We start from the raw sequence: 56,563 nt of genomic DNA on the forward strand, positions 1-56,563 counted from the left end.
CGGCCATGGAGCTGCTCATCGATCGCATGAAGCAGACCAAGACCAACGCCGAGTTCTTCGACTCGATGAAGCGCTGACGCAGGCTGGGTCAAAAAAGCGGGCTGCGGCCCGCTTTTTTTGGTTCTTCGCGGATTACGGAGGGCCATTGTGCCCTGCGGGTCCCGAGCGTTCCAGCGGGTGTGGATATGAGTCAGCAGTGCACTGGCTGGCAACGCCGAACAGGCGCTCGGAAAGCCCCGCCGCGGGCGTCTTCGCCGACCTCCGGTTTCGCGCTGCAGCGCGAGTCACTTCTCTTGCTTGCTCAACACAAGTAACCAAGAGAAAAGCACCCGGCACCACGCCTCGCCGTCGCCGCACAACGGGACGGAAATACCGACACGGTGCATGAGAGCCTGGCGTATTCCGTAAACCGTTGCATCGCGGCCCATCTATTAATCCGGCATCAAAACAGCTGACTTCATCAGCTGTTTTCAACGCCTTCAAAAATAAAAGCCGGCGCCTGTCCGTCTTTTATTTTCAAAGGCTTCGCGGCCGATGGCCGCGGCGAGCATGCGGTCGCATACGCGCGCTATCAACCCGAAAAATCATCTATTTTTGTGCCGGGTTAATAACTATCGAGCCCAGCATCCGGCTCGCCTCGATCCCGCAAATACGCGAAGAGCCTTGTTTATGCCGGTATCGTGGCACCGGCTCATGCCATCATGCCGGGCTCAGGGTCGTGGCGCCGACGCGAGCTTATCCGTCAGTGCCGGCACCATGCCGCGTGCTATGTCCTGCCAGCCGCGGGACAGGCTGTTGACCAGCGCCGGATAGCCATCGCCGGATAGCGGTACGGTTTTTTCGAAGGCGTGTCCGTCGAGGGTATGGCCTTTCGGCCCGACCAGCGTCCAGCGTCCGGCGATGTGCGCCTTGCCGTCATAATGGCCGAGAAACTGGTCCACGCGCGTCTGCAGCTGATAACGCCCCTGCTGGTTGCTGCTGGTGCGCACGACGTTCACGCCGGGAAGGCGTTGTTCCAGCGTGGCGTAGAGGTCGTCGGTGAGTTGCCCGGAAAGCGACGAGGCCCAGCGGTTGTCGTTGGCGATGACGACCTTGTGCGGCCCGGTCTGATAGACGATGCCGCCCTGGTCGAGATAAGACGCGGTCGTGACCGGCGCGATCATCAGGGTCGGTGCGCAGGGCTGTGGCGTGGTGTCCGGCGCGCTGGCGCCGGCGTCCAGTACGAACAGCGACGGCGAACGCTGCGTCGTTGCGCAGCCGGCGAGCGCGACAAGCGACACGCCCAGTGTCGCGGCTGTGAAGAGGCGCCGTAGCGAGGCACGGAAAAGCATCATGGGTGGGCCCTCGGGACCGGGTCCTTGCCGTCGGGACGGCCGAAGATCAGCGAATTGGGATGGTCACGCAGCGTGCGTGCCAGCGGCGCGGCATTGTCGAGTACCTGGTTCAGGCGGTCGATGGTCTGGTTGAGCTGCTGATAGGCCGGCGCGCCCTGCTGGAAGTTGTCGAGTGTGCGCTGCAACTGTTGCAATGTATCGCTGAGCTGGCCCGGCAGCTTCTGCGTGCCCGGCTCGGCCAGCAACGCATTGATGCGGTGAGTGGCCTGACGCAGTTGTTCCAGTGTCTCGTTGGTCGTGCGTGCGGCATGCTTGACCTGGTCGACGATCGGGCCGATGTCCAGTTTGTTGAGCTTGTCCATGAGATTCGACAGCTGCTGCTGGATGCTCGTGATCTGGCTTGGCTCGCTGGGGAATACCGGATACGGGCCGACCTTCTTCGGGTCGTAGTCCTTGGCATGTTGATCGAAGGTTAGGTCGACGAACATCGCGCCGGTCAACAGATTCGAGGATTTGACCGTTGCCCGGAGCCCGTGTTTAAAGAACTGCCGATTGCGCTCGTGCCACTGCTTATCGCTCATGTGGGCCCAGGCCAGGCTCGGGCGTTGCGGCTCGATGGCGATCAGTACCGGAATCTTGAAACCCGAAAAACTCGAGGGTTTGAAATCCGGCGGATAGAAGGGGACCTTCTCCACCGTGCCCACGCGCAGCCCGCGATACTCGACCGCCGCGCCGGCATTCAGCCCGCGTACCGAGTCGTCGAGCAGTACCACATATCTGAGCTGGCGTTTGTAGCGATCCTGGGTCGCGGCATTGTGGGTCGCGTAGAGTTTGAAGCGTTCGCCATTGCTGGCGGACTGGCCGCTGTCCACGTCCGCCGGCTGGCCGAAGGTAATGCCGCCGGCCAGCACGCTCTGCAGCGAGCCCAGCTGGACATCGACGCCGTCGGAACCCAGATGCAGATCCACGCCGGAGCGCAGCCAGAACTGTGTGGCGTGGGTGATCAGCTGGGAATAGGGCTTGCTGATGAACACGGTGTAGCGGGTCTGGCGCTTGGCGACCGAGAATTGGCTGTCCTCGATCCGGCCGACATTCTGCCCCTGGTAGACGATTGGATCGCCCACCGACAACGTATTGTCGCCGGAATTGATCAGTTGCACCGTCACCCCCGGCTTGTTGCTGGGCATCGGTGGCGGGCTGTCCTGAACGTTGAAGTGACGCTTGTCGCTGCGTTGCTTGGCGGGGCGTAGCTGCAGGTAGGCGCCCGACAGGATGGTGTTCAGGCCGGAAATCCCCTGTGGGCCGACGCGCGGCTTGACCACCCAGAATGTCGCCCCCTCGCCGAGCAGTTTGCCGGTGTCGGGATTCATCTGCACGGTGACCTGCGCGCCCTGGCCGTCGTCGGTCAGCGCCACGCCCGTGACATGGCCAACCTGCACGCTGCGCACCTTGAGCTGCGTGCTCCCGGCCTCAATGCCCTCGGCCGTATCCATATCCAGCGTGATCACCGGGCCGCGGGAGGCCCAGCTATCGTACAGCAGCCAGCCCCCGATCAGCGCCGCGGCGAGCGGGATCAGCCAGACCGGGGAAACACGCCATCGGCGCGGCGTGGTGATTTCGGCGGTATCGTCGGGCGGGTTATCGCTCATGAAGCATTGCCAGGGGCCCGCTCGGGCCAGAGTAAACGGGTATCGAAGGTGAGTGCTGCGATCATGGTGAGGATGACCACGCCAGCGAAGGCGATCGCGCCGGGCCCGGGTTCGATCGACATCAGCGCCCCGGCCTGAACCAGGGTCGCCAGCACGGCGACCACGAACACGTCAATCATCGACCAGCGGCCGATTTTTTCCGTGATGCGGTAGGCGCGCGTGCGCGCCAGCGACGCGGCGGGCCGGCCCCGGGCGGCGATGCAGAGCCAGGCCAGGGCCACGATCTTGGAGACCGGCACCACGATGCTGGCCACGAAGATCACCGCCGCGATCGGCCAGTCGCCGGATTCGGCCAGGTGCAGGACGCCGGCCGCGATCGTCTGCGGCTGGGCATTGCCGAGGGTCACCGTGGACAGCACCGGATAGATATTGGCCGGGATATACAGCAGCGCGGCGGTAACCAGCAGCGCCCAGGTGAGCTGGATGCGATCGACCCGGAACACATGATGACGCTTGCCGCAGCGCGGGCAGCGGTGGCGCCGGTGAGCCACGAACGGCGTGCCGCAGGCGCCGCAGGCGATCAGCGACTGGCTCCGGCCGCTGGCGCCGGCATGCGCCGTCATGCCTGGTTCGGGGGCTGGCGCGATCGCATCCCAGAGTGCGGTCCAGTCAATGAGTGTCACCGTGCGCAGCAACAGCAGCGAATAGATGCAAAAGGCGATGAACGACGCCCGGATATGGATATCGGCCAGGGATACGATCTTGACCAGGCTGACCAGCACGCCGACGATGAATACGTCGGACATCATCCAGGGCTCGATCGGTCGCAACAGGCGGGCCAGCGGTATCGCGCCCGGCAGTCGTTGATGGCCGGCGCCAAGGCAGAGATAGACCAGGGCGGCGAGATACAGGCCGGGGAACGCCACCGTGGTTGCCAGCAACACAAGCGCGAGCACGCCGTAATGGTCGCCGATCAACGCCCCGGCCGTATCGGCGAAGCTCATGACGTGGCCCACGCCGTGGGTGGAAAACGCGAGGAACGGAAACGCGAACACCAGGCCGAGCATGATAAGCGCGCCGATGGCGCAGGCCATCGGCGCCTGGGCATCGCGCCGCGCGGTACCGGTCAGGTGATGATGGCAGCGTGGGCAGTGGGCACGCTGCCCGGGCCGGCGCGCCGGCAGTCGAACCACCCAGTCGCATTCACTGCACAACGCCAGTCGCCGCGCCGTGGTCGGCGAGCCCGGTGTCTCGCTCACGTCAGCGGCGGCCGTGGGCGCCGCTGACGATGCGCTCGCGGTGGCGCGGATCAGCGGTTGTCGATATCGACGTAGTCACGCAGGTCGTAGCCGGTATAGACCTGACGCGGACGTGCGATGCGCATGTTCGGATCGGCCATCATCTCGGACCAGTGCGCGGCCCAGCCGACCGTGCGCGCGATGGCGAACATCGGCGTGAACATATTGATCGGAATGCCCAGCGCCTGATAGATGATGCCGGAGTAGAAATCCACGTTCGGATACAGCTTGCGCTCGACGAAGTAATCGTCTTCCAGCGCCACCCGCTCCAACTCAAGCGCCAGCTCGAACAGCTTGTTGTTCTGCATGTTGTAGTGCTCGAGCACTTCATGGCAGTAGCTGCGGATGACCTTGGCGCGCGGGTCGAAGTTCTTGTACACGCGGTGGCCGAAGCCCATCAGCTTGAATGGGTCGTCCTTGTCCTTGGCCTTGTCGAGATACCTGGAGACCTGGGAGGCGTCGCCGATCTCGGCGAGCATGTTCAGCACCGCCTCGTTGGCGCCGCCGTGGGCCGGGCCCCAGAGTGCGGCGATGCCGGTCGAGATGGCGGCATAGGGGTTGGCCCCGGTGGAGCCGGCCATGCGTACGGTCGAGGTCGAGGCATTCTGCTCGTGATCGGCGTGCAGGATGAACAGGATGTCCAGCGCCTTGGCGGCGACCGGATCGACTTCGTACTCCTCGGCCGGCACGGCGAACATCATGCGCAGCAGGTTCGAGGCATAGTCGAGATGATTCTTCGGGCCGATCTTGGGTTGGCCGATGGAGTGCTTGTAGGCCGCGGCCGCGATGGTCGGCATCTTGGCGATCATGCGATGCGCGAAGATCTCCCGGTGCTCCGGATCGCGGATGTCGGTGGTGTCGTGGTAGAACGCCGACAGCGAACCCGTGATGCCGGTGAGTATGGCCATCGGATGGGCGTCGTAGTGAAAGCCGTCGTAGAACTTGACCAGCGACTCGTTGAGCATCGTGTGATGGGTGATGGAGTCGCGGAACGCCGCCATTTGATCCGCGGTCGGCAGCTCGCCGTTGAGCAGCAGATAGCAGACTTCCAGATAGCTCGACTTTTCGGCCAGATCCTCTACCGAGTAGCCGCGGTACATGAGCTTGCCGTTCTCGCCGTCGATGAAGGTGATGTCGGAATCGCAGGAACACGTGGCGGTGAACGCCGGGTCGTAGGTGAATACGCCCTGTTTCTGGTTGAGTGCGCGCACATCGACGGCCGGCGTGCCCCGGGTCCCTTCGACCAGGGGCAACTCAGTGGTCTGGCTCTCGTCGCCGTTAATCAATTTGTACGTGTGGGCCATGGTGAGTCTCCCGAAAGTTGCCGCAGGGCTCCCTACCGATCGGATACATCGATCGCGGGCTGCGGGTAATGCGAAGGGTATTCAATGCGTGCCACGCCGGTTTCCACCGCGGCGGCGGCAACCGCCGGCGGTACGAAATCGATCAGGCGCGGGTCGAACGGGCTGGGGACGATATAGTCCGGCCCGAACGACATGCTGTCCTGGCTGTGCGCTTCCAGCACCGTATTGGGCACCGGGCGGCGGGCGAGTTCGCCCATGGCGCGCGCGGCGGCGACGCACATCTGCATGTTGATGCGTCGCGCGCGCACGTCCAATGCGCCGCGGAAGATATAGGGAAAGCCCAGCACGTTATTGATCTGGTTCGGATAATCCGAGCGGCCGGTGGCCATGATCAGGTCGTCGCGCACGGACTTGGCATCTTCCGGCAAGATCTCGGGGTTCGGATTGGACAGCGCGAACACGACCGGTCGGGGCGGCATGGACGCGATCTGCGCCCTGGATACCGTGTCCGGCCCGGACACGCCGATGAACACGTCGGCGATCGCCATGACGTCATCGACCGTGCGCTTGTCGGTCCGGGTGGCGAATTTGGCCTTGTATTTCGACAGATCATCGCGGCCGTCGTGGATCACGCCCTTGCTGTCGCACATGTAGATGTGCTCTTGGGTCACGCCCATCTCGATCAGCAGATTCATCGAGGCAATGGCCGCCGCGCCCGCGCCCATGCACACGATCCTGGCGTCGGCGAGCTTCTTGTCCTGCAGTTCCAGCGCGTTGATCAGGCCGGCGGCGACGATGATCGCGGTGCCGTGCTGGTCATCATGGAACACCGGAATATCCAGGCGCTCGATCAGCGCGTTCTCGATCTCGAAACATTCAGGGGCGGCAATGTCTTCCAGGTTGATGCCGCCGAAGGTCGGCGCGATACGCGTGACCGTCTCGATCATGGCCTCGGCGGTATCGGCGTCGACCTCGATGTCGAATACATCGACATCGGCGAATTTCTTGAACAGGACGGCCTTGCCTTCCATCACCGGCTTGCTGGCCAGTGCGCCCGTATTGCCCAGGCCCAGTACCGCAGTGCCGTTGGAAATCACCGCGACCAGATTACCCTTGGAGGTATAGCGGTAGGCGTCTTCCGGGTTGTCGCGAATCGCCTTGACCGGCTCCGCCACGCCCGGCGTATAAGCCAGCGAGAGTTCGCCGTAGGTCGTGAACGGTTTGGTTACCGATATACCCAGCTTCCCCGGTTTGGGGCGGGCGTGGTAATCCAGAGCTTCCTGTTTACGTGAATATTCGGCCATGTAGCCCAATTGGTTGTTCTGCGGCATTGCACGCGCGGGACCGCGCGTGCGCACAGCGAATGACGGTCGAGTATAGACGGCGGTCCGCGTTGCAGCCAGCCGCCAGCCCTCGTCTCATGCCTGGGTGCCGAAACTATACGTTTTCCGGCTCGGCGTCGACATGATCCAGTATGCCCGCGTTGTCGATCGCGATTGTAAGCACGATCGGCTGGCAGCAGACGAAACAATCCTCGACGTAGCGCTGATTGCCGGCGGTGGTGTCCACCACGATGGTGATGGTTTCGCCGCAGTACGGACACACTAAGCTGGGTTCGTCGATCATCAAAGCAGCTCGGCAAGAATGGTGTCGAGAAAATACCAGCCGTGATCGCTGGCGCGCAGCGTTTCGGCATCGGCCACGAGCAACCGCCGGTTGATCGGCTCGGCCAGCGTCGTCAGCAGTTGTGCCCATGCCAGGCCGGTACGTGCTTCGTATTCCGGGCGGATGAGGCCGTGGCGTCGACGCAGGCCGTTGAGCAATGCTTCGAAGCGGGCATCCTCGGGCGTCAGATGGCGGGTCTCGGTGATCGCGGCGGGGGAGCCGGCGGACTTCATGTAGCCGGCCGGCCAGCGCTGGCGCGCGGTACGTACGATCGTGCCGTCGCCCAGCGTCTGCTTGCCGTGGGCGCCGGCGCCGATCGCCAGATAGTCGCCGAAGCGCCAGTAGTTGTCGTTGTGCCGACAACGGTGGTCGCCGCCCCAGGCGGAAACCTCGTACTGGGTATAACCGGCGCCGCGCAGGCGTTCGGCGGCGGCTTCGAACAGGTCCGCGACCCGGTCGTCGTCGGGGCGTGGGGGCGGCCGCCGGTGAAACGGTGTGCCGGGTTCCAGCGTCAGCTGATAATAGGAAATATGGCCCGGATCCCGGGCCAGCAGCGTGTCGATGTCGGCCAGGCCGGAGGCCGGGGTCTGGCCCGGCAGGCCGAACATGAGATCGCAGTTGAGCCGCTCGATGCCGGCGGCCTGGACATCGGCGATGGCGGCCAGCGCCTCGCCGGGGCCGTGGATGCGTCCGAGCGCGGCCAGGCAATCGGCATCCAGACTCTGCACACCCAGCGAGATGCGGTTCACGCCGGCCGCGGCCATATCCACGAAGCGGCTGCGCTCCGTGGTGCCGGGGTTGGCCTCGAGCGTGATCTCGCAATCCGCGGCCAGCCCCAGGCGCCGGTCCAGGGCGTCGAGCACCCGCCCGATCGCGGCTCCGGAGAACAGGCTGGGCGTGCCGCCGCCGATGAATACGCTGGTGATCGGGCGGGTCTCGTCGGCGGCGGCGAGCCGCCAGTCCGCGAGCAATGCATCGATATAGGCCGATTCCGGCAACTCCGCGGGCGCCCGATGCGAATTGAAGTCGCAGTACGGGCATTTGGCCACGCACCACGGCAGATGTACGTACACCGCCAGCGGGGTGGCCGCGGCATCGCCGCGAGCCCGTGGGGTCTGCGATGCGGTTTCAGCGACGTTCACGAAACCGGTCGATAAGGGCCGCCATGGCGCGGCCGCGATGGCTGACGGCGTTCTTTCGATCGGCGGTCAGTTCCGCCGCGCTCGCATTTTCTTCGGTCGCCCAGAACAACGGATCGTAGCCGAAGCCGCCGTCGCCGCGGGGGGCGGACAGAATTTTGCCGCGCCACACGCCCTGGGCGATCACCGGCACCGGATCGTCGGCCGCCCGGGTCGCCACCAGGCAGCAATGGAAGGCGGCGCCCCGCCCGGCGTCCGGCACGCCGGCCAGTGCTTCGAGCAGCGCGGCGTTGTTGGCCGCGTCGTCGCCGTGGATGCCGGCAAAGCGTGCCGAGCGGATGCCCGGGGCGCCGCCCAGATAATCCACCGCCAGGCCGGAGTCGTCGGCGATCGCCGGCAGGCCGGTCGCCGCTGCGGCATGACGCGCCTTGATCAGGGCATTGTCGACGAAGGCGACGCCGTCCTCGACGGCATCCGGGACGTCGAATGCCGCCTGGGATACGACTTCGATGTCGAGTTCCGCCAGCAGCGCGGCCAGCTCGCTGAGCTTGCCGGGGTTGGCGGATGCGAGAACCCAGCGTTCGGTCATGCTCAGCCCTCGGCCAGCGCGGCGCTCTGGATTTCGATCAATTCGCCGATACCTTTCTGGGCGTGGCCGATCAGCGCGTCGAGCTCGCCGCGGGCGAAGGCATGGCCCTCGGCCGTGCCCTGCAGCTCGATGAAACCGCCGGCCTCGTTCATCACCACATTCATGTCGGTCTCGGCCTGGCTGTCTTCGGCGTAGTCGAGATCGAGCACCGGCGCGCCGGCATAGATGCCGACCGACACCGCCGCCAGCTGGCCGTGCAGGGGGCTGGATTTCAGCTTGCCGTCGGCCACCAGTCGGTTCATTGCATCCACCAGGGCGACATAGCCGCCGGTGATCGAGGCCGTACGGGTGCCGCCGTCGGCCTGGATCACGTCGCAGTCGATCGTCACCGAACGCTGGCCGAGCGCTTTCAGGTCCATCACCGCACGCAGGCTGCGTCCGATCAGGCGCTGGATCTCGATCGTGCGCCCGCCTTGTTTGCCGCGTGCGGCCTCGCGCCCGTTGCGACTGCCGGTCGCGCCCGGCAGCATGCCGTATTCGGCCGTCAGCCAGCCCGAGTCGGTGCCGCGCAGCCACGGCGGTATGCGCTCTTCGACGCTGGCGGTGCAGATCACGCGGGTGTCGCCGAACGACACCAGTACCGAACCGGCCGCGTGCTTGGTGAAATGGCGCTGGATGGTCACGTCACGGAGCTGGTCGGCGGCGCGGCCGCTGGGTCGGTTGATCAAGTTCGCCTCGTGAGGGTTTGGGTGGAATAGCCCGCTAGTGTATCAGCGCCCGCGCCTGTCGCGCCGGCCGGCAACGCGCACCGGTCGCGCCCGGGGCGGGTGCCGGCTATGCGATACTGCGCGCCATTCGGCGACCACAAGCAATCGATCAAGGCACGCGTATGACCCGCAGCATGACCGGATTCGCACGCCGCGAGGCCCAGGGCGAGTGGGGCGAACTCGTCTGGGAGCTGCGCAGCGTCAATCACCGCTATCTCGATGTATCCGCCCGCCTGCCCGAGCCCTTGCGCGCACTTGAGCCCGCCATCCGCGAGCAAGTGGGCCAGTATGTCGGCCGCGGCAAGGTGGAGGTGACTGCCCGGTTGGCGACCGCCCGCCCGGACCAGTCGATCGAGATCGATAGCGAGCGTCTGGCCGCGGTGTCCGCCGCGGTCGATACCGTGCGCTCGAGCGTGATCGATTGCCGGGCGCCGGACGCACTGCAGCTGCTGACGTTTTCCGGCGTCCAGAAAGAGATCGAGCCGGACACCGAAACGCTGCAGGCCGCGGCGCTGGAATCGCTGAACACGGCGCTCGCCGATCTGCGCGACATGCGCGCGGCCGAAGGGGCGCGTCTGGCGGATATGCTGGTGACCCGGGCCGACGCGATCGGGCAACACGCCCAGGCGGTGCGCCGTCGTGTGCCCGATGTGCGGGCCGAGCAGGCCGACAAGCTGCGTGCCCGGCTCGCCGAGATGGACATCGAGGCCGATCCGGCTCGGGTCGAAACCGAGCTGGTCATGGCGGCCCAGCGCATGGACGTGGCCGAGGAACTGGATCGGCTGGGCGCGCACATCGAGGCGCTCAAGCATGCCCTGACGCGCGACGAACCGATCGGGCGCCGGCTGGATTTCCTGATGCAGGAGTTCAATCGCGAGGCCAACACGCTCGGCTCGAAGTCGGTCGATGCCGAGGTCACCGGGCACGCGGTGGAAATGAAGGTGCTCATCGAGCAGATGCGCGAACAGGTGCAGAACATCGAATGACCGTGGCAAATCACACCGATAACCGGGCCGGCCGGCTGTATGTCATCTCCGCGCCGTCCGGTGGCGGCAAGACCAGCCTGACGCGTGCCGTGATCGCGCGCCTCGGCGAGGGCGGGCGCATCGCTCGCTTCTCCGTGTCATACACCACGCGCGCCGCGCGCGCCGGCGAGGTCGACGGCGTGGACTATCACTTCGTCACGCGCCAGGTGTTCGAGGCCATGATCGCCCGCGGCGAATTCCTGGAGTATGCACGCGTGTTCGATCGTTATTACGGCACGTCGGCCGCCGAGACCGAACGCTGGCTCGACGCCGGCCAGGACGTGGTGCTGGACATCGACTGGCAGGGCGCGGCCCAGGTTCGCGAGCGCGCGCCGCAGGCCGTGACCATCTTCATCCGGCCGCCGTCGCGGCAAGAACTGGAACGGCGCCTGCGGGCCCGCGGCTCGGAGGACGAGGCCGCGATCCAGCGTCGACTGGCCGAGGCCGACGACGAACTCGCCCACGCCGACGATTACGACTATCAGATCGTCAACGACCGCTTCGAGCGGGCGCTGGACGAATTGACCCGGATATTCGAGCGCACCGCCTGATTGCGCTGGCTGCGAACAACTCGAATCGTTATACTGCCCGATTGCGCTAGAAATGCGAGGTACCCATGGCGCGCGTTACCGTTGAAGATTGTCTCGAACACGTCGACAACAAGTTCGAACTGGCGACCATCGCGTCCAAGCGGGCTCGGCAGCTCGCGCGCGGCGCGCACTCCCAGCTGGACTGGGAGGACGACAAGCCCTCCGTGCTCGCGCTGCGCGAGATCGCGGAAGGCCTGATCAGCCGCGACATCCTGAAAGAACCGGATCTGCCGCCCATGTCGTCGAGTATGGAAGCGCCGCGCCCGGCCGAGCCCGGCGAGGAAGATTTCCAGGCCGATGAAAGACGCGGCGCGAAGAAGGCCGGCGCCGACGAGTGACGACAGCGCGGGCCGGGCGTGCCACGGCGCGCGCCCGGCCGCTCGCGGCCTGCGCCGCAAGGCTCGCCAGCCCCGCGCAATCAAAGTAATCTGAGGCCATGGAACTGAATGGCCTGACACGTATCCAGAGCAAGATCCGCACCTCGCGCATATCGCGCGAGTACGGCATCGATGCGCTCGCCGAGCATCTGGAAACCTATCTGCCCGCCGAGCAGATTGCCCAGGTCCGATCGGCCTACGAATACGGTGAGCGCCAGCATCGCGGCCAGTTCCGCAAGACCGGCGAACCCTACATCTACCATCCGCTGGCGGTCGCCCGCATTCTGGCCAACATGCGCCTGGATGCCACCACCCTGATGGCGGCGATCCTGCACGACGTGATCGAGGATACCGACGCCGCGCGCGACGAGGTCGCGCAGCGCTTCGGTGCCGAAGTGGCCGCGCTCGTCGACGGCGTATCCAAGCTGGACAAGGCCCAGTTCCGCAGCCGCGAGCAGGCCACCGCCGAGAGCTTCCGCAAGCTCATGCTGGCGATGACGCACGATATCCGCGTGATCCTGGTCAAGCTCGCCGACCGCCTGCACAACATGCGCACGCTCGGCGGCATGAGCCCGAAGAAACGCGCCCTCATCGCGCGCGAGACGCTCGATATCTATGCGCCGATCGCGCGCCGGCTGGGCATCAACAGCATGCGCGAGGAGCTCGAGGAGAAGGGCTTTGCCAATCTCTATCCGCGGCGCTACGAGGTGCTGCTGCGGGCCTCGCGCTCGATTACCGGCGATCGGCGCAGCCTGCTGCGCGAGATCGAGGAAAACCTCTCGCGTGCGGTCGCCGCCGAGGGGCTGACGGCCGCGGTCCGGGGCCGGCGCAAGAATCTGTACAGCATCTATCGCAAGATGCGCGAGAAGCATCGACGTTTTCTCGATGTCTTCGATCTGTACGGCGTCCGCGTGATCGTGAACACGGTCGATGAATGCTATCGCGTGCTCGGCATCGTGCATCATCGTTATCGGCCGATTTCCGAGCAGTTCAACGACTACATCGCCAACCCCAAGCTCAACGGCTATCAATCGCTGCATACCACGGTGCTGGCGCGTGGCGGCCTCAAGTTCGAGGTTCAGATCCGAACCCGCGAGATGGATCAGATCGCCGAATCGGGCATCGCGGCACACTGGCAATACAAGCTGGGCGAATCGGTCGGCAAGCTCGGCAATCTGGATACCAGCGCCTGGCTCGGCCATCTCGCGGAGATGACCGAGGGCGAGCGGGACTCGCTGGCCTTCGTCGACAACCTGCGCCTGGACCTGTTCCCCGACGAGGTCTACGTGTTCACGCCCAAGGGCCAGATCATCCAGCTGGCCAAGGGCTCGACCTGCGTCGACTTCGCCTATGCGGTGCATACCGAGCTCGGCAACCGCTGTGTGGCGGCCCGTGTCGATGGTCACCTGGCGCCGTTGAACAACAAGCTGAAGTCGGGCCAGACGGTCGAGATCATCACCGCCAAGCATGCGCGGCCGAACGCGGCCTGGCTGCATTTCCTGCGCACCGGCAAGGCACGCTCGGGGGTGCGCAGCTATCTGAAGAACCAGCGCGAGGACAAGGCGCGCGAACTCGGCGAGCGTCTGCTGGAAAAATCGCTATCCGATCTCGGCCTGTCGCTGCGGCGGCTGTCGCGCAGCGATATCGATCGCGGCCTGGCCGAGATGGGCGAAGCCAGTCTGCCGGCGCTGTATGCGGCCATAGGGCTCGGCCGGCGGCTGGCGCCGCTGGTGGCCCGGCATTTCCTGGCCAGCGATGCCCCGGTGGCGGCCGGCAAGCGCGCCAAGCCGTTGGCGGTGCAGGGCACCGAGGGCCTGGTTGTGGAGTTCGCCAAGTGCTGTCATCCGGTGCCGGGTGACGCGATCCACGGCCAGGCGAGCGTCGGCCGCGGACTGGTGGTGCACCGCACCGGTTGCGCCTATTCGTCGCGCAAGGGCGCGTCCAATGATCGCGTGGAGCTGACCTGGGCCGACAACGTGTCCGGCGACTACGACGTGGAACTGCGGGTGACCGCGTCCAACGAGCGCGGATTGCTGGCCAACATTTCATCGCGTATTGCCGACGGGGAATGCAGTATCGAGAACGTCAATTTCCCCGAGCGCGGCGGTGCGCTGGTGACGATTCGATTCCTGATCGGCGTTCGCGACCGCCAGCATCTGGCCAGCGTCATACGGCGCATTCGCCGTATCCCGCAGGTGGAAAAGGTCGAGCGCAGCTGACCCGCGCCGGTCGACACGTCGGGGCCGGTCGACGAAAACACACGCTGACGTCTGGGCCGAAACGAAATGCTGTGTAAAAATACAGTGTCTTTTTTTTACCATCGCGGAGTCGCCATGCAGCCGATCAACCAGCAGATCATCCACACCGAGAACGCCCCGGCGGCGATTGGGCCGTATTCCCAGGCCGTGAGCGCCAACGGCACGATCTTCGTCTCCGGGCAGATTCCGCTCGACCCGGCAACCGGCGAGCTGGTCGACGGCGATTTCAAGGCCCAGGTCGAGCAGGTTTTCGACAATCTGACCGCGATCGCCGAAGCCGCGGGCACGACCCTGGCCAATGCGGTGCGCATCGGCATCTATCTGACCGACATGGATCAGTTTGCCGTGGTCAACGAAGTCATGAAGGCGCGTTTCAACGCGCCGTATCCGGCGCGTGCGGCCATCGGTGTGGCCGCCCTGCCCAAGAATGCGGCCGTCGAGGCGGATGCCATCCTCGTCGCCGATTAGGGCCGCCTCGCCACCGCAATCGGCGGCCGCGCCGGCGGCCACCGCCAGCGTCAGACGGCTGGCCGGCGTCGGCCCCAAGCTGGCAGATCGGCTGGCCGGCCTCGGCATCGTCTCGATTGGCGATGTCCTGCTGCACCGCCCGTTGCGCTACGAGGACAGAAGCCGGATCACGCCGGTGCTCGAACTCGCGCCCGGGCGGGCGGCGCTGGCGGTGGTTCGTGTCGAATCCGCCGAGGTCCGGATGGGCCGGCGGCGCAGCCTGCTCGTGACCACATCGGACGGCGCCGGGCGGCTGTGGCTGCGATTCTTTCATTTCGGCCCGGCACAACAGGCGCGGCTGGCGCCGGGCACGTGGCTGCGCGTCTACGGCGAGCCGCGCGGTGGCGCCTACGGCCCGGAAATGGTGCACCCGGAAACCGAGGTCGTGGCCGATGCCGCGGCCGGGCATGATTTCGTGCCATCGTTCACCCCCGTGTATCCGGCGACCGCGGGGGTGACCCAGAATCGTCTGCGTGACCTGGTCGGACAGGCGTTGACGCTGATCGAGCGGCCCGACTTCTGGCCCGAGGGGCTGCCGGCGGGCCTCGCCGGACCGGCGCTGGCCCTATCGGCGGCCGAAGCCCTGCGCCGGATCCACGCGCCGCCGCCCGGCACCGATCTGGCGGCCCTGGCCGACGGCCGCGACGCCGCCTGTCGGCGCCTGGCGTTCGAGGAGCTGCTCGGCCACCAGCTGGCGCTCCGGTCGCGGCGCAAGCAGATTCGCAGCGACCGGGCGCCCGCCATGCGCGAAGCCGGGCGCGGCCTGGCGCCGTTATTCGAAGGCCTCGGTTTCGCGCCGACCGCCGCGCAGCGCCGGGTGATCGGCGAGATTCTGGCCGATATGGCGGCGGCTTCGCCGATGCTGCGGCTGGTGCAGGGCGATGTCGGTTCGGGCAAGACGGTGGTCGCCGCCGCGGCGCTGCTCACCGCCGTCGACAACGGCTGGCAGGGCGCCTTCATGGCGCCCACCGAATTGCTGGCCGAACAGCATCACGGCGCCTTGTCGCGCTGGCTGGAACCGCTCGGCGTGCCGGTCTGGCTGATCACCGGCAAGCGCAAGAAGGATGAACAGATCGTCGCCGCGATCGCGGCCGGCACGCCGGGCGTTGCGGTCGGCACCCATGCGTTGTTCCAGAGCGCGGTCGAGTTTGGCCGGCTGGGTCTGGCGGTGATCGACGAGCAGCACCGCTTCGGCGTCGACCAGCGTCTGGCGCTGCGCAACAAGGCCGGCTCCGGGCGCACCACGGCGCATCAGTTGATCATGACGGCGACCCCGATCCCGCGCACACTCGCGATGAGCGCCTATGCTGATCTGGATACCTCGGTTATCGACGAGTTGCCGCCCGGGCGCACGCCGATCACGACCGTGGCCATCCCGAACACCCGCCGTAATGAAGTGATCGCCCGTATCGGCGATGCCGTGGCCGAGGGCCGGCAGGTGTACTGGGTCTGCACCCTGATCGAGACCTCGCACAAACTCGAGGCCCAGGCCGCGGAAGCGGCGGCCGAGTCGCTCTCGGAAGCGCTCGACGGCGCCCGTGTCTCGCTGGTTCACGGGCGCATGAAGGCCGCCGACAAGGCCCGTGCGATGACGGCCTTCAAGGACGGGCGCATCGATATCCTGGTGGCGACCACGGTCATCGAGGTGGGCGTGGACGTGCCCAACGCCTCGCTCATGATCATCGAGAATGCCGAGCGGCTCGGGCTGGCCCAGCTGCATCAACTGCGCGGGCGGGTCGGGCGCGGCACGGTGGCCAGCCACTGCGTGCTGCTCTACCAGGGGCCGCTGTCGGATACCGCCCGCGCGCGGCTCGCGGCACTGCGCAAGACTTCCGACGGCTTCGCCATCGCCCGCGCCGACCTGGAACTGCGCGGCCCGGGCGAAGTGCTGGGTACGCGCCAGACCGGCGCCCAGGCCTTCCGTATCGCCGATCTGGTGCGCGATGCCGATCTCGCCGAATCGGCGCTCGGCCTGGCTGACGACGTGCTCGCCTATCACCCGCGCGAGGCCGATATCCTGATTGCACGCTGGACCCAGGCCGCTGCGGCCTATGCGCGGGTGTAGTCTGGCGGCCGAGCGATACGCGCTAGACCCAGCGCTTGCGCTTGAAGTAGATGAGCATGCCGATTACCAGCATCAGCATCACCCCCAACAGCACGGGGTAGCCGTAGGCGAACGACAGTTCCGGCATGTTCCAGGGCGACTTGGTGTCGAAGTTCATGCCGTATACGCCGACGATGAACGACAACGGCATGAACACGGTCGCGATCAGCGTGAGTACCCGCATCACGTCGTTGAGTCGGGTCGAGGCCAGCGACAGATGCGTGTCGAGCAGAGATCGGGCGGTGTCGTAATAGCCGTCGGTGAGATCGACCACGCGCTTGGCGTGATCCTGTACGTCGCGAAAGTACGGACGGTTGTCGTCGTGGATGAGAGAGTGCTCGAGGCTGATCCAGCGTACGAGTAACTCGTTCTGTGAAATCAGCACCTTGCGCATGCCGATCAAGCGGCGTCGCAGATCGTGGATGACGCTGATCAGATCATTCTTGCGGTCTTCGAAGATCCGGTCCTCCAGGTCTTCGAGCTGGTCGTGATAACCCGCCAGCACGGCGAAACCGGAATCGACCACGACATCGGCCAGACAATAGCCGAGATAATCCGACTCGGCGCGGGCGATGCGCCCGTGGGCGGCATGAATACGCTCGCGTACGGGGGCGAACACATCGTGATCGCCGGCATGAAAACTGAGCACGAAGTCCTGGCCGATGAACACGCTGACCTGCTGGAAGACCACGTCGTCGGCATCCATGTGGGGCAGTGCAAGCGTGGCGAACAGGGTATTGCGGTAAGCGTCGAGCTTGGGCCGCTGGCCGTTGTTGAGCACGTCTTCCAGCGCCAGCGGATGCAGCGAGAAATCCGTTCCCAGGCGCGCCAGTTGGGCCGCGGTCACGTCGCCCTCGAAGTGCAGCCAGGTCAGTTTATGGTCGCTTTGGGTCACCGGCGCCAGCGCCTTGTCCAACTGATCCTCGCAACGCTCGATGGCGCCGCCGGACCCGCCGAAGTCCATACGGTAGATCAGCAGTTTGCCGATCCGGTTCTCGGGCGCCGGGTCCACGAGTGAGCCGGGGCGGCGGCCGGGCGAGGGGCGATGAGACAACAGATAACCGAGCATGGCGAACAACGGTGCGGGCGTTGGCCGCTCAGTTAATCGCAGGCATTGCCGGGCGGCAAGCCCGATGGCCTCAGGCACGGGCCACGCAGTACACCTCGACCGCGCTCGCCCCGGCAGCCCGGGCCGCGCGCGCCATCGCGCGGGCGGTGCGCGTGGTGGTCATGACATCGTCGACGATGGCGACGCGGCGCCCGCCGAGATCGCGCCGGGCGGCAAAGGCGTGGCGCACGTTGGCCGCGCGCTGTGCGGCGTCAAGCGTGCTCTGGCGCGGCGTATCGCGCAGTCGTTCGAACGCGTCCCGTTCGAGTGGCCAGTCCAGCCGGCGGGCCAGATGGGCGGCGATGCGCTCGGCCTGGTTGAAGCCCCGGCGACGAAACGCGGCCGGATGTAACGGCACGGGGGCGATCAGATCGGGCGGGCACGGGTGCTCGGCCGCGACGCGCTCGGCCAGCAGCTCGCCGAGTACGCGGGCATGGGCCAGTTGCCGACGATATTTCAGGCCGCCGATCATCCAGGCGATCGGCTGGCGATAATGAAAAGCGGCCAAGGCATGATCGAACCGGGGCCGGCGCGCACAGGCCGCGCACACGCGCGAGGACGCGGACGGCGCGACAGCGATCGCGCAGTACCGGCATTGCGCGTCGAGCACCGGCAACTCGCCACGGCAGCCCGCGCACAGCCCGGCGTCGGCACCGATGGGCGCCGCGCAGACCGGGCAACGCGGTGCGAGCCAGGCCGATCGGGCGCTTTGTAACCAGTGGTAAAGGAATGAAGTCATTCGGGGTTGACGGCTGGTGGCGGCTGCATAAAGCTGTGAGCGCTGCATCCTTGAAGGCCATCCTGCCATGACCGATACCACCGGAGCCGGCGCATTGCGCCACGACTGGACTCGCGCCGAAGTCGAGACCCTGTTCGCGCTCGACTTTCCCGCACTGATGCACCGCGCGCAGGGGGCGCACCGGGCGCATTTCGATGCGCGCGATGTGCAGCTCTCCACGCTGTTGTCGATCAAGACCGGCGCCTGCCCGGAAGACTGCGCCTATTGCCCGCAAAGCGTGCGGTTCGCCACCGGGCTTGACCGCGAGGCCTTGTTGCCGACCGCGCAAGTGGTTGATGCCGCCAAACGGGCCCGGGCGGCCGGCGCGACGCGTTTCTGCATGGGTGCGGCCTGGCGCAGCCCGAAGGACAAGGATCTGGCGAAGGTCATCGAGATGGTGGAGGCGGTCAAGGCCGAAGGGCTGGAGACCTGCGTCACGCTGGGCATGCTCAAGGCGCGCCAGGCCGAAGCGCTGGCCGCGGCCGGTCTCGACTACTACAACCACAATCTCGATACCTCGCCCGAGTACTACGAGCAGATCATCTCCACGCGCACCTATCAGGACCGGCTCGATACGCTGGAGCATGTGCGCGACGCCGGCCTCAAGGTCTGCTGCGGCGGTATTGTCGGCATGGGCGAGCAGCCGGGTGATCGCGCCGAGATGCTGCGTCAGCTCGCCAATCTGCCGGCGCACCCGCAGAGTGTGCCCATCAACAACCTGGTCCAGGTCGAGGGCACGCCGCTGCACGGCACCGATGCCATCGATGCGCTGGATTTCGTGCGCACGATCGCGGTGGCCCGGATCATGATGCCGGGGTCCTATGTGCGCCTGGCGGCGGGCCGCGAGGAGATGTCGGAAGCGGTGCAGACGCTGTGTTTTCTGGCCGGTGCCAATTCCATCTTCTATGGCGAGGAACTGCTGACCACGGCCAACCCTGCGCACCGCGCCGACCTGGCCCTGCTGGACAAGCTCGGCATGCGGCCCGAGGCAAGCCCCAAGTACACCGAACTGGAACCGGGGCAGGCTCCCTGCGCCGACCGGTCGCCCCAGGCCGCGCGCGTCTGAGCCGCGCGCGGGCGCACGATGACAGGATCCCTGCACCGGGTCTGCCGGCAACGCCTGGCGGCCATCGACGCCGCCGGCCGCCGGCGACGCCGGCGTGTGATCGACGGCGGACACGGCGTGCAGGTGTGCGTCGACGGCCGGCGCGCGCTCAATTTCTGCAGCAACGATTATCTCGGGCTGGTCACGGATCCGCGGCTGGCTGCCGCGCTGAGTGCTTCGGCCCGCGTTGTCGGCACCGGTTCCGGCGCCTCGCAACTCGTGACCGGCTATAACACCGAGCACGCGGCACTCGAAGCCGATCTGGCCGACTGGCTCGGGCGCGAGCGTGCGCTCGTGTTCTCGACCGGGTACGGCGCCAATGTCGGCGTGATCGCGGCCCTGCTGGGCAAGGGCGACCATATCGTCGCCGATGCGCTCAATCATGCCTCGTTGATCGATGGCAGCCGGTTGTCGGGGGCGGCCAAGCACATCTATGCGCATGGCGACGTCGCGGCGGCGGATGCCGCACTCGCCGGCGCGCGCGACGGCCATCGGCTGCTGGTTACGGATGCGGTGTTCTCCATGGACGGCGATACCGCGCCGCTGGTCGAGCTGGCGCAAGTAGCCCGGGCCCGCGATGGCTGGCTGATGGTCGACGATGCACATGGGATCGGCGTGTTCGGCCCGGACGGCGCCGGGCGTGTCGCCGAGGCGGGGCTGGACAGCGGCGCGGTGCCACTGCTCACGGGCACGCTCGGCAAATCGATCGGCGCGGCCGGCGCGTTCGTGGCCGGCGACGACGATATTATCGAAGTCATTCTGCAGACCGCGCGCTCGCTGATCTTTTCCACCGCCATGCCGGCCGCCGTCGCCGCCGCGGCCCGGACCGGGCTGTCGATCATTCGCGCCGAACCGGAACGGCGCGCGCATCTGCATGCGCTGGTCGCGCGCTTTCGCGCCCGCGCCGCCGACACCGGGTTGTCGGTTGCCGCATCCGACAGCCCGATCCAGCCTGTGATCGTGGGCGAGGAGCGCCAGGCGCTGGCGCTCAGCGACGCCTTGCTGGCACGCGGCTATCTGGTGGGCGCGATCCGTCCGCCGACAGTCGCGCCCGGCACCTCGCGCCTGCGCATCACACTGAGCGCGGCGCACGACCTGACCGATGTCGACGGCCTGATCGACGCGCTCGCCGAGTCCTGGCAGGCGTTGTCGGGGGCCGTCGGTGCCTCGCCATGAACACGCGGCGCTTTTGGCGCCCCCGATGAGCCACGCTTGACCCATGACCGCACGCACGCTTTTCGTCACCGGCACGGATACTGAAATCGGCAAGACACGAATCGCGACCGCCATGCTGCGCGGACTGGTCGCGGCCGGGCACCGGGCGGTGGGCTACAAACCCGTGGCCAGCGGTTGCACCGTCACACCGGACGGTTTGCGCAACGACGACGCGCTGGCGCTGATGGCGGCGGGCTCGCCGGGATTCACCTACCGGGAAATCAATCCCTGCGCGTTCGAGCCGGCGATCGCACCGCATATCGCGGCCGCCGACGCGGGCACGCCGATCGCGCGCGCCACGCTGGATGCCGGCCACGCACATCTGGCCGGGCGCGCGGACTGGGTGGTGGTCGAGGGGGCCGGTGGCTGGCATGTCCCGCTTGGTGATGACTGGGATTTCGCCGACTGGGTCGCCGGTCACGGCTGGCCGACAGTGCTGGTGGTCGGCATGCGGCTGGGCTGCGTGAACCACGCGATGCTGTCCGCCCGGGCGATTGCGGCACGCACCCGGTTGCTCGGCTGGGTGGCGAATACGCTGCCGCCGCGCCAGCCGCGACTGGACGAGAACCTGTCCTGGCTGGCGTCGGCGATGCCGGCGCCGTGTCTCGCCCGGGTGCCGATGCAGCCGCCGGCCGACCATGCGATCGACCCGGGCGCCTGGCTCGACCGGGCAGAACAGGCACTATCGATGGATTGAGGCACAATAGCTGTGCTGAGGTGCGCGCCGCTTCGACCGGCCGCACAGCGACCTGACCACCGCGGCGACCCCATGCCTTCAATGTCTGATCATTCCATGCCCGGCCCGCAGGCGGTTGGTATCGCCCGCGATGGGCGGCCTGGCTGCGACCCACGGCCATTGCGGCAGGCCGATACGGCCCGCGGTCGGGGCATGAGACGGCCCGGGTCGAGATCGACATGAATATCGGACCCTTTCGCTTTGCGCCGCCCTGGTGGGGCGTGGCCATCACGGTGATGGGGGTGGCGATCCTGTCGGGGCTCGGCGTCTGGCAGATCGAGCGCGCGCATTACAAGGAGCGCCTGGTGGCCGAGCATGCGGCCGCCCGGCGTGCCGGCCCCCGGCACCTGCACCTCGACGCCGCCGCCGTGGACGGCGGGCGCGGGCCGCGCCCTGGCTATCGTTACATCGTCAGCGGTCATTACGACGCGGCGCATCAGCTGTTGCTGTCGGATCAGGTCGAGGGCACGCGAACCGGCTATCGTGTGTGGACGCCGCTGGTGCTGGACTCGGGTGTGCGCGTCATGGTCGACCGGGGCTGGGTGCCGAAGACCGGCGACCGCAGTACGCCGAAGCCGAATCCGCAGGCGCCGGCCGGGCGGGTGACCGTCCGCGGGTACTGGCAAGGGTTTCCGCAGCCGGGTCTGCGCCTGGGTGACGATCGTCAGTGCGGCCTGACCGGCTGGCCACGGGCCCTCAATTATCCGCCGGCGGCCACCGTGCGTTGCCAGTACCGGGCGCCGGTGGCGAACGGGTTGTTGTTGCTCAACCCGAAGGCGCCGGGTGGTTTCCTGCGGGATTGGGACGAGGACGCCATTGGCCTGCGGCCCTGGGCGCATTATGTGTATGCGTCGCAGTGGTTCCTGATGGCGGTGATCGCGCTGATTATCCTCGTTGTGGTCAACACGCGTCGCCGTGCCTGAACACAGCGCGTGTCGGCGGGGTGACGATACTTCGCCGCGGGCCGCTGCACCGGCTGCACGATTTGGGCGATAATAGGGAAGTCTCGATTATATACGACACTCAGCTGGCTGATTAAGCAAGAGCCTATTGTCCGCCAACGCACGCGAATGAGCGCATAAGAAGGAAGATCGAGATACGGCTGCTTCAGGTGCGCAAGCGATGGCGTCGTCGAGCCATTGACTGAACTGTGTACATAGATCAAGTCGGAGGTCATGAATGACGTCGGGCAACCGGATACGGCGAATTGCCGTATGTGATCGATGCCGGCGGTTGTGATCGGCTCGACCCGGGCGCTGCCCGCTGGCGGTCATTCGGGTCGATTTAAGTAAGAATCGACCGGCCAGTTCGATCGAGCGGTGTGCTGCCCGGCGCGCTGCATCGGCGCCGCCCCGCTGATAACCCTATGTGACACGCCATGATGATTCGCCCGCCATACCATCCGAGCCGGCGCGGGTCGGCGGAATCGTTTTCGATGCCGCCGCCGGCCATGGCATCCATGCGGGCGGATAAACCCGGCAGGGCGGCAGCCGCCTTGTTACCATGGGCGCCGGCCGCCATCGCCTATGCCCAACGGAGTGCGCGCGATCATGTCTAGCTCTTCCTCCGCCGTTTACCAGCCGACGCTGTCGCAGCGGATCACGGATTACTACGAGCTGTGCAAGCCACGGGTCGTGCTGCTGATCGTGTTTACGGCGATGGTCGGCATGTTCCTGGCCACGCCCGGCATGGTGCCGATCAGCGCGCTGGTGTTCGGCACCCTCGGTATCGGCCTGATGGCGGCCTCGGCCGCCGCCGTGAACCAGATGATCGATGTGCAGGCCGATTCACGCATGAAGCGCACGCGCAAGCGGCCGCTGGTCACCGGGCATCTGGACACACGCCAGTCGGCAATCTTTGCCTTCGCCATCGGCATGGCGGGCATGGTGATTCTGCTCACGCTGGTCAATGCGTTGACGGCCTGGCTGACGTTGTTCGCGCTGGTGGGCTATGCCGGCATCTACACGCTGTATCTCAAGCGCGCCACGCCGCAGAACATCGTGATCGGCGGGGCCGCCGGGGCCGCGCCGCCGATTCTCGGCTGGGCCGCGGTCACCAACTCGGTGACCGCGCACTCGCTGGTTCTGTTCCTCATCATCTTCATCTGGACGCCGCCGCATTTCTGGGCGTTGGCGATCGAGCGGGCCAAGGAATACGCCGAAGTCGATATTCCCATGCTGCCGGTCACGCACGGCATCGAGCACACCCGTAGCCAGATTCTGGTCTACACCGTGATCCTGTTCGCGGTGTCGCTGCTGCCGTTCGCCACCGGCATGAGCGGCTGGCTGTATCTGATCTGTGCGATTGCCTTGTCCGGCTGGTTCCTAGTCTATGCCGTACGCCTGAAATGGTGGCCGAAGCCGGGCCTCGGCATGAAGACATTCGGCTATTCCATCGTCTACCTGATGGCGTTGTTCACCGCGCTGCTGGTGGATCACTACATCCCGGCGATCATCGGCTCGTAGGCTCTCGGCCGGCGCGGGCGGACTCAGTTCGCTTCGCGCGCGACCAGACGATCGAACGCCGCCAACACCTTGATGACGCGCCGCTCGGCGGGGCTGGCACCGGTGAGTTTGGCTTCTGCCATCACGGCGATGCCGCTGGCGGCCGGCAGCGGCCCGCCGGCCTCGATCAGTTCGCGCATGCGCGGCACGAAGATGAACTGCAGCCACTGGGTGAAGGCCAGGGTATCGGCGCAGAAAGGTGTTCGGCTGGCCATGGCGGCCGGGGCCGGCACCTCGTCATGCCAGAGCTGGCCGTCTCTCATGGCCTGCTCAAGGGCCAGCACGCAGTCGGCCGCCGCGGAGAGTGCGTGTGTCTCGGTGGGCGATGTCATCTTGAAAACCGATCGGATGAATGGGGCGCGGGCCTGTTCCGGTGTCGCGAGGCCCTAGAACGGCCACCACCAATGGCCCGGATGCTCGAGTTCGGAGCGGCAACCCGCCAACTGGCGGCGGTAACGATGGGCCCGGCTCTGTACGCGCCCGGCGGTACGCATCAGCCACGGCTTGTGCCGATAGACGCCCCGACGATAACCGCCCGTGCCCACGTAATAAGCCAGGTACTGGCTGTAGGCATCGGATTTGGAGATGCCCAGAATCCGATGGCTCTGGTCGACGTACCAGCCGACAAAATCCGTGGCATCGCCGAAATCGTCGCGGTCGGCGAACGGATGCCCGGTTTGCGACTTATAGTGGTCCCAGGTGGAATCCAGTGCCTGGGTATAGCCGTAGGCTGAACTGATGTGCGTCCACGGTATAATCCACAAAAGATGGTTGCGCGGCGGGCGAGCGTCCCCAACGTACCGGGATTCCTGGAAGATGATCGACATCTGTACCGGAATCGGTGCGCCCCAGCGTTTGTAGGCGTGGTCGGCGTCCTGGTACCAGCCGTGCTTTTCCTTGAAAACACTGCACAGATTGGACGGGTTGCTTGGCGGCGCCGTCACACAACCGGTGAGTACGAGGACGGGCAGGCACAACAATAGAAGCACTCGCATGGCGGGGAGCCTAGCAGAGCCGTTTGAGCCTGGGTATGACGCCCGGTGCCGACACCCCTGCTGTCGCGCCCCCGAACTGCACGAAATATATTTTTAAGTTATATAAAAATATAAAAACAAAGGTTTTAATTTTTAGGCGGTCGCGATAGCCTTTGCCTCCGCCTCCGGCTACGCGGTATTTGAAATGGCAATGAATGCAGTGACTATCGATGAACACAGCAGCCCGCTGAACGCCCAGCAGGCCGCCCAGCTGACGTCGCTCATCCAGAGCCTGAGCCCGGCGCAGGCGACCTGGATCAGCGGCTATCTGGCGGGGCTGAACGCGACGGCGACCGTCGGCGAGGTGGCGCAGCCCCAGCCGGGCGCGCCGGCCGCCGCGAGCGCCGAGCCGTTGACGGTGCTTTACGGCTCGCAGACGGGCAATGCCGAGGATATCGCCGAGCAGCTCGTTGCCCGTGCCGAAGCGGCCGGGCTCAGCGCGCAGGCCATCGACATGCTCGACTACAAGCCGCGTGACCTGAAAAAGGAGAAGAACCTCGTCATCTGTGTGTCCACGCACGGCGAGGGCGACCCGCCGGACAATGCCGAGGAATTGCATGAATTCGTTCATGGCAAGAAGGCGCCCAAGCTGGCGGGCGTGAATTTCTCCGTGCTGGCTTTCGGCGACTCGAGCTACGAGCATTTCTGCCAGACCGGCCGCGATTTCGACGTCCAGCTGGAAAAACTCGGTGCGACCCGCGTGGTCGATCGCATGGATCTGGATGTCGATTTCGACGAGGCCGCCGAAGCCTGGATCGGCGATGTGGTGGCCAGGTTCAAGGAAGAAATGGGCGGCGCCGAGGCGCCCGGCGGGCACACGAATGTCACGGTCATGCCGGGTGCGAGCGAGCAGCCGGCAGCGAGCCAGTGGAGCCGCAAGAATCCGTATTCGGCCGAGTTGCTCACCAATGTCGTGCTCAACGGCCGCGGCTCCGACAAGGAAGTACACCACATCGAACTGGATACCGAGGATTCCGGGCTGGTCTGGGAACCGGGCGACTCGCTCGGCGTGATCCCGTCCAACGGTCCGCAGGTGGTGGCCGAATTGATCGGGGCGCTCGGCGCGAACGCCGAGGATGAAGTGACCGGCCTGGACGGCGAGGTGACCCTCGAACATGCACTGACGCATCAGTACGAGATCACCACGCTGACGCGGCCGTTCATCGAAAAATACGCCGAGCGTGCGGCGAATGACGAGCTCAACGCCTTGCTCGCCGAGGAAGCCCGGGCACAGCTGGCCGAATACATGGACGGCCGTTTCATCATCGACCTGGTCGAGGACTACCCGGTGGCGGGCATGACCGGCGCCGACTTCGTGCGGCTGCTGCGCAAGCTCCCGCCGCGGCTGTACTCGATCGCCTCCAGCCATGCCGCCAACCCGGACGAGATCCACCTCACCGTGGCCGCGGTGCGCTATCGGGCCCACGGGCGCGAACGCCACGGCGTCGCCTCGGTTCATCTGGCCGATCGCAGCGAAGACGCCAGGTTGCCGATCTATATCGATCACAACAAGAACTTCAAGCTGCCGGCCGACGATGCGCCGATCATCATGATCGGCCCGGGCACCGGCATCGCGCCGTTCCGTGCCTTCATGGAAGAGCGCGAGGAGCGCGGCGCCACCGGCAAGAACTGGGTGTTCTTTGGCGCGCAGCACTTCCGCACCGACTTCTACTACCAGACCGACTGGCTGCGCTGGCGCGACGACGGTGTGCTGACCCGCATGGATGTTGCGTTCTCGCGCGACCAGGCGGAAAAGATCTATGTCCAGCACAAACTTCGCGCGGCCGGCGCCGAGGTGTTCGACTGGATCGAGTCCGGTGCGACGGTCTATGTTTGCGGTGATGCGAATGCGATGGCCGCGGATGTGCACGATGCGCTGATCGACATCATTGCCGAGAATGCCAATCTGGATGCCGAAGGCGCGGCCGGGTATCTCAAGACCCTGCAGAAGGAAAAGCGCTATCAGCGCGATGTCTACTGATCGGCCCGGCCCGCCGATATCCGAGCCCCAACGAGCGCCGATTTGCAATAGCGAGTGAACGCCATGAGCGACACCAAGAACCTGTCTCCCGTTGAACACATCAAGCTGGCCAGCAACTATCTGCGCGGCACCATTGCCGAGGGCCTGGCCGACGAGCTGACTGCCTCGATCGCCCAGGACGATACCCAGCTGACGAAGTTCTATGGCTTCTACCAGCAGGACGATCGCGACATCCGCGCCGAGCGCAAGGCCTCGAAACTGGAACCGCACTACCAGTTCATGTTGCGCCTGCGCCTGCCGGCCGGTGTCGTTACCGGCGAGCAGTATCTGGAAATCGACCGCCTGGCCCATGAATATGCCAACGGCACGCTGCGGCTGACCACACGCCAGACCTTTCAGTTCCACCATGTGGCCAAGAAGCATCTGCGACCGCTGCTGCAGGATGCCTACAAGATCGGCGTGGACGCCCGCGGCGCCTGTGGTGACGTCAATCGCAACGTGATGGCGTCGGCGTTTCCGGAGAAATCGGCGGTGCATGCGGCGATTCACGACTGGTCGAGCCGGCTGTCCGAGCATCTGGCCTGGAAATCACGGGCCTACGAAGAGATCTTTCTCGAGCAGCCGCCGTCCGGCGAGGCGGACCACGAGCCGATTTACGGCAAGTCCTACCTGCCGCGCAAGTTCAAGATCGCCATCGCCGTGCCCCCGGAGAACGACGTCGATGTGTTCGCCAACGACATCGGCCTGATCGCGATCATCGAGAACGGCGAGTTGATCGGCTTCAATGTCGCCATCGGCGGCGGGATGGGCACCACCCACGGCGAGCCGGCGACCTATCCGCGTCTGGGCACGGTGATCGGTTTCGCCGGCCTGGATCATGTGCTGAAGACGGTCGAAACGCTGGTCAAGATCCAGCGCGACTACGGTGATCGCGAGAACCGCAAGCATGCGCGCTTCAAATACACGATCGACGATCATGGCCTCGATTTCATTCATGCGCAGCTGGCGGAGCGCGCCGGTATCGAGCTCGAGGATGCGCGCGATTATCATTTCGAGCGCAACGGCGATCCGCTCGGCTGGCAGCAGTCCGACGATGGCGCATGGCATTTGACGCTGTTCATCGAGAACGGCCGTATCGCCGATTTCGACGACAATGGCCGGGCCCATCACGGCCAGTATCGTGGCCGGCCCGGCTACAAACTGATGACCGCGCTGCGCGAGCTGGCGAGGATACACAAGGGCACGATCCGGCTGACCGGCAACCACAATATCGTGTTTGCCGGCATCGACGAGGCCGACAAGCCGGCGATCGAGGCATTGGCCGCCCACTACGGGCTTGACGACGGACGCGAGCGCTCGCCGTTGCGCCATGCCTCGATGTCCTGCGTGGCGTTCCCGACCTGTGGCCTGGCCATGGCCGAGTCCGAGCGTTATCTGCCCGAACTGGTCGACAAGCTGCAGGGGGTGATGACGGACGCCGGCGTGGGCGAGGTGCCGATCGTCATCCGCATGACCGGTTGCCCGAACGGTTGCGCCCGTCCGTTTCTCGGCGAGATCGCATTCGTCGGCAAGGCGCCGGGCAAGTACAACCTGTATCTCGGCGCGGCCTTCGACGGTTCACGTCTGAATAAGCTTTATCGCGAGAATATCGGTGAGGACGAGATTCTCGCCGAGCTGACCCCGTTGATCGAGCGCTTTGCCGCCGAACGCGAGGACGGCGAGCATTTTGGTGATTTCGTGATCCGCCGCGGCATCATCGCCGCGACCACCGAGGGGCGCAACTTTCATGACAACGTGGGTCCTGCCCGGGCGGCCTGATCGCCGCAGGCGTTTGCAGCGGGCCGGCGCCATTGCGCTGGCCGCTATCATGGTGCCGGCAGCGGCTCACGCCGGTACGGGGTCGGATGTCTCGCCCCGCGTGGTTGCCGCAGGCTCGCCCCTGGCGCACGTTGCAGGCAGCGACGCGCGCAAGGAACAGCTGATTCGGACGCTGGTCGATCTCACCGATACGCCGGAAGTACAGGCGCTGTTCTCGCAGGAACTGGTCGATCGCGTGTCGCGTGCCATCGCCATGTTCGGGCCGACGCTCAACCCGCGGACGATGGGCGTGATCCAGCAGCAGACCCGGGCCGTGGTGTCCGAGCATATTCGGGACGGCGACGCGCTTTATTCCGTGCTGGCCCCGGTCTACGAAAAGCACTTCAATCTGATTGAACTCAGCCAGCTGGTGCGGTTCTATCGCTCGCCGCTGGGCCAGAAGCTGGTCGACACCTCGCCGGAGCTCATGGCGGAGACGCTGGATCTCGGTTCGCAATGGGGCTTGTCGCTGGTGCCGGAGATCCTGCAGCGCGTGCGCGCACAGCTTGACGATCCGGCGGCTACCCGGCCGCGCGGCGGCGACTAGGGCCTGTTGCCATTTCGTGCGAGCGCCGCGCTGGAGTCCGCAAATCGTGTCCGGCAAGGCGCGAGTCGCCGGCTCTGGGCGTGCCACGACCCAGACTCGCAACGCCGCCGGGCGCTCCTAGTAAATTTTTATGGGCGGCCCAACCCTTCGGGACAAGCGCTGTTTTGCGGCAATCCAGCGTTGTAGCTCTCTCACGTAGAATAACTACGCCACATTCGCTACGCCTCGTCTTGCCGCCCCCAAGTAATTTTTCAGGAAGCGCTTGGGGCGGACTCGCACGAAATGGCAACAGGCCCTAGCTTTCGCGCGCGACCCGCGCCGTATCCGGCGTTGGCGTGCGATGCGTGCCCCGGCTGCTCCAGCGGCCCACGCCGAGAAAGATGAGGCGCAGCTGCTTTTCGGCCCGCAGCATGAGCGCGTCGTCGGCGGCAGCGTCCGGGGGAACATCCAGGATTCGCTCGGAGACCGCGATGATCGCGTTGACCACGAGTTCGGCAATCATGCGCAGATCGTCGATATCGATATGGTCGAATTCATCGAACTGCGCCAAATCATCGGCGAGTTCGTCGATCAGCGCGCTGATATGCCCGTGGATGGCGGCGCGCATTGCCGCGCTGCCCGCGTAACGCTCCTTGATCAGGAACTGAAACAGCAGCCGGTGATCGCGAACGTGTGACGCGAACAGCTGGACCGAATAACGCGTCAAGCCATCAATGGGCATCGACGGCAGGTCGGCATCGCCGAGCATGCGTCGCAGTTCGGCGAAGGTATCCTCCACCAGCGCCATGCCGAGTGCGTCCATGTCCTGGAAATGTCGATAGAACGCCGTGGGCACGACGCCGGCCCGGCGTGCGATCCGGCGCAGGGACAGCGCCGAGAAGTTGCTTTCGCTGGCCACGAGTTCCAGTGCGGCCTCCATCAAGGCGGCACGCGCCTCGCCCCGGCGCGGCGGGGTGCGAACGGCGATGGTGGGAGGGTTGGAATCGTAGCGAGCCATTGACGTGTTTGTAACAGATTCGACAGCAAAACCCCATGTCGCGATGGGCCCGGACCGGACCCCGCGGCGCGACGCGACCTTATTGTGCATTGCAGCAATCGGCACCCACAAGCCGGCGGGCGACGGCCGTGGCCGCGTCGACAGTCACGATACAAGCGGTCCGCTCGGCGATGACGGTGCGCCCGTATTCGGCCAGCATCCGTGTCCGCTTGTATCCCTTTAATTTTCGTATCGCTCGCGAGCGGGACAGGCCGTAGACTAGGTTACTTTGAATCGAACCGAGCGAGTCGATCGCGCTGTGTTGCATCGCCGTCATTTTCAGCATGGCCCCCGGGTGGGGGCCGTCATGTTGCTGTGCTGGGTCGTCCTGGTGTTCGGGCTGGCCGCGTCCACTGTGGCCATGGCGGCCACCGGCAGTGGCGACCAACCCAAGGATTACGCCAGCCAGATCCAGCATCTCAAGGCAGAGATCAAAACGGCGAAATCGCGCAAGGATCTGTCGGACGCTGTACGCGCCCACGCGGTGCAAACCTACCAGGACGCGATTTCGGCGCTGCAATCGGCCGAGGCGGATCGCAAGCAGGCAGCGAAACTGCGCGAGGACGCGGCGCAGGCACCGAAAAAGATCGAGCAGGCACACCAGGCCCTGGCCGATCTGCAGAAGCCGACGCCGCTGGATCAGCTCGACAATCTTTCGCTGGACGAACTGTCGTCGCGCGCCGACAAGCTGCGTACCGAGCTGTCGGATGCCCAGGCCGATCTGTCCGATCTGCGGGATAAATTGACGCGTGCCGCTCAGCGGCCGGAGTCGGCGCGCCAGTCGCTGGCCGAAGCGCGCAACAAGCTGCAGTCGCTGGCGAGCGCCAACGCCGGTGGCCCGAGTCCGGGCCCGAAGGCCAGTGTGCTCGCCCAGGCCCAGAGCGAGCTGAATGTGGCGCGTCGGGATGCGCTCAACGCCGAAATCGAGCGCCTGCATGAGGAACTGACCGGCCTCGACAACCATGAGCAGCTGCTCGAGGCACGCCGCTCACTGGCAGAAGCCAAGGTCGCCCATCTCAACGAGTCGCTGGCCCGGATCCAGACCGCGCTGAGCCGTCAGCAGAATGCCTCGGCGCAATCGCTGCAGAATGCCAGCGAGGATAAGCTGAGTGAACTGCGGAGTTCGCTGGCGCCGATCACCAAGGCGGCCCAGCGCAACGTCGAGCTGACTCACGAACTTTCCAAGATCACCCAGAAAACCCAGGCCCTCAGCCAGCGCCAGAGCAACCAGCGCGCCCGGGTGGAGAATCTGGAACGCCGTTTGAATCTCGTTCAGCGCCAGCTCGAGATCGGCGGCGGTTCGGTCGCGCTGGGCGATGTATTGCGCAATCAGCGGCGACGTCTGGCGAATCCCGCGCTGCCGTTCCTGTCCGGCTCGGGGTCGTCGGATCAGCCGGATATCTCATCGGCCGAATTGAAGCGCTTCCAGCTGCAGCAGGACCGCGCGGAACTCGACAACCCCGATGCCATGGCCGATCGCATGGCGGACAAGGCGGGCGTCAAGCTCAGCGCCGGCCAGCGCGAGTCGCTGGTCAATCTGCTCAAGCAGCGGCGTTCGATTGTCGACATGCTCATCGATGCCCAGGGCCGGTTCGTGAATATCGGTCGCGATCTGAAGAGCCTGTCGCAGCAATATCAGAGCACGTTGTCCTCATTCAATCGCCTGCTCGACGAGCGTCTGTTCTGGCTGCCGTCGTTTCATGCCATCCGGCTCGACTGGCCGGCGCGGGTGGCGGCGGGCATGCCCTGGCTGATCGATCCGGGCAGTTGGAAGCAGACGGTATCGGCGCTTGCGGCCGGCGTAATCGCTCAGCCGATCTGGGCGGGTCTGGGTGCGCTGGTAATCGCGCTGTTGATTGCGATTCGCCGGCCGATGCGGCATCGGTTGCGGCGGCTCGGCGAGCCGGTCGGCAACGTCAGCCACGACACCATGTGGCTGACGTTGCGAGCGACCGTGATCACCGTGTTGTTGTCGCTGCCGAGCATACTGATCTTTTTCCTGGCCGCGTTTCTGTTGCGGCATGCCCCCGAGGCGTCGAAGTTCAGCCAGGCGGTGGCCGCGGCGGTCTTCCAGCTCGGCTTCTTGCTCGTTTTCATTGAACCGTTCGCCAACGTCTGCCGGGAGAGCGGCCTGGCGGACCGCCACTTCCATTGGCCGGGCAGCGCCCGCCGCGGACTGTATCGCAATCTGCGCTGGGTGATGATTGCGCTGATCGCGCCGGTGGTCATCATCAGCATGACCGAGGCCTTCGACGACGATGCCAAGCGTGAGACGCTGGGCCGCGCGGCCTTCATGTTCGGTGAACTCTCGATCGCCGTCTTTGCGTGGCGCGTATTGCACCCGATGCGTGGTGCGTTGGCCGATGTAATGACCGCCGACGACGGCAGTGCCTGGCGGCTGGGTTATTTCTGGCTGCCGTTGGCGACCGGCGTGCCCCTGGCGCTGTGCGGCCTGGCCGGGCTGGGCTACTACTACACGGCGCTGCAGCTGCAGTCGCGGTTTTTCTATTCCATCGCCGTGCTGGGCGGCTCGGTGATCGTCTACAGCCTGATCGTGCGCTGGCTGACCGTAGTCGAGCGACGCCTGGCGCTGGCCCGGGCGCTACGCAAGCGCGAAGAGGCCCGCGAAGCGCGCGCGACGCGCGAGGCCGCGGCAGTTTCGGGTGAGGGCGCGCCGGAGACCCTCGATAGTCTCGAGATCGATCTGATCCAGATCAGCGAGCAGACCCGCGGCCTGATCAAGGTGGTGATTACGCTCATGATCGGCACCGGCCTGTGGCTGATCTGGTCCGACACCCTGCCTGCGCTGCAGCTGCTCGATAACATCAATCTCTGGCAGTATGCGACGCGTGTCGGCGGCCAGACCCAGATCACCAACGTGACCCTGGGCGCACTGCTGTTGGCGGTTGCGGTCGCGGTGGTCACGGCGCTGGCCGGGCGCAATTTGCCGGGCTTTCTGGAAATCACCGTCCTGCGCCGGTTATCGATGGATGCGGGCAGCCGCTACGCGATGGCCACGCTGTTCCAGTACGCCATCGTGATCTTTGGCGTACTGGTGGCGGTCAATCTCATCGGCCTGCACTGGTCCTCCATCCAGTGGCTGATCGCGGCCATCGGTGTCGGTCTTGGCTTCGGTCTGCAGGAAATCTTCGCCAATTTCGTCTCGGGTCTCGTGATTCTGTTCGAGCGCCCGGTCCGGGTCGGCGATACGGTGACCGTGGGTACGCTCACCGGCACCGTTTCGCGCATCCGTATCCGGGCCACCACGATCACCGATTGGGACAACAAGGAACTGGTGATCCCGAACAAGACCTTCATCACCGAGACCGTGATCAACTGGACGCTCACCGACGACATCACCCGCCTGATCATCAAGGTGGGCGTGTCCTACGATGCTGATGCCGATCTGGTCGAGAAGCTGATCTACGAGGCGATCCGGGCGGAGCCGGTGGCGCTGGAGACGCCGGCGCCCTCGGTGTTCATGGTCGGCTACGGCGATAGCGCCGTCCTGTTCGAGGCGCGCGTGTTCTATCACGATCTTTTCAATCTGCTGCCGCTACAGCACGCGCTGTATCGACGCATCCACGCGTTGTTCGATGCCAACGGCATCGAGATCGTGTTCCCGCAGCAGGATCTGCACATTCGCTCGATCGACGAAAGCGTCACACGTCAGTTCGCGGGCGTCCGGCGCCCGCGCAAGCGTCTGGCCCAGGCCGAGGCGCGCCCGCGGGATGCAGGGGAAGCGGATGCGGGTGATGCGCCGGACGGCGGCGTGCCGGAGGTCTAGCCGCAACCCCGCGTTGCAGCGCGCTCGCGTAGACGCGCTATTAACCCGGCACAAAAACAGATGATTTTTCGGGTTAATAGCGCGCGTATGCGAGCGCATGCTCGCCGCGGCCATTGGCCGGGAAGCCTTTGAAAATAAAAGACGGACAGGCGCCGGCTTTTATTTTTGAAGGCGTTGAAAACAGCGGGTGAAGTCAGCTGTTTTGATGCCGGATTAATAAGCCGCACACGGGCTGCCTCGCCTTGCGGCAGAACAGCGCTTGGCGCGGACGCGGACGGAACGGCACCTAGCCCAGCAGGGGGCGCGGATAGTACGAGTACACCCAGGTCTCGGTCAGCGGCTTATCGCCCCGCATCAGGCGGCAGCGCAGGACCGCGGCCTCCGCCGGGCCGGGCGGCTTGTCGCCGAGCCAGTCGAGGAAAACGCGCCAGCCGGGCTCGTTCGCGCCGATGGCGACAACGTAGGGGTTGTCGATGCGGCCCCGGCTGGCCGAGGCATCGATGTGGACATCCTTGCCCGGCTTGCCGGCAATCGGGCCGCCGGTGAAATCGATCACGAACTTGCGATCGAGGGGGCTTCGGTCCCGGTACGTGCCGGGGCGGCCGGCACGGCCGGTACGCGTGGCACGGACACGCGCCAGGTCGCGCGGAAACGGTGCCTGGTCGGTCCATGACAGTGTGTAGTCGAACGCCCAGCGCGCATTGGCCGTGGCCGGTTTGTCCGGAACCCAGAATGCATTGATGTTGTCGTTGATCTCTTCGCGGGTCGGTAGTTCGAACAGGGCGACATGCCCCGCGCCCCAGTGGCCGGCCGGCTCGATCCAGGCGCTAGGTCGCCGCTCGAAGGCAACGCCCGAGTCCTGGTAATGATCGAAGTCCCGGTCGCGCTGAAGCAGGCCGAAGCCGCGCGGATTTTCATCGGCAAACAGCGAGATATCGGGACGCGGTGGGTTGTTCAGGGCACGCCAGATGCGTTCGCCCCGGCCGGTGGCGATCGCCAGTCCGTCGCTGTCGTGCACCTCGGGCCGCCAATCGGCGCCGCGACGGGCATTGGTTTCGGAGAACCAGAACATGCTGGTCAACGGCGCAATGCCGAGCCGGTCGATAGCCTTGCGCTGGAACAGCCGGCTACGGATATCCATGATCACGTCGCCCGGCCGCCGGCAGCGCATCTCATAGGCGCCGGTGAGGTGTTCGCCTTCCAGCAGTGCCCAGATCGTGATCTCGTCGTCACTCGGCGCGGGGCGTTGGAGCCAGAAGCGGGTAAAATCCGGAAAGGATTCGGGCCCGGGCTCGGCGCTGTTGACCGCTACGCCACGCGCCGACAGGCCGTACTGGTTCTCGGTCCCGGGGCTGCGGAAATAGCTTGCCCCCTTGAACGCCAGCCATTCGCGATGATCGGTGCGGGCGTCATGCAGGCGGAATCCCGCGTAGCCGAGGTCGTCGGGCATGCGCCGCGCCATGGCGGGGTCGGGATAGACGAACATGCGGGGATCGTAGTCGAGGTGGTGGGCGCGACCGTCGCTGACGATATTGATGTCGACCGGCACGCGCGTGCCGTTGTCGAGATGGAAGAATTCGACCGCGAACGGCAGATCGGTGTCTGCCCACAACTCGTGACCTTTGCGGGTCTCGATGCCCATGAAGGTCTGGTAGCCGATTTCGGACAGCAGCTTGCCGTAGCGCGGCTGCGGCGGCACATAGGGCAGGGTGGCCAGATGGCCGGCATGGTCGATCAACCGGTGGAAGGAGAAAGGCGCGCCACCGGACAGCGGCGCCCCCGAGGCGGCGGCCCACGCCACCGGCAGGCGCCCGATCGATCCGGCGCCCACCCAGGCCGCAGTGGCCTGCAGCAGGCGCCGTCGACACCGGTCCATGCGAAAGCGATAAGCGTGGCCGCGGAAAACCGGCCGTTACGCCTCGGCCATGGCGTTGCGCAGCTTCTTGATTGCCGCGACCTCGAGCTGACGAATGCGTTCGGCGGACACCCGGTACTTGTCGCCGAGCTCCTGCAGCCCGATCTTGCCGTCCTCGCGCAGCCAGCGGGACTCAAGAATATCGCGGCTGCGTTCATCCAGCTCGGTCATCGCCCGTTCGAGGTTGGCATGCTGATAGGTCTGCCAGTTGTCGTTCTCGATATCGGAAGCCGGATCGTCGCCGTCGTCGGAGGACAGATAGTCTTCCGGCGCATAGGCTGTTTCCTCGCCCGCGGACGGCAGGGCATTGAACGACTGGTCGCCGCCGGACAGCCGGCGCTCCATTTGCAGCACCGTCTCCGGCTTGACGCCGAGATCGCCGGCCACGGCCTCGACTTCGGCATTATTCATCCAGCCGAGCCGCTTCTTCGAGCTGCGCAGGTTGAAGAACAACTTGCGCTGTGCCTTGGTCGTCGCCACCTTCACGATGCGCCAGTTGCGCAGGATGTATTCGTGGATCTCGGCACGGATCCAGTGCACGGCAAACGAAATCAGGCGGACGCCGACATCGGGGTCGAAGCGTTTGACCGCCTTCATCAGACCGATGTTGCCTTCCTGGACCAGATCGGCCAGCGGCAGGCCATAGCCGGAATAGCCACGGGCGACATGGACCACGAAGCGCAGGTTGGACAGAATCAGCTTCTGGGCCGCCTGGATATCGCCGTCGTCGCGCAGACGCCGTGCCAGTTTCTGCTCATCCTCCTGATCGAGAACGGGAATACTGGAGACCGCCTGAAGATAGGCTTCGATACTGGCCGACGACAGCGTCGGCAGGTTCATCTTCGCGGGAGACAGGGAAATATCGTTGGCCATGAATGTAGCCTCCTTGGGCTAATGGCATATAGCCCCTATTTTAGCAAATTCGGGGGCGCTGAGTGCACAATATTGAACTATGCGGTAAGACCCTGATCCGGCTTCGGGGTTCCCCGGATCCGGGGCAATCCGATGCGTTATTTCGGCTTGATCGCGGCCAGTTGCCGGTTGACGGTGATCGCGCAGCCCAGCCAGCCCAGGGCGATGCCGAGCACCAGCAGTGACAGGCTTTCACGCAGGCTCAGCCCCTTCAGGTCGAGGCTGCCCTGGTAGGACGCGGTGAGCGTGGACAATGGCCCGCCCAGGGCCAGATAACAGGCGGCGAGCACCACGAGTGCGACGAGTGCACCGAGCAGGCCATACCACACGCCGCTGTAGAGAAACGGCCGCCGGATGAAGGCATTGCTCGCGCCCAGAAGTTTCATCACCTCGATTTCCTGGCGCCGGTTTTCGATATCCAGGCGAATGGTATTGCCGACGATGAACAGCACGGCCGCCGACAACAGGGCGCCGATCACCCAGGAAGCGCGTGAGATCAGCGCGAGAATGGCGGTCAGACGCCGCAGCCAGGCCTGATCGAGCGCCGCATGATCGACTGCCTTGCGCTGCGACAGTTGCGCCACCAACTGGCTGACCGCGGCCGGTGGCAGGCTGGCCTTCGGCGTGACCTCGATCACGCCGGGCAGGGGGTTGGAGCCCAGGGCATCGAGCGCGGCGCCGAAACCGCTGGTGCGCTTGAACTGGCGCAGCCCCTGGTTGGCGGAAATGAATCGGGTCGCGGTTATGCCGGCTTCGCCGGCCAGGTCGTCGGCCAGGTGCTGGCCGGCGTCGACGGAGACATCCTGCTTCAGATACAGGGAGATGCGCACCGATTGATGCCAGTTCGAGGCCAGTGTGTCGAGATTCTTGACCAGTACGTACAAGCCGGCCGGCAGGGCCAGCGCGATGCCGATCACCAGCACGGTGAGCAGACTGGCGACCCAGCGCCGGTGCAGCCGGCCGAGACTCTCCAGCAGGCAACGGGCATGCGAGGCGGCCCAGCTGGCGAGCCGGCCGCGTCGGCGGCCGCGCGCAGCCGGGCCGCTGCTGCGCGAACTGCTGCCGGGCTGTGACTCGGGCATGCTCAGCCGGCCTCCAGATGGCCGTGTTCGAGGGCGATCCGCCGATAACCCATATCTTCGACCAGGTCGATGGCGTGGGTGGCGATCATGATGCTGGTGCCGGTCTCGTTGAGCCGCGTGAACAGCCGCATGATGTCGGCCGACAGCTCCGGGTCGAGATTGCCGGTCGGCTCATCGGCCAGCAGCAGATGCGGCCGGTTGACCACGGCGCGGGCGATGCCGACGCGCTGTTGCTCGCCGCCGGACAGCGTGATCGGGAATTTTTTCTCGTGTGAGAGCAGGCCGACCGTGTCCAGCGCCGCCCGCACGCGCCGTGCGATCTCGCCATGCCCCACGCCGCGGATGACCAGCGGCAGGGCGACGTTATCGAACACCGTACGATCGTGCAGCAGGTTGTAGTTCTGGAAGATCAGCCCGACGCGCTGGCGATAACGCGGGATATGCACGCGCCGCACCCGGGCCAGATCCGTGCCGTTGATCACCACGCGCCCGCGCGTCGGGCGCTCGATCAGCCCGATCAGTTTCATCAGCGTGGACTTGCCGGCACCGGAGTGGCCGGTCAGGAACGCCATTTCGCCGCGCGCCAGGCGCAGTGAAACGCGATCCAGCGCGAGCTTGCCGCCGGGGTAGCGCTTGACCACGTTGTCGAAGGCCACGATATCGGTCATCGGAGAGGGTCCGTTGGACGTGCCGCAATCCTCGGCCAGGCCCGTCTCTTTGGCAAGGCCGCGGGCGCGGCTACGCTTGCCGATCGAACAGTGCGTCCATGAAATGCTCGGCCTCGAATACGCCCAGATCGGCGACCGTTTCGCCCACGCCGATAAAGCGCAGCGGCAGCCCCAGTTTCTGGCAGATGGCGAACACCACGCCGCCGGAAGCCGAGCCGTCGAGCTTGGTCACCGTGATGCCGGTCAGCCCGACCGCGTCGTTGAAGGCCACGGCCTGCTGCAGTGCGTTGCCGCCGGTGGTGGCGTCGACCACCAGCATGATCTCGTGCGGCGCATCGGTGTTCTGCTTGGCCAGCACGCGCTTGATCTTCTTGAGCTCTTCCATCAGGTGGCCCTGGGTATGCAGCCGCCCGGCCGTGTCCGCGATCAGCACGTCGACGCCGCGCGCGGTGGCGCGCGAATAGGCGTCGAAGACCACCGAGGCCGAATCGGCGCCGCTGCCCTGGGAGACCACCGGCACGTTGTTGCGCTCGCCCCACTCGGTGAGCTGTTCGACGGCGGCTGCGCGAAAGGTATCGCCGGCGGCGAGCATCACCGACTTGCCGGCATCCTGCAGTTTCTTCGACAGCTTGCCGATGGTCGTGGTCTTGCCGACGCCGTTCACGCCGACCATGAGGATTACATAGGGCTTGACGTCGTCCGGGATCGCCAACGGCGCCTCGCAGGGCGCCAGGATATTGCCCAGATGTTCGCGCAGCGACTTGCCTAGATCCTTGGATGTGCGCAGTTGGCCGCCGTCGTAGAGCGTCTGCAGCCGATGCATGACCTGGCCGGTGGCGTCCACGCCGACGTCGGCCAGCAGCAGCTGGGTCTCCAGTTCGTCGAGCGCGTCCTGGTCCACGGTCTCGCCGGGCAACAGGTTGCGCAGATCGTAGGTGAGCCACGAATTGCCCTTGTTCAGGCTGGCGCGCATCCGGGTCAAAAAACCCGGCTGCTTGAGCTTCGTGGTCTTCGGGGCGTCGGGCTTGGCCATGATCGTCGCTATCTCGACTGCAATCGGTGGAACGTGGATACGGCGGGCGTGGCGTGCCACGGCAACCGCCCCAGGGCCTGTTGCCGTTTCACGCGGCACCGCGCCGGCGGCCATTTTTGCGCAAGACAAGGCGCAACGAGCGTAGTGTAGCCTCGCTACATGAGCGAGTTGCAACGCCGGATTGCGCAAAAATGGCCGCCGGCCCTTCGGGTTGTGGCCCCAAATCGCGCCATCCGGCGTTGCAGGGCTTGACCGCAGAATGACTGCGGCCGGCGCCCTGCGCCTTGGCTGACACGATTTGGAGCCGCAACGCGGCGTCGCGTGAAACGGCAACAGGCCCTAACGCGGCGCTACTGTAGCATCGCCCCCGGGTGCTGCGGCCCACATCAGGACCAGCGGATCGTGGGCATGGGTCACCTGTCGGTAGCCGACTCCGTGTGCGGCGAGATTGGCGCTCATGAACGCGGCCGCCGCGGCGTAATCGGTTTCATCAAGGGCCGTGGTCAGCATCTGCAGTTCGTGGCCGACGCGCTGGCCATCGATCATGCCGACCCAGATCGGCGCGCCGTCGACGGCGGTGACGCGTGTGGTCGACCAGAGCCGCAGAACCCAGCGCCGGCGGGGGTGGCCCGCCACGGGATGGGTCACTACCAGCATCGGCCGGCGGCCGTCGTGTACCCGCGGCAGTACCGGCAGCGTATCGATCGGCGTGTCCGGGGCCAGGCTGCGGAGCGCGGTGCCGGCGCCGATTCGGGCCGACGGGCGCCAGCCGGCATGCGCCAGCGCGTCGCGCAACGCGCCGATATCGCCGGCGGCCTGGAGATTCAACGGCGCGCCGCCCCGCCCGCGGAGGGTCTGGATATGGGCGGGCAGGCAGCGATAGCCGCCCTCGGCCCAGTTGTCGACGTGCCGGGCCGGGCCGCTCAACGGCGGGCCGACACGGCCGGGCAGGTCGTGCAGGGCGCCACCGGGCAGCAGTACCAGCAGCCCGGCGAACACGACACAGCTGACCAGTGCCATGAGTACCGGCCGCCCGCGGACCGGGCGCGGCCGCTGGCGCCGGAAGCCGATCATCAGCAGATTGAGCCACACGAACGCCACGCCCAGCCCGATCAGGCTGTCGCTGGCCCAGTCCAGGCCCAGATACAGCCGGGCCAGCGCGATCAGCACGATGCCGGCGACCGTGGCCGAGTCGTAATACGGCCGCAGTTCGATCGGCTGGCGCGTGCGCACGATCATGCCGGCCAGCCCGTAGACGGTGGCACAGAGCACCAGATCCTGGCCGCCGCCGGCGAGGTACAGCGGGTCCCCCGCGGCCCGCTGGAAGAATACGGCGGGCGGCGGAATCGCGAGTAGCCAGCGCAGCAACAGCGTGGCGGTCGCGGAAAATGCGATCGCCACGATCCAGTGGGCCGCGGCCCGCCAGTTGCCCATCACCGACAGCGTGATCGCGATCAGGGTCGCGAACGGCAGATAGATCAGCGGTGAGCCCAACTCGGCGACCCAACGCGCGAACGCATCGGTCGGTGTGTTGTGCAGGCTGCCGATCAGATAGAACGCCAGCGCATCGAACGTCGTCGGATAGCGCGGACCCGCCCAGCCCCAGAGCGCCAGGTAGACCACGGCGATCGCGCCCATCAGCAGGGCCGCCGCCACGGCCAGTGCGGGGATTTCGGGCTGGCGCGGATCGGCCAGCGCGGGGCCGAGCAGGCCCAGTCGGCGATGCCGGCGGCTCCAGTTCATCAAGCGCTCGGCATAACGCCGGCCGGCGCTGCGCCCGGCCACCACCGCGAGGCGCGCCAGGCTGGTCGCCACCCAAACGATCGCCGAGGCGCCGAGCAGCAGAATCGCCAGCCGGGTCGCGACCTGGGCGGCCAGGTCGAGCGAAGCGCCGAACACCACGCCCGGGCCGATATAGATCGGCGCCCAAAGCGCGGTAGCGATCACTTCCATGATCGCGAATCGGGTCACCGACAGGCCCGCCGCGCCCGCCACCGTCGGCATGACCGGGCGCAGGGCGCCGATGAGCCGGCCGAGCACGATGCCCTTGCCGCCGTGCCGGGCGAAGAATGCCTCGCCGCGGGCGACGCCGCCGGGGATGCGCGCCAGGCCGGGCAGGTCGTGCAGCCGGCCGCGATAACGCCGGCCCAGCGCATAGCTCGCACTGTCGCCGGCCAGTGTGCCGGCGATGGCGGCGGCGAAGGTGGCCGTGGCCGACAGGGCCTGACTGCCGATCAGTGCCCCGAAGGCGAACATGAAGATGGCGCCGGGGATCAGGAGACCGAACAGGAACAGCGACTCGGCGACGGCCACGGCGAATACCACCGCGACAGCCAGCGTCGGATGGGCCGAGACCCAGGCCAGGATCGCGGTGATGAGGGCATGGGCCACGCGGGCGGGACCGCGGGCCTAGCCGGCGGCCGCGGCGGCGAACGCCTTGTCCGCGGCGGCCAGTGTCGCCGCGAGCGCCTCGTCATCATGGGCGCGCGAGACAAACGCGGCTTCGAAGGCCGCCGGTGCCAGATAGACGCCGTTATCGAGCATGCCGTGGAAGAAACGCGTGAAAGCGTCGAGATCACAGGCGGCGACTTCGTCGAAACGCGTGACCCGTTCGGCCGCGGTGAAGAACATGCCGAACATGGCGCCCGCGGCCTGGGTCATGAACGGCACGCCGTGCTGTTTCGCGCGTGCTTCCAGGCCCGCACGCAGCGCCGCCACCCTGGGCTCGATGGCGGCATGCACCGAACCGTCGCGAATCTGCGAGAGCGTGGCGATACCGGCGGCCATGCCCAGTGGATGGCCGCTCAATGTGCCGGCCTGGTATACCGGGCCGCTCGGCGCCAGCGTTTCCATCACCGCGGCCGGCCCGCCGACCGCGCCCACCGGCATGCCGCCGCCCACGATCTTGCCGAGCGCGGTGACGTCCGGGGTGACGCCGTAATAAGCCTGCGCACAGCCCGGATGAACACGAAAACCGGTCATCACTTCGTCGAAGATCAGCAGTGCGCCGTGCGCATCGCAGAGATGGCGCAGGCCTGCCAGAAACCCGTCGACCGGCGGCACGCAGTTCATGTTGCCGGCCACGGGTTCGACCATGATCGCGGCGATCTCGCTGCCGTGTTCGGCGAACGCCGTCTGGACCGATGCCAGGTCGTTGTAGGTGGCCACGAGCGTGTCCTCGACCACCGAGGCCGGCACCCCCGGCGAGCCCGGGATGCCCAGCGTCAGCGGCCCGGAGCCGGCGTTGACCAGCAGGGCATCGACATGGCCATGATAGTTGCCGGCGAACTTGAGGATCTTGTTGCGTCCGGTATACCCGCGGGCCAGGCGGATGGCGGTCATCGCCGCCTCGGTGCCCGAATTGACCATGCGCACCGACTCGATCGAGGCCACCATCTCGCTGATCAGCTCGGCCAGTTCGACCTCGAGCCCGGTCGGCGCGCCGAAGGACAGGCCCTTCGCGGCCTGCTTCTGCACGGCCTCGACCACGGCCGGGTCGGCGTGGCCGAGAATCATCGGACCGAACGAGCCGACGTAGTCGACATAATCGTTGCCGTCGACATCGGTGATCCAGGCGCCCTTCGCGCGATCGATGAACACCGGCGCGCCGCCGCCAACGCCGTTGAAGGCGCGGGCCGGCGAATTGACACCGCCGGGCGTGACACGTCGGGCGCGATCGAACAGTTCGACCGAACGGGGGCCGGGGCGGGCGTGCTGAGAGCTCATCGAATACTCCAAATAACGGAACCTGCGAACATTCTAGAACCTGTTGCGGTTTGCGCCGAGACCGGGGCGCCAGGACCGCGCGGCGCGGGCGGGCAATGCACGCCCGGGGTCAGCGATCGGGCGGCTGCGGCGCGAACAGATGCGCCAGTTCGGCGGCCGCGGCGCCCGGATCGGCGGCCGCGAACAGGCCGGCGGACACGGCGATCAGGTCGGCGCCGGCCGCGATCAGGGCGGGCGCATTGCCGGCGTGAATCCCGCCGATGGCGACCACCGGCACGCCAAGTTCGCGGGCAGCGGTCAGCACGCGCGTTTCGGCCGGTGGCGCATCCGGTTTGGTGGTGGAGGCAAAAAAACGGCCGAAGCTGACATAGCTGGCGCCGGCGGCAATGCCCGCCCGGGCCCGCGCGATTCGATCCTGGCAGCTGATGCCGACGATCGCCCGTGGGCCGAGCGCGGCCCGTGCCTGACTGACGCTGCCGTCGGCCTGGCCCAGGTGGACACCGTCCGCGCCGGTCTCCACGGCCAGCCGCCAGTCGTCGTTGATGATCAGTTTCGCCCCGTGGGCACGGGTCAGAGCGGCCAGTTCGGCCATCAGCCCACGATCCGGCGCCTCCGGGCGCTTGTCACGATACTGCAGCCAGATCGCGCCCGCCGCGAGTACCGCATCCACGGCCGCGAGCCGATCGCCGTCGAGCCCGGCACGATTGTAAATGGCATACAGGCCGCGGGTGGCGCTCATCGGTCGCCTCCCGGCCAGCGCCCCGGAATCGACTGGCCGGAGCCGGCGCTGAAGCTGCGCGCCAGGGCGCGCCCGGTGTAGGCCTGGGCATTGGCCACGGCGTCGCCGAGCGATTCTCCCAGCGCCAGCCGCGCCGCCAGGCTGGCCGCGAGCGTACAGCCGGAGCCATGGAAGCGGCCGGCCAGGCGCGGCCAGGTATAGCGCTCGATCTCCCCGTCGGGCGTGTACAGGCGGTTGACGACTTCGGCCTCGTCGCCGTCATCGCCGCCGGTGATCAGCGCATGACAGCCGGCCGCCACCAGCATCGCGCCGCAGCGGTCGATATCGGTTTCGCCCGCGCACAGGCGGCGTGCCTCATCGGTGTTCGGCGTGATGACGGTCGCCTGAGCAAACAACGCATCGCGCATGGCCCGACCCACCGGGTCACCGGCGAGTTCGCCGCCGCCGGCCGCGACCAGCACCGGGTCGACCACCAGCGGCACGCCAGGCAGGCGGGCTGCCAGCTCGGCGACGATCCGAACCTGGCCGGCCGTGACCAGCACGCCGGTCTTGATTGCGGCGAACGGCATGTCGTCCAGCAGCGTATCGATACAGGCGGCGAAGAAATCCTCGGCCACCGGCGCGACGCCGTAGACATTGCGCGTGTCCTGGCGGGTGAGCGCCGTGATCACGGCGGCGCCGTGCGCGCCCTGCGCGGCCACCGCTTCGATGTCGGCGTGCAGGCCGGCGCCGCCGCTCGGGTCATGGCCGGAGAGAATGAGAACGTTGGGACGAGTCATGGGCGCAGTGTAGAGCCTTGCGTTGGGTCGCCGGTATTCTGCCGGATGTCGGAACGCCTGTGCGCGCCCGCTGCGGCGGGCGCGGGGGCACGCCCGAAGAACGGCCGGTAACGGCCGAGCGCGGTCGCGCTGAATGCAACGAAAAAACCGCGCTAAGGCCGGATGTCTGCGCGGAATTCCGGCGCTAAACGGCGTGGGCGCCGCGTCGCGCTGCTGGACGGCGCGACGGGTCGTTTGTTATGCACAATCCTCGAGCGCCTATTCGACGTCGGTCGTATATTTTTTTCGGCCGGTCCGCCAGACGGCCCGATCCCCGTAAGCCACTGTTTTGCCATGCGTGTGTCGCACTGGTTACAAAATCGCCGCTTTGTCTGATTCACCGCATTGACGCCCTCGCAGCCGGTGACGCCCGGGTATTTCCACAGAGTTATCCACAGGTTTTGTGAATGCATACGCTTTCGCGTTCCGACTCAAGCGTTTAGCCCGTCAACGGGAGACTCGGCCAGGCATGGATCGCCATTCGGAGTCGCTGTCAAGCCGTTGTTCATCGTCCAAAGGTCTGATAGTGCAGCCGAATCCGCGGCGAGGCGCGGCAAGTCGTTACCGCGCATCGGTTTTGTGCCGGTGCCACTTTGGGGTTAGGTGCGAGTGGCAGGCACGCGGTGCACCGTGGTGGTGATTTCGCCGTCCGCGCCGAGCCGCAGGCAGCGATAGCCCGGGGGGCGCGCGCTGTCTTCGGCGAAGGTGGGGCTGCCGGGACGGAACTGGCGCATGGTCGAGGGCGTGGTCCAGACCGGATAGCCGTCGAGCCGGTATTCGCCGGCTTGATGGACATGACCGCAAACAACGCCGCGCACCCGGGGATGCCGGGCCAGGGTGGCACGCAAGGCATCGCGGTCGACCAGCCCGATGGCGTCGATCCAGGCACTGCCGACATCAAGCGGCGGGTGATGGACACAGATCAGCGCGGGTGCCGGGTCCGCCTGGAGCGTGCGATCCAGGCCCGCCAGGGCCCGTGGGCCGATCCGGCCGGCGTCGCTGCCCGGTACGTGGCTGTCGAGGCCGATCAGGCGCCAGCCGCCGACCCCGATCACGTCATGCACCGCGGCGCAGGTCAGCTGCTCGGCCATGGCTGCCGGATCGTCATGATTGCCGGCCACGGCCAACACCGGCCGGGCAAGCGTGTGCAGCCGTCTGTCCAGCCAGCGATAGCCCGTCGTGCTTTCGTCGTCGACCAGGTCGCCACCCAACACCACCGCGTCGGCCTCGGGATGGGTGGCGAGCGCCTCGGCCAGCACGCGATCGAAGGTCGCCGATACATCCCAGCCGTGCAATCGCGAACCCGGTTCGGCCAGGAGATGCAAATCGGTGATGTGAAGCAAGCAGGTCGCGCTAGCCATGACGGTTCTCCGGCAATCGGGCTTTGCCGTATCCTGACAGCATGAACCACGAAGCAGAACCGGCGGCGGTGGATGCGCACCTGCTCGCCTATGTCGAGGATATCGGCGCACGCGAACCGGCGCATCTGGCGGCCAATCGCCGTGTGACCGAGGCCGCGGGCGCGGCACAACTGCAGGTCAGCCCGCGCCAGGGCCAGCTCATGGCGCTGCTGGTGGTGCTGGCCGAGGCCCGGCGCGGCATCGAACTCGGCGTCTATGCCGGTTATTCGACACTGTGGCTGGCCGAGGCGATCGGCCCGGGCGGGCGCATCCTCGCCTGCGACCACGATACCGACATCACCGCGCGGGCGCGCGCCGACTGGGCGGCGGCCGGCGTGGCCGAACGCATTGAGCTGCGTATCGGCGATGCCCTGGCGACGCTCGACGCCGAGGTCGCGGCCGGTATGCTCGGAGCCTACGACTTCGCCTTCATCGATGCCGACAAATCGCGCTACATCGACTACTACGAGCGCTGTCTGGCGCTGTTGCGCCCGGGCGGCCTGATCATGGCCGACAATACGCTGTGGTACACGCGCGTAGCCGATCCGGGCTGCGACGACCGCGAAACCGAAGCGATCCGCGCGTTCAACCGGCATCTGGCGGATGACGAGCGCATCGACCTGTCCGTGCTCGTGCTGGGCGATGGCCTGACGCTGGCGCGCAAGCGATGAGCGGCATTGGCGACCTGTCGGCGGCCGAGCGCAACAAGCGGCCGATCTTCGACGCGCTGGCCGAATGGCTGGCCGGCGCCCGGACCGTGCTGGAAATCGGAGGCGGCGACGGCACGCACGCGCGTTATGCGCGCCAGCGTCTGCCGCATATCCGGTGGCAGACCAGCGAAGCGCCGGCGCATCTGCGGCGTCTGACCGCGGCGCTGGTGGATGCGCATGACGACGAGCGGCTGCCGCCGCCGCTGGCGCTGGATGTGCGCGCGGCCTGGCCCTCGGCGCAATACGACGCAATCTACGCGGCGAACGTTGCCCACATCATGAGCGAGGAGGCCGTGGCGGCCCTGTTCGCCGGGGCGGCCCGTCGACTCATGGCCGGCGGCCTGTTGTGTCTGTACGGGCCGTTCTTCGATGCCGAGGAGGCTCCCGGCGAAGGCAATCTGGCCTTTGACCGGGCGCTGCGCGCTCGCGATGCCAGCATGGGGATTCGGCGCCGCGAAGCCCTGGATGCCCTGGCCGCAGATCACGGGCTGCGCCGGATCGCCCGATTGAAAATGCCCAGCGACAATCGCCTGTTGATCTGGCGCAAAGACGGCGCCAACGCCGGTTGAGCGGCGTTCCCGGCGCGGCGCGCGGGTACAACTGAACCGCCGCGTGCCGGGCCTGCTGACCGGGCTAATTCACCCGCCCGGAATCGTCACCGGCACGAAACGCCGTGATGTTGGCGGCCACGCCGTCGATCGCGCGCTGGCGCGCCGCGCGGCTGGCCCAGGCCGTATGCGGGGTGATGATCAGATTCGCGGGCTTGTGCTCGAGCAGCGGGTGGCCGTCGCGCGGCGGCTCGTTGTCCAGCACGTCGACCGCCGCACCGGCGATCACGCCGTTGTCGAGGGCATCGATCAGGGCGCGCGAATCGATCACGCCGCCGCGGGCCGTGTTGATGACCACGGCGGTGGGCTTCATCCGGGCCAGGGCGGCGGCATCGATCAGGCCCCGGGTACGCTCGGTCAGTGGGCAGTGCAGGGTGAGGTAGTCGCTGGCAGCCAGCACATCCTCGAACGCCAGCCGATGCGCGCGCACCCGAGCCGCGCCCGGACGTTCCGCGATCAGCACCCGCATGCCGAACGCCTCGGCCAGCCGCGCCACTGCGGCGCCGAGTTCGCCGTGGCCGACGACGCCGAGCGTCGCGCCGGCCAGTTCTTCGATCGGGTAATCGTGCATGGCGAAGAACTCGGCGCGCTGCCAGGCGCCGCGAGCCACGGCGGCGTCGTAGTCGTGCCAGTGGGTCGCGAACGCGAGCATCAGGGCCAGCACGTGCTGCGACACGGCGGCGGTGGCATAGCCGGTGACGTTGATCACCGGAATGCCGCGCTCGGCCGCGGCCGCCACGTCGATATTGTTGGTGCCGGTGGCGGTCAGGCAGATCAGCTTGAGCGCGGGCGCCGCCTCGATCGCCCGGCGGTCGATCACGACCTTGTTGGTGACGATCACATCGACATCGCGGATGCGCTCGTCGACCTGTTCTGCCGTGGTAGCGTGGTGCCAGCGCCACGTATCGGCGGCACCTTCGAGTCGGGACCAGTCCAGGCGGGTACCGACAGAGCCGGCGTCGAGAAAACAGGCGCGCATCTACATCTCCCTGGCTGTGCCGCTGTCGGGGCAGCGGTACGAGATTGGAAAAAATCTCACGATAATCTACGACTATAGTTTTTCAATACAGTCGGTCACGTTAAGCTAAGCTCAACGCTCGCATTCCTATAGTATTCATTCCGAGGGACAGGGACCATCAGTCGATGAAACGTCGATCCGAACAGAAAGACCCTTCGTTGGGCAATCATCTGCCGGCTACATGCCCGTCGGCTGAAGCGCTCGAATATGAACTGGCCTTTCTCGTGCGCCGGATGGAGGCACTGCGGCGGCGGTTCCACTACGGCCTGGAACGGGCGCACTACCTCCTGCTGATCCTGCTCGAGCGCAACGACCGCCAGTCGGTGGGGGCTCTGGCGGATCAGGTGAATCTCGACGCCTCGACGGTGACGCGTCAGGTTGCAGCGATGAAAAACGCGGGATTGGTGGAAAAGCACGACAATCCCGACGATCGCCGGGGTGGCTTCGTCACGATTACCGAAGCCGGCCGGGATGCCGCGGCCGAGGTGCGCGGACGGCGCCTGGAACGGGTGGAGGAGGGCTTCAAGAACTGGTCCGAGGAGGACCGGCGGGAGTTCGCGCGCTTGACTGCGCGTTACAACGACCAGCTTCGCGACATGCTCAACGCGGAAGACTAGGGCCGGGGTTGGCCGCCGTCTCAGGCGATGCCGCACGGCGATCAAGCCCGGTAGCGCCGGATAGGCCCGCCCGCGCCATCGCTGAGGTAGGCGCGGCCCGCGATAACCCGCCAGCTTCCGGCGCGCCGCGTGACTGCAACCGGCGCTGGCGCCAGACCTCGCTGTCGAATGCAAAACCCGGCTTCGGCCGGGTTTTCCACCTGGGCTTGCCGGCGCGGCTCAGGCGGCGTGGTGCGCGCTCGGGCCCGGCAGTTTGAGATCGTGCCATAGCGTGACCGTCGGCTCGGCCTTGTTGAGCGCGTAGAAGTGCAGCCCGGGCGCGCCGCCGGCGAGCAGACGCTCGCAGAGCCGGCCGATCAGGTCGCGGCTGAAGGCCTGCACCGACGCGGTGTCGTCGCCGTAGGACTCCATCTTCTGGCGGACCCAGCGTGGAATGTCGGCGCCGCACATGGCCGAAAAGCGCGAGATCTGGCCGAAATCGTTGATCGGCATGATGCCGGGCACGATCGGGATATCGACGCCCTTGGCCGCCACCTCGTCGCAGAAGTTGAAATAGGCGTCGGCGTTGAAGAAGTATTGCGTGATCGCGGAGTCGGCGCCGGCCCTGACCTTGCGCACGAAGTTGTCGACATCCTCGGCCGGCGAGGGCGCGGCCGGATGATATTCCGGATAGGCGCCGACCTCGAGATGGAAATCGTTGCCGTGGCGCTGCTTGATGAAGGCCACCAGCTCGTTGGCGTAATTGAACACGCCGGGCTTGTCCATGCCGTCGGGCAGATCGCCGCGCAGCGCGACGATGCGCTTCACGCCGGCGGCCTTGTAGTTGTCCAGCAACTCGCCGATCGATGCCTTTGTGCCTTCGATGCACGACAGATGCGGCGCGGCCGGCCGGCCGGTGATCTGCATGGCCTTCTTGACCGTTTCCAGCGTGCCGGAGCGAGTGGTGCCGCCGGCGCCGAAGGTCACCGAGAAAAAGGCGGGGTGCAGTTCGGCGAGCGCTTCCAGCGCCTGCTCAAGTCGTGCCTCGCCCTTCGGCCCCTTGGGCGGGAACAGCTCGATGGAGAAATCGTTGTGCGAGACATCATGGCTCATGGCGTCTCCCCCTGTTGTCTGTGGCGCGGTGGCGCCGATCATGGTGCACAAAAAAACCCGGCCCACGCGGGCCGCGGGCCGGGTCTTCCAGACCTAGATACGGCCTTCCATCACGCGCTTAGTAGCGGTAGTGATCCGGCTTGTACGGGCCCTCGACCGGCACGCCGAGATAGTCGGCCTGATCCTTCGTGAGCTGGGTCAGCTTGGCGTTGACCCGCGCCAGATGCAGGGCTGCGACCTTTTCGTCCAGATGCTTGGGCAGCACGTACACGTCGTTCTGGTACCGATCGCGATGGTTCCAGAGCTCGATCTGGGCCAGCACCTGGTTGGTGAACGAGTTCGACATCACGTAGCTCGGATGGCCCGTGGCGCAACCCAGGTTCACCAGACGGCCCTCGGCCAGCAGGATGATCTTCTTGCCGTCGGGGAAGGTGATGTGATCCACCTGTGGCTTGATCTCTTCCCACTCGTACTGACGCAGGGCGGCGACATCGATTTCGTTGTCGAAGTGACCGATGTTGCACACGATCGCTTCGTTCTTCATGCGCTTCAGGTGATCGTGGTTGATCACGTGATAGTTGCCGGTCGCGGTGACGAAGATATCGGCCTGCTCGACCACGCCCGGGTCTTCCAGATCCACCACGCGCAGGCCTTCCATGGCCGCCTGCAGGGCATTGATCGGGTCGATTTCGGTCACGCACACGGTCGCACCCAGCCCGCGCAGCGACTGCACGCTGCCCTTGCCGACATCGCCGTAGCCGCAGACGATGGCGACCTTGCCGGCCACCATCACGTCGGTGGCGCGCTTGATGCCGTCGACCAGCGATTCACGACAGCCGTAGAGGTTGTCGAACTTGGACTTGGTGACCGAGTCGTTGACGTTGATCGCCGGGAAGGTGAGCCCGCCCTGCTTGGCCAGGTGATACAGGCGATGCACGCCGGTGGTGGTCTCTTCCGAGACGCCGGTGATGGCCTTGCCGAGCTTCTTGTAGAAGTCCGGCTGTTCAGCCAGGCGCTTCTTCATCACCTTGAACAGCGCTTTTTCCTCGTCCGAACCGGGGTTATCGAGCAGGGACGGGTCGTCGGTGGCCTTGACGCCGAAGGTGGCCAGCGTGGTGGCATCGCCGCCGTCGTCCAGGATCAGGTTGGGCAGGCCGCCGTCGTGCCAGTCCATGATGGCATGGGCGTATTCCCAGTATTCCTCGGCCGTCTCGCCCTTGTAGGCATAGACCGGGATGCCGGATTCGGCGATCGCCGCGGCGGCATGGTCCTGGGTCGAGAACACGTTGCAGGAGGCCCAGCGCACCTCGGCACCGAGGGCCACGAGGGTTTCGATCAGCACGGCCGTCTGGATGGTCATGTGCAGCGAGCCGGCGATGCGCGCGCCCTTGAGCGGCTGATCCTTGCCGTATTCCTCGCGCAGGGCCACCAGGCCCGGCATTTCGGTTTCGGCGATGTCGATCTCGCGCCGGCCCCACGGGGCCAGGCTGATATCGGCAATCTTGTAATCTTCTTTGAGCTGTTCGGCAGGGCTACTCATCGATTCGTTCCTGTCGTTGAAATCGGTTCATGGCGTCGGCCAACCGGAGCGCCGGCCGACGGGCGCGAAAAATTCGCGCGGATTGGCGTCGGGCGGATACTAGGCCGCCTGAATGCCGGAATCGTCGGCCAGCGCGGCCGCCTTGTCGGTACGCTCCCAGGGCAGATCCAGATCCGCGCGGCCGAAGTGGCCGTAGGCGGCCGTCGGCGCATAGATCGGGCGCTGCAGGTCGAGCATCTTGAGGATGCCGTAGGGGCGCAGGTCGAAATGATTGCGGATGAGCTGGGTCATCTTCTCGTCGTCGACCTTGCCGGTGCCGAAGGTCTCGACCCAGATCGAGGTCGGCTCGGCCACGCCGATGGCATACGACAGCGCGACTTCGCACTTGGAGGCCAGTCCGGCGGCGACCACGTTCTTGGCCACGTAGCGCGCGGCATAGGCGGCACTGCGGTCGACCTTGGACGGATCCTTGCCGGAGAAGGCGCCGCCGCCGTGGCGGGCCATGCCGCCGTAGGTGTCGACGATGATCTTGCGCCCGGTCAGGCCGGCATCGCCCAGCGGACCGCCGGTGACGAAGTTGCCGGTCGGGTTGATGTGCACGGTCGGGTTGTCGGTGAGCATGTTGCCGATGACCGGCTTGATGATGTGCTCGTGCACCGCTTCCTTGAGATCGGCCTGCGAGATCTCCGGATTGTGCTGGGTCGACAGCACCACGGCGTTGATCGCGCTCGGCTTGCCATCCTCGTATTCGAAGGTGACCTGCGATTTGGCATCCGGACGCAGCCAGGGCAGCGTGCCATCGGCCAGCAGTTCGGACTGCTTGCGCACCAGACGATGGGCATAGGTGATCGGCGCCGGCATGAGAACGTCGGTTTCGTTGCAGGCATAACCGAACATCAGGCCCTGGTCGCCCGCGCCCTGTTCTTCCGGAGCGGCCCGCTCCACGCCCTGGTTGATGTCGGCCGACTGCTCGCCGAGCACATTCATGACGGCACAGGTATCGGCGTCGAAGCCCATGTCGGAGCTGGTGTAGCCGATCTTGCGGATCGTGTCGCGCACGATGCTCTCGACCGGAATGCTGACCGGCCTGGATGTCTTGATCTCGCCGAAGACCATGACGAAGCCGGTCTTGGTCGCGGTTTCGCAGGCGACCTTGGCGGTCGGATCCTGCGCGAGATAGGCGTCGAGAATGGCGTCGGAGACCTGGTCCGACAGTTTGTCGGGATGGCCGCCGGTGACCGATTCGGAAGTAAACAGGGTACGGCTCATAGGACTATATCTCTCCATCCGGATATCCGGATGGACTATACGTCATCTATGGCCGCGATGCTACCGCCGTCGACGCAGCCCGGCGGACACGATGCCGGGCCGCGGTCCGGCGTCGCGTGAAACGGCAACAGGCCCTAGACTGGCGGCATTCATTCCCCGACTGAAAAGCCGACCATGGCATTGACCGATTCCACCATGATGCCGCTGGGTACCCCCGCGCCCGATTTCGCGTTGCCGGATGCCGTTTCGGGCAAGACCAGGACATTCGCCGATGTGGCCGGCGAGCGCGGCACGCTGGTGATGTTCATCTGCAATCATTGCCCATACGTGATTCATATCGCGCGCGAGCTTGCCGCAGTGGCCGCCGAATACGACCCCAGGGGCATCGGTTTCGTGGCGATTTCGTCCAACGATGTGAACGAGCGCCCGGAGGACGGCCCGGCGTACATGCGCGAATTCGCCGACCAATACAACTTCATCTTCCCGTATCTTTACGACGAGACGCAGGAAGTGGCCCGTGCCTACGACGCGGTCTGCACGCCCGATTTCTTCCTGTTCGACGCCCATGGCAAGTGTGCCTATCGCGGCCAGTTCGATGCCTCGCGCCCGAAATCGGCCGAGCCGGTGACCGGCGCCGACATGCGCGCCTCGCTGGACGCGGTGCTGGAAGGCGACCCGATTCCCGAGGAGGCCCAGGTGCCGAGCCAGGGCTGTTCCATCAAGTGGAAGGCCGCCTGAGGCCAGCCATGAGCCACCGGCACGGTTTCCAGCGCCTCCGGGCAGTGTTGCCCACGGCATTGCAGCCAGCGACATTCGCCCCGGCGCCTGAGGGGCGCATAACCGACCGTGCCAGAATAGACGCATGAGCGCTGTCAACTCTGCCAGGACGGGCCGTGGCCGGGCCTATGCCGGCCGCAGCTGCGCGGAGCGCCGCGAGACCCGCCGGGCGGCGCTGATTGCGGCCGGCGTCGAGGTGTTCGGTCGCGACGGGTTCCGCGGTGCCACGGTCAAGGCGATCTGCCGTGAGGCGGGGCTCACCGAGCGCTATTTCTATGAGTCGTTCGCCAACAGCGAGGCATTGTTTGCGGCGGTCTACAAATCGCTGATCGCCGCCGTCGAGGCCGAGATGATCGCCGCGATCGAAGCTGCGCCGGCCGAGGCGGAAGCGACCGCGCGCGCCGGCCTGCGCGTCTATTTTCGGCATATGGCCGATCCAAGGATTGCGCGCATCGTGCTGATCGAGATTTTCGGCATCAGTGCCGAGATCGATCGGACCTATCGTGCGGTCACGCTGAACTTCGCGCGTCTGACCGAGGACCTCACGGCCCGCCTGTTCGACGTGGCGGCGATCACGGCCGGCGCCGACAGCCGGCTGCTGTCCATGGGGCTGGTCGGCTCGACCATCCATATCGCCATGTACTGGCATCTGAACGGCTATCGCGAGTCGTTCGAGACCGTGGTCGAGTCGGCGCTGCGGCTGTATCTGGCGATGGCGGGCAACGCGCCGGCCGGCTGATGGGGCGGCCGTGGCGGGCGGCCGGCGCCGTCGACCAGTGTGTCCAGTTCGGTCAGCAGGTGGGCATTGTTCTGCTGCCGGGATGAAAGCTGTATTTGAAGTACGACAGCCACTCCGGAATCATCCGGCGCAGGTAGCCGGGGCGGCCGAAGTTGAAGTTGAGCATCCGGAGGTGCCCGCGCCATCCTTCGGCGTGGCATTTCGGGTCGGCCCGGCTCATTTGCCAGTAGAAGGCGAACACGATCGGCCAGAACAGGCCCGTGGCGACGATCATCGCGCGGCTGCGTTCCAGCCAGTTGCGCGGGCCACGGCCGGTGCGCCGCTCGTACACGTCGTAAGCCACGGCCCTGTGCTCGATTTCCTCCAGTGCGTGCCAGCGCTACATGCGGGCGTAGTCTTCCTGTGAGCCGGCCAACTGCTCACGATGGTGCAGCAGCATGTGGCCCATCAGCGCGGTGTAGTGTGCCAGCGCGACGGTTGCCGCCAGCGGCGTGGATTTGGGCGTTTTGTGCTGGATCACGTCGAGCAGACGCCATGTGAACTTGCCGAGCTTGTTGGCAGGCAGGCCGGCGTCGGTGATGCCGTCGCGATAGCTGCGCACGGCGTCGATGAACATGCGCTCGCCGGCCGGCAACAGCAGCGACAGGGCGTTCATGAACGGGGTCACGTTCGGGCCCGCGGCATGCCAGTCGCCGATGCGATCGGCCGGGGGGGGCAGGAAATGCAGGTCGCGTCGTTGTGGCATGACCGGGCCATGGTGCCCGGATGAATCGCGACCGACTCGATAGTCGGCGGCGGGTGTACTCCTGGCGGGCTCCTCGCGGATCAGCTTGCGATGTCTGTCGCCGCGGCCCGGCGCGTCCGCGGGGCGATGTATGCGTCGATCAGCCGGGCCACCTGCGGTGCATGGGTGGCCATCGCCCAGTGGCCGGCATCGATCTCGTCGATCGTGAGATCGTCGACCCGGGCTTTGGTGCCCGCCACCAGGCCGCGGCCGAAGAAGGGATCTCGAAGTGGCACGATGAAGTGTGCCGGCACGGTCGCCGGTCGTTGTCGCGACCGGGCCAGTCGCGGCCCGATATTGGCGCGATAAAGCTTGATGCCGTGCCGGCCGTCCTCGCGCCAGGTGGGCGCGACCGCGAGCGTTTCGCCTTCCAGGCGCGCCAGCGTGGCCGGCCAGCGCCGGGCCGGCACATAGCGCCAGCCCAATGGCGCGAGCCAAGGGAGATCAAACGCGCCGATATACCAGGAACGTCGCATCTGGCGCAGCAAGGCGCCACGGTCGCGACGCCACTGCCCGCGCAGGCCGTGACCGACATGAGCTTGGCCAGTTCGTAGGCAGAAACCGCGCCCGGCCGGTCCGAACGACCTGCGCCGCCGGTGCCGGCGGCCCATGGGCTATTCGGCGTCGTGCAGATGGTCGAGCACCTGGGCGAGACGATCGCCCAGGTGCTGGTCCGCGGCTTTCGCCATGGCGCGGGCGACTTCCGGCAGCACGGCCATTTCCACCAGTGGCCGAAGACGCCAGATCAGATCGGCGAGCTCCGGCATATCGTCGCCCGGCGGGAGCTGGCCCTCGCCGTAGCGGTCGAAGACATGATGGGCG

General features: G+C 66.3%; 52 protein-coding genes and 1 pseudogene (2 of these 53 only partly in view). 21 read left to right on the forward strand and 32 right to left on the reverse strand.

Annotation, left to right across the window (positions count from 1 at the left end):
• Positions 1-77, forward strand: partial view of a transcription termination factor Rho gene (gene rho / locus ACS8Y6_RS07040; RefSeq protein WP_440850040.1) — the end only. The gene continues 1,138 nt to the left of window position 1, outside the view; the window shows 77 of its 1,215 coding nt (coding positions 1,139-1,215); its start codon lies beyond the left edge, outside the window; the stop codon is at positions 75-77.
• 633 nt (positions 78-710) lie between these two features.
• On the opposite strand, the gene ACS8Y6_RS07045 is transcribed toward rho, so the two are convergent.
• The 9 genes from ACS8Y6_RS07045 to rph form a co-directional block, all read right to left on the reverse strand.
• On the reverse strand, positions 711-1,334 hold the full coding sequence (locus ACS8Y6_RS07045) for a PqiC family protein (RefSeq protein WP_440855275.1): 624 nt from the start codon (positions 1,332-1,334) through the stop codon (positions 711-713).
• Positions 1,331-2,983 (reverse strand): intermembrane transport protein PqiB, encoded by a 1,653-nt coding sequence (gene pqiB / locus ACS8Y6_RS07050; protein WP_440850018.1) that lies wholly within the window; start codon positions 2,981-2,983, stop codon positions 1,331-1,333. The genes ACS8Y6_RS07045 and pqiB overlap by 4 nt, the downstream gene beginning before the upstream one ends.
• A complete protein-coding gene (locus ACS8Y6_RS07055; RefSeq protein WP_440850019.1) occupies positions 2,980-4,242 on the reverse strand; it encodes a PqiA/YebS family transporter subunit in 1,263 nt (420 codons plus the stop codon). The genes pqiB and ACS8Y6_RS07055 overlap by 4 nt, the downstream gene beginning before the upstream one ends.
• 50 nt (positions 4,243-4,292) lie before the next feature.
• On the reverse strand, positions 4,293-5,585 hold the full coding sequence (locus tag ACS8Y6_RS07060) for a citrate synthase (protein WP_440850020.1): 1,293 nt from the start codon (positions 5,583-5,585) through the stop codon (positions 4,293-4,295).
• Between the two features lie 32 nt (positions 5,586-5,617).
• Complete coding sequence (locus tag ACS8Y6_RS07065) at positions 5,618-6,889, reverse strand: malic enzyme-like NAD(P)-binding protein (protein ID WP_440855276.1); 1,272 nt, start codon at positions 6,887-6,889, stop codon at positions 5,618-5,620.
• A 133-nt stretch (positions 6,890-7,022) separates the two neighbouring features.
• On the reverse strand, positions 7,023-7,211 hold the full coding sequence (locus ACS8Y6_RS07070; protein ID WP_440850022.1) for a CPXCG motif-containing cysteine-rich protein: 189 nt from the start codon (positions 7,209-7,211) through the stop codon (positions 7,023-7,025).
• The gene (hemW, locus tag ACS8Y6_RS07075) at positions 7,211-8,392 is read right to left on the reverse strand and encodes a radical SAM family heme chaperone HemW (protein WP_440850023.1); all 1,182 of its coding nucleotides are present in this window, start codon (positions 8,390-8,392) and stop codon (positions 7,211-7,213) included. The genes ACS8Y6_RS07070 and hemW overlap by 1 nt, the downstream gene beginning before the upstream one ends.
• Positions 8,379-8,978: an RdgB/HAM1 family non-canonical purine NTP pyrophosphatase gene (gene rdgB, locus ACS8Y6_RS07080; protein ID WP_440850024.1), complete on the reverse strand. Its 600-nt coding sequence runs from the start codon at positions 8,976-8,978 to the stop codon at positions 8,379-8,381. Before rdgB ends, hemW begins: the two co-directional genes overlap by 14 nt.
• 2 nt (positions 8,979-8,980) lie before the next feature.
• The gene (gene rph / locus ACS8Y6_RS07085) at positions 8,981-9,706 is read right to left on the reverse strand and encodes a ribonuclease PH (RefSeq protein WP_109992344.1); all 726 of its coding nucleotides are present in this window, start codon (positions 9,704-9,706) and stop codon (positions 8,981-8,983) included.
• A gap of 161 nt (positions 9,707-9,867) precedes the next feature.
• Between rph and ACS8Y6_RS07090 the strand changes: the two genes are divergently transcribed.
• From ACS8Y6_RS07090 to recG, 6 genes are all read left to right on the forward strand, one after another.
• Positions 9,868-10,731, forward strand: coding sequence for a YicC/YloC family endoribonuclease (locus ACS8Y6_RS07090; protein WP_440850025.1), 864 nt, complete (start codon positions 9,868-9,870; stop codon positions 10,729-10,731).
• 2 nt (positions 10,732-10,733) lie between these two features.
• Positions 10,734-11,321, forward strand: coding sequence for a guanylate kinase (gene gmk, locus ACS8Y6_RS07095; RefSeq protein ID WP_440855277.1), 588 nt, complete (start codon positions 10,734-10,736; stop codon positions 11,319-11,321).
• Positions 11,322-11,386: 65 nt separating this feature from the next.
• Positions 11,387-11,698: a DNA-directed RNA polymerase subunit omega gene (gene rpoZ / locus ACS8Y6_RS07100; protein ID WP_440850027.1), complete on the forward strand. Its 312-nt coding sequence runs from the start codon at positions 11,387-11,389 to the stop codon at positions 11,696-11,698.
• 98 nt (positions 11,699-11,796) lie between these two features.
• On the forward strand, positions 11,797-13,956 hold the full coding sequence (locus ACS8Y6_RS07105; RefSeq protein WP_440850028.1) for a RelA/SpoT family protein: 2,160 nt from the start codon (positions 11,797-11,799) through the stop codon (positions 13,954-13,956).
• A 114-nt stretch (positions 13,957-14,070) separates the two neighbouring features.
• Complete coding sequence (locus tag ACS8Y6_RS07110) at positions 14,071-14,463, forward strand: RidA family protein (protein ID WP_440850029.1); 393 nt, start codon at positions 14,071-14,073, stop codon at positions 14,461-14,463.
• Positions 14,441-16,567 (forward strand): ATP-dependent DNA helicase RecG, encoded by a 2,127-nt coding sequence (recG, locus tag ACS8Y6_RS07115; protein WP_440850030.1) that lies wholly within the window; start codon positions 14,441-14,443, stop codon positions 16,565-16,567. Before ACS8Y6_RS07110 ends, recG begins: the two co-directional genes overlap by 23 nt.
• 22 nt (positions 16,568-16,589) lie before the next feature.
• On the opposite strand, the gene corA is transcribed toward recG, so the two are convergent.
• Positions 16,590-17,753: a magnesium/cobalt transporter CorA gene (corA, locus tag ACS8Y6_RS07120; protein WP_440855278.1), complete on the reverse strand. Its 1,164-nt coding sequence runs from the start codon at positions 17,751-17,753 to the stop codon at positions 16,590-16,592.
• Complete coding sequence (locus tag ACS8Y6_RS07125) at positions 17,746-18,453, reverse strand: double zinc ribbon domain-containing protein (RefSeq protein ID WP_440850032.1); 708 nt, start codon at positions 18,451-18,453, stop codon at positions 17,746-17,748. The genes corA and ACS8Y6_RS07125 overlap by 8 nt, the downstream gene beginning before the upstream one ends.
• Before the next feature lie 67 nt (positions 18,454-18,520).
• Between ACS8Y6_RS07125 and bioB the strand changes: the two genes are divergently transcribed.
• The 5 genes from bioB (at position 18,521) to cyoE (ending at position 24,013) form a co-directional block, all read left to right on the forward strand.
• Complete coding sequence (gene bioB / locus ACS8Y6_RS07130; protein ID WP_440850033.1) at positions 18,521-19,558, forward strand: biotin synthase BioB; 1,038 nt, start codon at positions 18,521-18,523, stop codon at positions 19,556-19,558.
• Positions 19,559-19,576: 18 nt separating this feature from the next.
• A complete protein-coding gene (gene bioF / locus ACS8Y6_RS07135; protein ID WP_440855279.1) occupies positions 19,577-20,773 on the forward strand; it encodes an 8-amino-7-oxononanoate synthase in 1,197 nt (398 codons plus the stop codon).
• Positions 20,774-20,816: 43 nt separating this feature from the next.
• Positions 20,817-21,509 carry a dethiobiotin synthase gene (gene bioD, locus ACS8Y6_RS07140; protein WP_440855280.1) on the forward strand — a complete coding sequence of 231 codons (693 nt, stop codon included), beginning with the start codon at positions 20,817-20,819 and terminating at the stop codon, positions 21,507-21,509.
• Between the two features lie 218 nt (positions 21,510-21,727).
• Positions 21,728-22,471 (forward strand): SURF1 family protein, encoded by a 744-nt coding sequence (locus ACS8Y6_RS07145; RefSeq protein WP_440855281.1) that lies wholly within the window; start codon positions 21,728-21,730, stop codon positions 22,469-22,471.
• 627 nt (positions 22,472-23,098) lie between these two features.
• Complete coding sequence (gene cyoE, locus ACS8Y6_RS07150; protein WP_440850037.1) at positions 23,099-24,013, forward strand: heme o synthase; 915 nt, start codon at positions 23,099-23,101, stop codon at positions 24,011-24,013.
• Positions 24,014-24,036: 23 nt separating this feature from the next.
• Here cyoE and ACS8Y6_RS07155 read toward each other — a convergent pair whose 3' ends face one another.
• On the reverse strand, positions 24,037-24,384 hold the full coding sequence (locus ACS8Y6_RS07155; protein ID WP_440850038.1) for a YqcC family protein: 348 nt from the start codon (positions 24,382-24,384) through the stop codon (positions 24,037-24,039).
• Between the two features lie 54 nt (positions 24,385-24,438).
• Entirely contained in the window at positions 24,439-25,047 is a 609-nt protein-coding gene (locus tag ACS8Y6_RS07160; protein ID WP_440851379.1) for a transglycosylase SLT domain-containing protein, read from the reverse strand.
• Between the two features lie 190 nt (positions 25,048-25,237).
• Between ACS8Y6_RS07160 and ACS8Y6_RS07165 the strand changes: the two genes are divergently transcribed.
• The 3 genes from ACS8Y6_RS07165 (at position 25,238) to ACS8Y6_RS07175 (ending at position 29,471) form a co-directional block, all read left to right on the forward strand.
• Positions 25,238-27,067 (forward strand): assimilatory sulfite reductase (NADPH) flavoprotein subunit, encoded by a 1,830-nt coding sequence (locus tag ACS8Y6_RS07165; RefSeq protein ID WP_440855282.1) that lies wholly within the window; start codon positions 25,238-25,240, stop codon positions 27,065-27,067.
• Positions 27,068-27,130: 63 nt separating this feature from the next.
• Positions 27,131-28,885: an NADPH-dependent assimilatory sulfite reductase hemoprotein subunit gene (locus ACS8Y6_RS07170; protein WP_440855283.1), complete on the forward strand. Its 1,755-nt coding sequence runs from the start codon at positions 27,131-27,133 to the stop codon at positions 28,883-28,885.
• Positions 28,854-29,471: a DUF2059 domain-containing protein gene (locus tag ACS8Y6_RS07175; RefSeq protein ID WP_440855284.1), complete on the forward strand. Its 618-nt coding sequence runs from the start codon at positions 28,854-28,856 to the stop codon at positions 29,469-29,471. The genes ACS8Y6_RS07170 and ACS8Y6_RS07175 overlap by 32 nt, the downstream gene beginning before the upstream one ends.
• 295 nt (positions 29,472-29,766) lie before the next feature.
• On the opposite strand, the gene ACS8Y6_RS07180 is transcribed toward ACS8Y6_RS07175, so the two are convergent.
• Together ACS8Y6_RS07180 and ACS8Y6_RS07185 are read right to left on the reverse strand one after the other, a co-directional pair.
• On the reverse strand, positions 29,767-30,468 hold the full coding sequence (locus ACS8Y6_RS07180) for a TetR family transcriptional regulator (RefSeq protein WP_440851383.1): 702 nt from the start codon (positions 30,466-30,468) through the stop codon (positions 29,767-29,769).
• A 79-nt stretch (positions 30,469-30,547) separates the two neighbouring features.
• Positions 30,548-30,793, reverse strand: a complete 246-nt coding sequence (locus tag ACS8Y6_RS07185) for a hypothetical protein (protein WP_440851384.1) — start codon at positions 30,791-30,793, stop codon at positions 30,548-30,550.
• A gap of 21 nt (positions 30,794-30,814) precedes the next feature.
• Here ACS8Y6_RS07185 and ACS8Y6_RS07190 point away from each other — a divergent pair, with 21 nt between their 5' ends.
• Positions 30,815-34,294 (forward strand): mechanosensitive ion channel domain-containing protein, encoded by a 3,480-nt coding sequence (locus ACS8Y6_RS07190; RefSeq protein ID WP_440855285.1) that lies wholly within the window; start codon positions 30,815-30,817, stop codon positions 34,292-34,294.
• Between the two features lie 286 nt (positions 34,295-34,580).
• Here ACS8Y6_RS07190 and ACS8Y6_RS07195 read toward each other — a convergent pair whose 3' ends face one another.
• The 10 genes from ACS8Y6_RS07195 to ACS8Y6_RS07240 form a co-directional block, all read right to left on the reverse strand.
• On the reverse strand, positions 34,581-36,170 hold the full coding sequence (locus tag ACS8Y6_RS07195) for a glucan biosynthesis protein (RefSeq protein WP_440851386.1): 1,590 nt from the start codon (positions 36,168-36,170) through the stop codon (positions 34,581-34,583).
• 36 nt (positions 36,171-36,206) lie between these two features.
• Positions 36,207-37,082, reverse strand: a complete 876-nt coding sequence (gene rpoH / locus ACS8Y6_RS07200; RefSeq protein ID WP_440851387.1) for an RNA polymerase sigma factor RpoH — start codon at positions 37,080-37,082, stop codon at positions 36,207-36,209.
• A 137-nt stretch (positions 37,083-37,219) separates the two neighbouring features.
• Positions 37,220-38,203 (reverse strand): permease-like cell division protein FtsX, encoded by a 984-nt coding sequence (ftsX, locus tag ACS8Y6_RS07205; protein ID WP_440855286.1) that lies wholly within the window; start codon positions 38,201-38,203, stop codon positions 37,220-37,222.
• A gap of 2 nt (positions 38,204-38,205) precedes the next feature.
• Positions 38,206-38,871, reverse strand: a complete 666-nt coding sequence (gene ftsE / locus ACS8Y6_RS07210; RefSeq protein ID WP_440851389.1) for a cell division ATP-binding protein FtsE — start codon at positions 38,869-38,871, stop codon at positions 38,206-38,208.
• A gap of 70 nt (positions 38,872-38,941) precedes the next feature.
• Positions 38,942-39,904, reverse strand: a complete 963-nt coding sequence (gene ftsY / locus ACS8Y6_RS07215) for a signal recognition particle-docking protein FtsY (protein ID WP_440851390.1) — start codon at positions 39,902-39,904, stop codon at positions 38,942-38,944.
• A 339-nt stretch (positions 39,905-40,243) separates the two neighbouring features.
• Positions 40,244-42,295, reverse strand: a complete 2,052-nt coding sequence (locus ACS8Y6_RS07220; protein WP_440851391.1) for an LssY C-terminal domain-containing protein — start codon at positions 42,293-42,295, stop codon at positions 40,244-40,246.
• A gap of 18 nt (positions 42,296-42,313) precedes the next feature.
• Positions 42,314-43,630 carry a glutamate-1-semialdehyde 2,1-aminomutase gene (hemL, locus tag ACS8Y6_RS07225; protein ID WP_440855287.1) on the reverse strand — a complete coding sequence of 439 codons (1,317 nt, stop codon included), beginning with the start codon at positions 43,628-43,630 and terminating at the stop codon, positions 42,314-42,316.
• A 109-nt stretch (positions 43,631-43,739) separates the two neighbouring features.
• Positions 43,740-44,369: a thiamine phosphate synthase gene (gene thiE / locus ACS8Y6_RS07230; RefSeq protein WP_440851393.1), complete on the reverse strand. Its 630-nt coding sequence runs from the start codon at positions 44,367-44,369 to the stop codon at positions 43,740-43,742.
• Entirely contained in the window at positions 44,366-45,148 is a 783-nt protein-coding gene (gene thiD / locus ACS8Y6_RS07235; protein WP_440851394.1) for a bifunctional hydroxymethylpyrimidine kinase/phosphomethylpyrimidine kinase, read from the reverse strand. The genes thiE and thiD overlap by 4 nt, the downstream gene beginning before the upstream one ends.
• 638 nt (positions 45,149-45,786) lie before the next feature.
• Positions 45,787-46,548 (reverse strand): metallophosphoesterase, encoded by a 762-nt coding sequence (locus tag ACS8Y6_RS07240; protein WP_440851395.1) that lies wholly within the window; start codon positions 46,546-46,548, stop codon positions 45,787-45,789.
• A 41-nt stretch (positions 46,549-46,589) separates the two neighbouring features.
• Between ACS8Y6_RS07240 and ACS8Y6_RS07245 the strand changes: the two genes are divergently transcribed.
• Positions 46,590-47,258, forward strand: coding sequence for an O-methyltransferase (locus ACS8Y6_RS07245; protein ID WP_440855288.1), 669 nt, complete (start codon positions 46,590-46,592; stop codon positions 47,256-47,258).
• Positions 47,255-47,866: a DUF938 domain-containing protein gene (locus ACS8Y6_RS07250; protein WP_440851397.1), complete on the forward strand. Its 612-nt coding sequence runs from the start codon at positions 47,255-47,257 to the stop codon at positions 47,864-47,866. Before ACS8Y6_RS07245 ends, ACS8Y6_RS07250 begins: the two co-directional genes overlap by 4 nt.
• Before the next feature lie 64 nt (positions 47,867-47,930).
• Here ACS8Y6_RS07250 and ACS8Y6_RS07255 read toward each other — a convergent pair whose 3' ends face one another.
• Positions 47,931-48,884 carry a D-2-hydroxyacid dehydrogenase gene (locus ACS8Y6_RS07255; protein WP_440851398.1) on the reverse strand — a complete coding sequence of 318 codons (954 nt, stop codon included), beginning with the start codon at positions 48,882-48,884 and terminating at the stop codon, positions 47,931-47,933.
• Between the two features lie 164 nt (positions 48,885-49,048).
• On the opposite strand from ACS8Y6_RS07255, the gene ACS8Y6_RS07260 reads away from it, so the two are divergent.
• Entirely contained in the window at positions 49,049-49,540 is a 492-nt protein-coding gene (locus ACS8Y6_RS07260) for a MarR family winged helix-turn-helix transcriptional regulator (RefSeq protein WP_109992310.1), read from the forward strand.
• A gap of 219 nt (positions 49,541-49,759) precedes the next feature.
• Here ACS8Y6_RS07260 and metF read toward each other — a convergent pair whose 3' ends face one another.
• The 3 genes from metF to metK all read right to left on the reverse strand — a co-directional run bounded on the left by metF (position 49,760) and on the right by metK (position 53,441).
• Positions 49,760-50,632, reverse strand: coding sequence for a methylenetetrahydrofolate reductase [NAD(P)H] (gene metF, locus ACS8Y6_RS07265; RefSeq protein WP_440851728.1), 873 nt, complete (start codon positions 50,630-50,632; stop codon positions 49,760-49,762).
• Positions 50,633-50,750: 118 nt separating this feature from the next.
• Complete coding sequence (gene ahcY / locus ACS8Y6_RS07270; RefSeq protein WP_440851729.1) at positions 50,751-52,172, reverse strand: adenosylhomocysteinase; 1,422 nt, start codon at positions 52,170-52,172, stop codon at positions 50,751-50,753.
• Between the two features lie 99 nt (positions 52,173-52,271).
• Positions 52,272-53,441: a methionine adenosyltransferase gene (metK, locus tag ACS8Y6_RS07275; RefSeq protein ID WP_440855289.1), complete on the reverse strand. Its 1,170-nt coding sequence runs from the start codon at positions 53,439-53,441 to the stop codon at positions 52,272-52,274.
• A gap of 174 nt (positions 53,442-53,615) precedes the next feature.
• Here metK and ACS8Y6_RS07280 point away from each other — a divergent pair, with 174 nt between their 5' ends.
• Positions 53,616-54,179, forward strand: coding sequence for a thioredoxin family protein (locus tag ACS8Y6_RS07280; RefSeq protein WP_440851731.1), 564 nt, complete (start codon positions 53,616-53,618; stop codon positions 54,177-54,179).
• A gap of 124 nt (positions 54,180-54,303) precedes the next feature.
• A complete protein-coding gene (locus tag ACS8Y6_RS07285) occupies positions 54,304-54,957 on the forward strand; it encodes a TetR/AcrR family transcriptional regulator (protein ID WP_440855290.1) in 654 nt (217 codons plus the stop codon).
• Positions 54,958-55,009: 52 nt separating this feature from the next.
• On the opposite strand, the pseudogene ACS8Y6_RS07290 reads toward ACS8Y6_RS07285, so the two are convergent.
• From ACS8Y6_RS07290 to ACS8Y6_RS07300, 3 genes and pseudogenes are all read right to left on the reverse strand, one after another.
• A pseudogene (locus tag ACS8Y6_RS07290) lies at positions 55,010-55,702 on the reverse strand (metal-dependent hydrolase).
• A gap of 80 nt (positions 55,703-55,782) precedes the next feature.
• Positions 55,783-56,217: a hypothetical protein gene (locus ACS8Y6_RS07295; protein ID WP_440855291.1), complete on the reverse strand. Its 435-nt coding sequence runs from the start codon at positions 56,215-56,217 to the stop codon at positions 55,783-55,785.
• A gap of 138 nt (positions 56,218-56,355) precedes the next feature.
• Positions 56,356-56,563, reverse strand: partial view of a MerR family transcriptional regulator gene (locus tag ACS8Y6_RS07300; protein WP_440851156.1) — the end only. 587 nt of this gene lie beyond the right edge of the window; the window shows 208 of its 795 coding nt (coding positions 588-795); the start codon falls outside the window, past its right edge — the gene reads right to left on this strand; its stop codon occupies positions 56,356-56,358.

It is taken from the genome of Salinisphaera sp. RV14, assembly GCF_052044135.1.
In the GTDB taxonomy this organism is placed as follows: domain Bacteria; phylum Pseudomonadota; class Gammaproteobacteria; order Nevskiales; family Salinisphaeraceae; genus Salinisphaera.

What these genes read in the sequence shown, in the direction of transcription:
- ftsY (WP_440851390.1), bottom strand. Translation starts at nt 39,904, where the DNA reads ATGGCCAAGCCCGACGCCCCGAAGACCACGAAGCTCAAGCAGCCGGGT.
- ACS8Y6_RS07165 (WP_440855282.1), top strand. Translation starts at nt 25,238, where the DNA reads ATGAATGCAGTGACTATCGATGAACACAGCAGCCCGCTGAACGCCCAG.
- ACS8Y6_RS07160 (WP_440851379.1), bottom strand. Translation starts at nt 25,047, where the DNA reads ATGCGAGTGCTTCTATTGTTGTGCCTGCCCGTCCTCGTACTCACCGGT.
- ACS8Y6_RS07090 (WP_440850025.1), top strand. Translation starts at nt 9,868, where the DNA reads ATGACCCGCAGCATGACCGGATTCGCACGCCGCGAGGCCCAGGGCGAG.
- ACS8Y6_RS07155 (WP_440850038.1), bottom strand. Translation starts at nt 24,384, where the DNA reads ATGACATCGCCCACCGAGACACACGCACTCTCCGCGGCGGCCGACTGC.
- ACS8Y6_RS07065 (WP_440855276.1), bottom strand. Translation starts at nt 6,889, where the DNA reads ATGGCCGAATATTCACGTAAACAGGAAGCTCTGGATTACCACGCCCGC.
- ACS8Y6_RS07255 (WP_440851398.1), bottom strand. Translation starts at nt 48,884, where the DNA reads ATGCGCGCCTGTTTTCTCGACGCCGGCTCTGTCGGTACCCGCCTGGAC.
- ACS8Y6_RS07180 (WP_440851383.1), bottom strand. Translation starts at nt 30,468, where the DNA reads ATGGCTCGCTACGATTCCAACCCTCCCACCATCGCCGTTCGCACCCCG.
- ACS8Y6_RS07260 (WP_109992310.1), top strand. Translation starts at nt 49,049, where the DNA reads ATGAAACGTCGATCCGAACAGAAAGACCCTTCGTTGGGCAATCATCTG.
- cyoE (WP_440850037.1), top strand. Translation starts at nt 23,099, where the DNA reads ATGTCTAGCTCTTCCTCCGCCGTTTACCAGCCGACGCTGTCGCAGCGG.
- ACS8Y6_RS07145 (WP_440855281.1), top strand. Translation starts at nt 21,728, where the DNA reads ATGAATATCGGACCCTTTCGCTTTGCGCCGCCCTGGTGGGGCGTGGCC.
- ACS8Y6_RS07110 (WP_440850029.1), top strand. Translation starts at nt 14,071, where the DNA reads ATGCAGCCGATCAACCAGCAGATCATCCACACCGAGAACGCCCCGGCG.
- thiE (WP_440851393.1), bottom strand. Translation starts at nt 44,369, where the DNA reads ATGAGCGCCACCCGCGGCCTGTATGCCATTTACAATCGTGCCGGGCTC.
- rdgB (WP_440850024.1), bottom strand. Translation starts at nt 8,978, where the DNA reads ATGACCGAACGCTGGGTTCTCGCATCCGCCAACCCCGGCAAGCTCAGC.
- ACS8Y6_RS07250 (WP_440851397.1), top strand. Translation starts at nt 47,255, where the DNA reads ATGAGCGGCATTGGCGACCTGTCGGCGGCCGAGCGCAACAAGCGGCCG.
- hemL (WP_440855287.1), bottom strand. Translation starts at nt 43,630, where the DNA reads ATGAGCTCTCAGCACGCCCGCCCCGGCCCCCGTTCGGTCGAACTGTTC.
- metF (WP_440851728.1), bottom strand. Translation starts at nt 50,632, where the DNA reads ATGAGCCATGATGTCTCGCACAACGATTTCTCCATCGAGCTGTTCCCG.
- ACS8Y6_RS07045 (WP_440855275.1), bottom strand. Translation starts at nt 1,334, where the DNA reads ATGATGCTTTTCCGTGCCTCGCTACGGCGCCTCTTCACAGCCGCGACA.
- recG (WP_440850030.1), top strand. Translation starts at nt 14,441, where the DNA reads ATGCCATCCTCGTCGCCGATTAGGGCCGCCTCGCCACCGCAATCGGCG.
- ACS8Y6_RS07285 (WP_440855290.1), top strand. Translation starts at nt 54,304, where the DNA reads ATGAGCGCTGTCAACTCTGCCAGGACGGGCCGTGGCCGGGCCTATGCC.
- bioF (WP_440855279.1), top strand. Translation starts at nt 19,577, where the DNA reads ATGACAGGATCCCTGCACCGGGTCTGCCGGCAACGCCTGGCGGCCATC.
- thiD (WP_440851394.1), bottom strand. Translation starts at nt 45,148, where the DNA reads ATGACTCGTCCCAACGTTCTCATTCTCTCCGGCCATGACCCGAGCGGC.
- bioB (WP_440850033.1), top strand. Translation starts at nt 18,521, where the DNA reads ATGACCGATACCACCGGAGCCGGCGCATTGCGCCACGACTGGACTCGC.
- ahcY (WP_440851729.1), bottom strand. Translation starts at nt 52,172, where the DNA reads ATGAGTAGCCCTGCCGAACAGCTCAAAGAAGATTACAAGATTGCCGAT.
- ACS8Y6_RS07240 (WP_440851395.1), bottom strand. Translation starts at nt 46,548, where the DNA reads ATGGCTAGCGCGACCTGCTTGCTTCACATCACCGATTTGCATCTCCTG.
- ACS8Y6_RS07245 (WP_440855288.1), top strand. Translation starts at nt 46,590, where the DNA reads ATGAACCACGAAGCAGAACCGGCGGCGGTGGATGCGCACCTGCTCGCC.
- rpoH (WP_440851387.1), bottom strand. Translation starts at nt 37,082, where the DNA reads ATGGCCAACGATATTTCCCTGTCTCCCGCGAAGATGAACCTGCCGACG.
- ftsE (WP_440851389.1), bottom strand. Translation starts at nt 38,871, where the DNA reads ATGACCGATATCGTGGCCTTCGACAACGTGGTCAAGCGCTACCCCGGC.
- bioD (WP_440855280.1), top strand. Translation starts at nt 20,817, where the DNA reads ATGACCGCACGCACGCTTTTCGTCACCGGCACGGATACTGAAATCGGC.
- ACS8Y6_RS07190 (WP_440855285.1), top strand. Translation starts at nt 30,815, where the DNA reads ATGTTGCTGTGCTGGGTCGTCCTGGTGTTCGGGCTGGCCGCGTCCACT.
- ACS8Y6_RS07105 (WP_440850028.1), top strand. Translation starts at nt 11,797, where the DNA reads ATGGAACTGAATGGCCTGACACGTATCCAGAGCAAGATCCGCACCTCG.
- ACS8Y6_RS07060 (WP_440850020.1), bottom strand. Translation starts at nt 5,585, where the DNA reads ATGGCCCACACGTACAAATTGATTAACGGCGACGAGAGCCAGACCACT.
- ACS8Y6_RS07295 (WP_440855291.1), bottom strand. Translation starts at nt 56,217, where the DNA reads ATGCGACGTTCCTGGTATATCGGCGCGTTTGATCTCCCTTGGCTCGCG.
- ACS8Y6_RS07280 (WP_440851731.1), top strand. Translation starts at nt 53,616, where the DNA reads ATGGCATTGACCGATTCCACCATGATGCCGCTGGGTACCCCCGCGCCC.
- rpoZ (WP_440850027.1), top strand. Translation starts at nt 11,387, where the DNA reads ATGGCGCGCGTTACCGTTGAAGATTGTCTCGAACACGTCGACAACAAG.
- ACS8Y6_RS07070 (WP_440850022.1), bottom strand. Translation starts at nt 7,211, where the DNA reads ATGATCGACGAACCCAGCTTAGTGTGTCCGTACTGCGGCGAAACCATC.
- ACS8Y6_RS07195 (WP_440851386.1), bottom strand. Translation starts at nt 36,170, where the DNA reads ATGGACCGGTGTCGACGGCGCCTGCTGCAGGCCACTGCGGCCTGGGTG.
- ACS8Y6_RS07185 (WP_440851384.1), bottom strand. Translation starts at nt 30,793, where the DNA reads ATGCTGAAAATGACGGCGATGCAACACAGCGCGATCGACTCGCTCGGT.
- ftsX (WP_440855286.1), bottom strand. Translation starts at nt 38,203, where the DNA reads ATGCCCGAGTCACAGCCCGGCAGCAGTTCGCGCAGCAGCGGCCCGGCT.
- metK (WP_440855289.1), bottom strand. Translation starts at nt 53,441, where the DNA reads ATGAGCCGTACCCTGTTTACTTCCGAATCGGTCACCGGCGGCCATCCC.
- ACS8Y6_RS07170 (WP_440855283.1), top strand. Translation starts at nt 27,131, where the DNA reads ATGAGCGACACCAAGAACCTGTCTCCCGTTGAACACATCAAGCTGGCC.
- ACS8Y6_RS07175 (WP_440855284.1), top strand. Translation starts at nt 28,854, where the DNA reads ATGACAACGTGGGTCCTGCCCGGGCGGCCTGATCGCCGCAGGCGTTTG.
- ACS8Y6_RS07125 (WP_440850032.1), bottom strand. Translation starts at nt 18,453, where the DNA reads ATGACTTCATTCCTTTACCACTGGTTACAAAGCGCCCGATCGGCCTGG.
- pqiB (WP_440850018.1), bottom strand. Translation starts at nt 2,983, where the DNA reads ATGAGCGATAACCCGCCCGACGATACCGCCGAAATCACCACGCCGCGC.